At 71.7% G+C, this 56,653-nt stretch carries 46 protein-coding genes and 2 pseudogenes (1 of these 48 cut by a window edge); 27 read left to right on the top strand and 21 right to left on the bottom strand.

Going from position 1 to position 56,653, the window contains the following annotated elements:
* The 7 genes from BUE44_RS31065 to BUE44_RS31035 all read left to right on the top strand — a co-directional run.
* Window positions 1-754 carry the 3' portion of a DnaJ C-terminal domain-containing protein gene (locus BUE44_RS31065; RefSeq protein WP_073502355.1) on the top strand. 224 nt of this gene lie to the left of the window's left edge, so only the last 754 of its 978 coding nucleotides appear in the window; its start codon lies off the left edge, out of view; it ends in the stop codon at window positions 752-754.
* Window positions 751-1,140 carry a chaperone modulator CbpM gene (locus BUE44_RS31060; protein WP_079190239.1) on the top strand — a complete coding sequence of 130 codons (390 nt, stop codon included), beginning with the start codon at window positions 751-753 and terminating at the stop codon, window positions 1,138-1,140. The genes BUE44_RS31065 and BUE44_RS31060 overlap by 4 nt, the downstream gene beginning before the upstream one ends.
* Window positions 1,131-3,758 carry an ATP-dependent chaperone ClpB gene (gene clpB / locus BUE44_RS31055; RefSeq protein WP_073502354.1) on the top strand — a complete coding sequence of 876 codons (2,628 nt, stop codon included), beginning with the start codon at window positions 1,131-1,133 and terminating at the stop codon, window positions 3,756-3,758. Before BUE44_RS31060 ends, clpB begins: the two co-directional genes overlap by 10 nt.
* The gene (gene trxA / locus BUE44_RS31050; protein ID WP_079190238.1) at window positions 3,755-4,285 is read left to right on the top strand and encodes a thioredoxin; all 531 of its coding nucleotides are present in this window, start codon (window positions 3,755-3,757) and stop codon (window positions 4,283-4,285) included. Before clpB ends, trxA begins: the two co-directional genes overlap by 4 nt.
* Window positions 4,285-4,548: a UBP-type zinc finger domain-containing protein gene (locus tag BUE44_RS31045; protein WP_073502353.1), complete on the top strand. Its 264-nt coding sequence runs from the start codon at window positions 4,285-4,287 to the stop codon at window positions 4,546-4,548. The genes trxA and BUE44_RS31045 overlap by 1 nt, the downstream gene beginning before the upstream one ends.
* A 131-nt stretch (window positions 4,549-4,679) precedes the next feature.
* On the top strand, window positions 4,680-6,377 hold the full coding sequence (locus BUE44_RS31040) for an FAD-dependent oxidoreductase (RefSeq protein WP_073502352.1): 1,698 nt from the start codon (window positions 4,680-4,682) through the stop codon (window positions 6,375-6,377).
* A gap of 36 nt (window positions 6,378-6,413) precedes the next feature.
* Window positions 6,414-6,863, top strand: coding sequence for a DUF1931 family protein (locus BUE44_RS31035; protein ID WP_073502351.1), 450 nt, complete (start codon window positions 6,414-6,416; stop codon window positions 6,861-6,863).
* A gap of 22 nt (window positions 6,864-6,885) precedes the next feature.
* Here BUE44_RS31035 and BUE44_RS31030 read toward each other — a convergent pair whose 3' ends face one another.
* Both BUE44_RS31030 and BUE44_RS31025 read right to left on the bottom strand, forming a co-directional pair.
* A complete protein-coding gene (locus BUE44_RS31030; RefSeq protein ID WP_073502350.1) occupies window positions 6,886-7,686 on the bottom strand; it encodes a hypothetical protein in 801 nt (266 codons plus the stop codon).
* Window positions 7,687-7,727: 41 nt separating this feature from the next.
* Window positions 7,728-8,150 carry an SRPBCC family protein gene (locus BUE44_RS31025; RefSeq protein WP_073502349.1) on the bottom strand — a complete coding sequence of 141 codons (423 nt, stop codon included), beginning with the start codon at window positions 8,148-8,150 and terminating at the stop codon, window positions 7,728-7,730.
* A 307-nt stretch (window positions 8,151-8,457) separates the two neighbouring features.
* On the opposite strand from BUE44_RS31025, the gene efeU reads away from it, so the two are divergent.
* From efeU to BUE44_RS30985, 8 genes are all read left to right on the top strand, one after another.
* Window positions 8,458-10,521: an iron uptake transporter permease EfeU gene (gene efeU, locus BUE44_RS31020; protein ID WP_073502348.1), complete on the top strand. Its 2,064-nt coding sequence runs from the start codon at window positions 8,458-8,460 to the stop codon at window positions 10,519-10,521.
* Between the two features lie 65 nt (window positions 10,522-10,586).
* The gene (efeB, locus tag BUE44_RS31015) at window positions 10,587-11,900 is read left to right on the top strand and encodes an iron uptake transporter deferrochelatase/peroxidase subunit (RefSeq protein WP_073502347.1); all 1,314 of its coding nucleotides are present in this window, start codon (window positions 10,587-10,589) and stop codon (window positions 11,898-11,900) included.
* A 350-nt stretch (window positions 11,901-12,250) separates the two neighbouring features.
* On the top strand, window positions 12,251-12,979 hold the full coding sequence (locus BUE44_RS31010; RefSeq protein WP_079190237.1) for a polysaccharide deacetylase family protein: 729 nt from the start codon (window positions 12,251-12,253) through the stop codon (window positions 12,977-12,979).
* A gap of 147 nt (window positions 12,980-13,126) precedes the next feature.
* On the top strand, window positions 13,127-14,722 hold the full coding sequence (locus tag BUE44_RS31005) for a phospholipase D family protein (protein WP_073502345.1): 1,596 nt from the start codon (window positions 13,127-13,129) through the stop codon (window positions 14,720-14,722).
* Window positions 14,723-14,896: 174 nt separating this feature from the next.
* Window positions 14,897-15,832 (top strand): ABC transporter ATP-binding protein, encoded by a 936-nt coding sequence (locus BUE44_RS31000; RefSeq protein WP_073502344.1) that lies wholly within the window; start codon window positions 14,897-14,899, stop codon window positions 15,830-15,832.
* A complete protein-coding gene (locus tag BUE44_RS30995; RefSeq protein ID WP_073502343.1) occupies window positions 15,832-16,680 on the top strand; it encodes a hypothetical protein in 849 nt (282 codons plus the stop codon). Before BUE44_RS31000 ends, BUE44_RS30995 begins: the two co-directional genes overlap by 1 nt.
* An 86-nt stretch (window positions 16,681-16,766) precedes the next feature.
* Window positions 16,767-18,092: a sensor histidine kinase gene (locus tag BUE44_RS30990; protein WP_079190236.1), complete on the top strand. Its 1,326-nt coding sequence runs from the start codon at window positions 16,767-16,769 to the stop codon at window positions 18,090-18,092.
* The gene (locus BUE44_RS30985) at window positions 18,089-18,766 is read left to right on the top strand and encodes a response regulator (RefSeq protein WP_073502342.1); all 678 of its coding nucleotides are present in this window, start codon (window positions 18,089-18,091) and stop codon (window positions 18,764-18,766) included. The genes BUE44_RS30990 and BUE44_RS30985 overlap by 4 nt, the downstream gene beginning before the upstream one ends.
* A gap of 130 nt (window positions 18,767-18,896) precedes the next feature.
* Here the strand turns inward: BUE44_RS30985 and BUE44_RS30980 are convergent.
* Window positions 18,897-19,244 (bottom strand): annotated as a pseudogene (locus tag BUE44_RS30980) (alpha/beta fold hydrolase); the annotation flags it as partial.
* A gap of 237 nt (window positions 19,245-19,481) precedes the next feature.
* Between BUE44_RS30980 and BUE44_RS30975 the strand changes: the two are divergent.
* Window positions 19,482-20,039 carry a GNAT family N-acetyltransferase gene (locus BUE44_RS30975; protein WP_073502341.1) on the top strand — a complete coding sequence of 186 codons (558 nt, stop codon included), beginning with the start codon at window positions 19,482-19,484 and terminating at the stop codon, window positions 20,037-20,039.
* 46 nt (window positions 20,040-20,085) lie between these two features.
* Here the strand turns inward: BUE44_RS30975 and BUE44_RS30970 are convergent, their stop codons facing one another.
* A complete protein-coding gene (locus tag BUE44_RS30970; RefSeq protein ID WP_073502365.1) occupies window positions 20,086-20,466 on the bottom strand; it encodes a winged helix-turn-helix transcriptional regulator in 381 nt (126 codons plus the stop codon).
* A 72-nt stretch (window positions 20,467-20,538) separates the two neighbouring features.
* Here BUE44_RS30970 and BUE44_RS30965 point away from each other — a divergent pair, with 72 nt between their 5' ends.
* Window positions 20,539-21,228 (top strand): NADPH-dependent F420 reductase, encoded by a 690-nt coding sequence (locus BUE44_RS30965; protein ID WP_073502340.1) that lies wholly within the window; start codon window positions 20,539-20,541, stop codon window positions 21,226-21,228.
* A 138-nt stretch (window positions 21,229-21,366) separates the two neighbouring features.
* Here the strand turns inward: BUE44_RS30965 and BUE44_RS30960 are convergent, their stop codons facing one another.
* Together BUE44_RS30960 and BUE44_RS30955 are read right to left on the bottom strand one after the other, a co-directional pair.
* Entirely contained in the window at window positions 21,367-22,365 is a 999-nt protein-coding gene (locus tag BUE44_RS30960) for a cytochrome d ubiquinol oxidase subunit II (protein WP_073502339.1), read from the bottom strand.
* The gene (locus BUE44_RS30955; RefSeq protein ID WP_073502338.1) at window positions 22,362-23,801 is read right to left on the bottom strand and encodes a cytochrome ubiquinol oxidase subunit I; all 1,440 of its coding nucleotides are present in this window, start codon (window positions 23,799-23,801) and stop codon (window positions 22,362-22,364) included. Before BUE44_RS30955 ends, BUE44_RS30960 begins: the two co-directional genes overlap by 4 nt.
* 352 nt (window positions 23,802-24,153) lie before the next feature.
* Between BUE44_RS30955 and BUE44_RS30950 the strand changes: the two genes are divergently transcribed.
* Together BUE44_RS30950 and BUE44_RS38975 are read left to right on the top strand one after the other, a co-directional pair.
* Complete coding sequence (locus BUE44_RS30950; RefSeq protein WP_073502337.1) at window positions 24,154-26,310, top strand: SpoIIE family protein phosphatase; 2,157 nt, start codon at window positions 24,154-24,156, stop codon at window positions 26,308-26,310.
* Window positions 26,311-26,745: 435 nt separating this feature from the next.
* Window positions 26,746-26,982, top strand: a pseudogene (locus BUE44_RS38975) (hypothetical protein); the annotation flags it as partial.
* 321 nt (window positions 26,983-27,303) lie between these two features.
* Here the strand turns inward: BUE44_RS38975 and sigJ are convergent.
* Together sigJ and BUE44_RS30935 are read right to left on the bottom strand one after the other, a co-directional pair.
* A complete protein-coding gene (sigJ, locus tag BUE44_RS30940; protein WP_073502336.1) occupies window positions 27,304-28,197 on the bottom strand; it encodes an RNA polymerase sigma factor SigJ in 894 nt (297 codons plus the stop codon).
* 111 nt (window positions 28,198-28,308) lie between these two features.
* Window positions 28,309-29,280 carry an NAD-dependent epimerase/dehydratase family protein gene (locus BUE44_RS30935; RefSeq protein ID WP_073502335.1) on the bottom strand — a complete coding sequence of 324 codons (972 nt, stop codon included), beginning with the start codon at window positions 29,278-29,280 and terminating at the stop codon, window positions 28,309-28,311.
* A gap of 396 nt (window positions 29,281-29,676) precedes the next feature.
* Here BUE44_RS30935 and BUE44_RS30930 point away from each other — a divergent pair, with 396 nt between their 5' ends.
* Window positions 29,677-30,759 (top strand): lytic polysaccharide monooxygenase auxiliary activity family 9 protein, encoded by a 1,083-nt coding sequence (locus BUE44_RS30930; RefSeq protein ID WP_073502334.1) that lies wholly within the window; start codon window positions 29,677-29,679, stop codon window positions 30,757-30,759.
* Between the two features lie 106 nt (window positions 30,760-30,865).
* On the opposite strand, the gene BUE44_RS30925 is transcribed toward BUE44_RS30930, so the two are convergent.
* Entirely contained in the window at window positions 30,866-31,729 is an 864-nt protein-coding gene (locus tag BUE44_RS30925; RefSeq protein WP_235002636.1) for an SDR family oxidoreductase, read from the bottom strand.
* 473 nt (window positions 31,730-32,202) lie between these two features.
* Between BUE44_RS30925 and BUE44_RS30920 the strand changes: the two genes are divergently transcribed.
* Window positions 32,203-32,589: a thiol-disulfide oxidoreductase DCC family protein gene (locus BUE44_RS30920; protein ID WP_073502332.1), complete on the top strand. Its 387-nt coding sequence runs from the start codon at window positions 32,203-32,205 to the stop codon at window positions 32,587-32,589.
* Entirely contained in the window at window positions 32,487-32,924 is a 438-nt protein-coding gene (locus BUE44_RS39645; RefSeq protein WP_079190234.1) for an ice-binding family protein, read from the top strand. The genes BUE44_RS30920 and BUE44_RS39645 overlap by 103 nt, the downstream gene beginning before the upstream one ends.
* Here BUE44_RS39645 and asnB read toward each other — a convergent pair.
* Genes asnB through BUE44_RS30880 form a run of 7 tightly spaced genes read right to left on the bottom strand, consistent with a single transcriptional unit; the run spans window position 32,848 to window position 40,941 of the window.
* Complete coding sequence (gene asnB / locus BUE44_RS30910; RefSeq protein WP_073502331.1) at window positions 32,848-34,677, bottom strand: asparagine synthase (glutamine-hydrolyzing); 1,830 nt, start codon at window positions 34,675-34,677, stop codon at window positions 32,848-32,850. The two genes, BUE44_RS39645 and asnB, sit on opposite strands and share 77 nt — an antisense overlap.
* Before the next feature lie 40 nt (window positions 34,678-34,717).
* Complete coding sequence (locus tag BUE44_RS30905; protein WP_073502330.1) at window positions 34,718-36,004, bottom strand: aspartate aminotransferase family protein; 1,287 nt, start codon at window positions 36,002-36,004, stop codon at window positions 34,718-34,720.
* Window positions 36,001-37,107: a hypothetical protein gene (locus BUE44_RS30900; RefSeq protein ID WP_073502329.1), complete on the bottom strand. Its 1,107-nt coding sequence runs from the start codon at window positions 37,105-37,107 to the stop codon at window positions 36,001-36,003. The genes BUE44_RS30905 and BUE44_RS30900 overlap by 4 nt, the downstream gene beginning before the upstream one ends.
* A complete protein-coding gene (locus BUE44_RS30895; RefSeq protein ID WP_073502328.1) occupies window positions 37,104-38,354 on the bottom strand; it encodes a GNAT family N-acetyltransferase in 1,251 nt (416 codons plus the stop codon). The genes BUE44_RS30900 and BUE44_RS30895 overlap by 4 nt, the downstream gene beginning before the upstream one ends.
* 12 nt (window positions 38,355-38,366) lie before the next feature.
* On the bottom strand, window positions 38,367-39,737 hold the full coding sequence (locus BUE44_RS30890; protein WP_200804574.1) for a DUF6002 family protein: 1,371 nt from the start codon (window positions 39,735-39,737) through the stop codon (window positions 38,367-38,369).
* Window positions 39,737-40,168 (bottom strand): aspartate 1-decarboxylase, encoded by a 432-nt coding sequence (gene panD / locus BUE44_RS30885; RefSeq protein WP_073502327.1) that lies wholly within the window; start codon window positions 40,166-40,168, stop codon window positions 39,737-39,739. The genes BUE44_RS30890 and panD overlap by 1 nt, the downstream gene beginning before the upstream one ends.
* Window positions 40,169-40,200: 32 nt before the next feature.
* The gene (locus BUE44_RS30880; RefSeq protein ID WP_073502326.1) at window positions 40,201-40,941 is read right to left on the bottom strand and encodes a TauD/TfdA family dioxygenase; all 741 of its coding nucleotides are present in this window, start codon (window positions 40,939-40,941) and stop codon (window positions 40,201-40,203) included.
* A gap of 477 nt (window positions 40,942-41,418) precedes the next feature.
* Between BUE44_RS30880 and BUE44_RS30875 the strand changes: the two genes are divergently transcribed.
* From BUE44_RS30875 to BUE44_RS30860, 4 genes are all read left to right on the top strand, one after another.
* A complete protein-coding gene (locus BUE44_RS30875) occupies window positions 41,419-42,663 on the top strand; it encodes an MFS transporter (protein ID WP_073502325.1) in 1,245 nt (414 codons plus the stop codon).
* Between the two features lie 387 nt (window positions 42,664-43,050).
* A complete protein-coding gene (locus BUE44_RS30870; RefSeq protein WP_073502324.1) occupies window positions 43,051-43,875 on the top strand; it encodes a methyltransferase domain-containing protein in 825 nt (274 codons plus the stop codon).
* Window positions 43,876-43,918: 43 nt separating this feature from the next.
* Entirely contained in the window at window positions 43,919-45,214 is a 1,296-nt protein-coding gene (locus BUE44_RS30865) for an MDR family MFS transporter (protein WP_073502323.1), read from the top strand.
* A gap of 34 nt (window positions 45,215-45,248) precedes the next feature.
* Window positions 45,249-46,598, top strand: coding sequence for an ATP-grasp domain-containing protein (locus tag BUE44_RS30860; protein ID WP_073502322.1), 1,350 nt, complete (start codon window positions 45,249-45,251; stop codon window positions 46,596-46,598).
* Window positions 46,599-47,109: 511 nt separating this feature from the next.
* Here BUE44_RS30860 and BUE44_RS30855 read toward each other — a convergent pair.
* The 5 genes from BUE44_RS30855 to BUE44_RS30835 all read right to left on the bottom strand — a co-directional run bounded on the left by BUE44_RS30855 (window position 47,110) and on the right by BUE44_RS30835 (window position 56,207).
* Entirely contained in the window at window positions 47,110-48,405 is a 1,296-nt protein-coding gene (locus BUE44_RS30855; protein ID WP_407640076.1) for a sugar ABC transporter permease, read from the bottom strand.
* The gene (locus BUE44_RS30850) at window positions 48,402-49,187 is read right to left on the bottom strand and encodes an ATP-binding cassette domain-containing protein (RefSeq protein ID WP_073502320.1); all 786 of its coding nucleotides are present in this window, start codon (window positions 49,185-49,187) and stop codon (window positions 48,402-48,404) included. The genes BUE44_RS30855 and BUE44_RS30850 overlap by 4 nt, the downstream gene beginning before the upstream one ends.
* A gap of 73 nt (window positions 49,188-49,260) precedes the next feature.
* The gene (locus tag BUE44_RS30845; protein WP_073502319.1) at window positions 49,261-50,367 is read right to left on the bottom strand and encodes a sugar ABC transporter substrate-binding protein; all 1,107 of its coding nucleotides are present in this window, start codon (window positions 50,365-50,367) and stop codon (window positions 49,261-49,263) included.
* Window positions 50,364-52,841, bottom strand: coding sequence for a SpoIIE family protein phosphatase (locus tag BUE44_RS30840; protein WP_073502318.1), 2,478 nt, complete (start codon window positions 52,839-52,841; stop codon window positions 50,364-50,366). Before BUE44_RS30840 ends, BUE44_RS30845 begins: the two co-directional genes overlap by 4 nt.
* A 1,170-nt stretch (window positions 52,842-54,011) precedes the next feature.
* On the bottom strand, window positions 54,012-56,207 hold the full coding sequence (locus tag BUE44_RS30835; RefSeq protein WP_235002639.1) for a DUF7507 domain-containing protein: 2,196 nt from the start codon (window positions 56,205-56,207) through the stop codon (window positions 54,012-54,014).
* Between the two features lie 320 nt (window positions 56,208-56,527).
* Between BUE44_RS30835 and BUE44_RS39420 the strand changes: the two genes are divergently transcribed.
* The gene (locus tag BUE44_RS39420) at window positions 56,528-56,650 is read left to right on the top strand and encodes a hypothetical protein (RefSeq protein ID WP_265737188.1); all 123 of its coding nucleotides are present in this window, start codon (window positions 56,528-56,530) and stop codon (window positions 56,648-56,650) included.
* Window positions 56,651-56,653: the final 3 nt, after the last annotated feature.

The following is a 56,653-nucleotide window of genomic DNA, read 5'->3' as shown; positions in this document are numbered from 1 at the left end:
GGAGGACTACGACGAGCGGGTCGCGGCCGGCCAGGGCTTCGGCGGCGGAGCCGGCGCGTACGGCGGCAGCCCCTTCGGGGGCGGCCGGGGCGCCGACCGGGCCGGTGGCAGGACCTGGACGCAGACCGACTTCGACACCTCCGGTGTGGACTTCGAGGACCTCTTCGGAGGCATCTTCGGCGGCCGGGGCGGCCGCGCCGGGCGGGGCAGCCCGATCCCGGGCGCGGACCAGGAGGCCGAACTCACCCTCAGCGTGGAGGAGGCCTACCGCGGCGGCCGGCGGAAGATCACCCTCGGCGGCCCCGGCGGGGAGCGCAGCTACGACGTCACGATCCCGGCCGGGGTCGTCGACGGGCAGCGCATCCGGCTCGCGGGGGAGGGCGGCCGGGGCCGCGGTCCGGACTCCGCCGGCGACCTCTACCTGGTGGTCCGTATCGCCCCCCATCCCCGCTACCGGCTCGACGGGCGCGACATCCACGTCGATCTGCCGGTCGCCGCGTGGGAGGCCGCACTGGGGGCGACGGTGCCGGTCGCCGGCCCGGGCGGGACGGCCAAGGTGCACGTGCCGCCCGGCACCTCCACCGGACGCCGGCTGCGGCTGCGCGGCGAGGGGATGCCGCATCCCAAGGGGTCCCCCGGTGACCTCTACGCCGAGATCAAGGTCATGGTGCCGCCCTCGCCGAGCCCGCGCGAGCGCGAGCTGTTCGAGGAACTGGCCGCGGCCTCCTCCTTCGACCCGAGGAAGCAGACATGAGAGCCCAGCACCGTCCCGCCGCCGGACGCGCCGGACAGGCCGGCGCCAGGAACGCCTACCCCCTGGTGCGGGTCCACCGGACGCACCCCGGCGCCTACCGGCTCCCCATGGCCGACGCGGCCGCCCGCAGCGGACTGCCGCCCGACCTCGTACGCCGCTTCGTCGCCCTCGGTCTCGTGGACGCGGAACGCGACGCCGGGGGCCGGCTGTGGTTCCGGGCCGGCGCCCCGTCGGCCATCGCCCGGGTCCAGCGGCTGCGGGCCGGGCTGTGCCTCAACTACGCGGCCGTCGGCGTCGTCCTGGACCTGCTCGACCGCATCGAACGTCTTGAGGCCGCGCTGCGGCGCAGTGAACGAGCCGCCAAGGAGCCCACGACATGGACATGAACCGCCTCACCCAGAAGTCCCAGGAAGCGTTGCAGGAAGCGCAGAGCATCGCGGTCCGTATGGGCCACACCGAGGTCGACGGAGAGCACCTGCTGCTGGCGCTGCTCGATCAGCAGGACGGCCTGACGACCCGCCTGCTGGCCGACGCCGGCGCCGACCCGGCCGCCCTGCGCGCCGCCGTCGAGTCCGATCTCGCCAAGCGCCCGCGGACGACCGGCCCTGGCGCCGCCCCCGGTCAGGTGAGGGTGACCCAGCGGCTGGCCCGGCTGCTGGACGGCGCCGAGCAGGAGGCCAGGCGGCTCAAGGACGAGTACGTCTCGACCGAGCACCTGGTGCTGGCCATGGTGGACGAGGGCTCGGCCACCGCGGCCGGCCGGCGGCTGGGCGAGCAGGGCGTCGGCAAGGACTCCTTCCTCGCCGCCCTCACCACCGTGCGCGGGAACCAGCGGGTCACCTCCGCCAATCCCGAGGAGGCGTACGAGGCCCTGGAGAAATACGGCCGCGACCTCGTCGTGGAGGCCCGCACCGGCCGTCTCGACCCGGTGATCGGCCGGGACGCCGAGATCCGCCGGGTCGTCCAGATCCTCAGCCGCAAGACCAAGAACAACCCGGTGCTGATCGGCGAACCCGGCGTCGGCAAGACCGCCATCGTGGAGGGCCTCGCCCAGCGGATCGTCCGCGGCGACGTGCCGGAAGGGCTGCGGGACAAGACGGTCTTCTCGCTCGACATGGGCTCGCTGGTGGCCGGGGCCAAATACCGCGGCGAGTTCGAGGAGCGGCTGAAAGCCGTACTGGCCGAGGTCAAGGGCGCCGAGGGCCGCATCCTGCTCTTCGTGGACGAGCTGCACACCGTCGTCGGGGCGGGCGCCGCCGAGGGTGCCATGGACGCGGGCAACATGCTCAAGCCGATGCTGGCCCGCGGTGAGCTGCACATGATCGGCGCCACCACCCTCGACGAGTACCGCAAGCACATCGAGTCCGACGCGGCCCTGGAACGGCGCTTCCAGACCGTGCTGGTGGACGAGCCGACCGTCGAGGACGCGATCTCCATCCTGCGCGGCATCCGCGAGCGGCTGGAGATCTTCCACGGCGTCAAGATCCAGGACGGCGCGCTCGTCGCCGCCGCCACCCTCAGCCACCGCTACATCAGCGACCGCTTCCTCCCCGACAAGGCCATCGACCTGGTCGACGAGGCGTGCGCGCGGCTGCGGACCGAGATCGACTCGATGCCCGCGGAACTCGACGAACTCACCCGCCGGGCCACCCGTCTGGAGATCGAGGAGGCCGCGCTGGACCAGGAGACCGACCCGGCCAGCCGCGCCCGCCTGGAGGACCTGCGGCGTGAACTGGCCGACCTGCGGGGCGAGGTGGACGCCAAGCACGCCCAGTGGGAGGCCGAGCGCCAGGCCATCCGCAAGGTCCAGGAACTGCGCCAGGATCTGGAGCGCGCCCGGCAGGAGGCCGAGGCGGCCGAACGCGCCTACGACCTCAACCGGGCCGCCCAGCTGCGCTACGGGACCGTCAGCGAACTGGAGCGCCGGCTGGCCGCCGAGGAGGAGCAGCTCGCCGCCAAGCAGGGCGAGACCCGGCTGCTGCGCGAGGTGGTCACCGCCGAGGAGATCGCCGAGATCGTCTCCGCCTGGACCGGCATCCCCGTCACCCGGCTCCAGGAGGGCGAGCGGCAGAAGCTGCTCAAGCTGGACGAGATCCTGCGCGAGCGGGTCGTGGGCCAGGACGAGGCCGTCCAGCTCGTCGCCGACGCCGTGATCAGGGCGCGCTCCGGAGTGCGCGACCCGCGCCGGCCGATCGGCTCGTTCATCTTCCTCGGCCCCACCGGCGTCGGGAAGACCGAGCTGGCCAAGACGCTGGCGGCAGCGCTGTTCGACAGCGAGACCAACATGATCCGCCTCGACATGAGCGAGTACCAGGAACGGCACACCGTCAGCCGCCTGGTCGGCGCTCCCCCCGGCTACGTCGGCTACGAGGAGGGCGGCCAGCTCACCGAGGCGGTGCGCCGCAAGCCGTACTCCGTCGTGCTGTTCGACGAGATCGAGAAGGCGCACGCCGACGTCTTCAACACCCTGCTCCAGGTCCTGGACGACGGCCGGATCACCGATTCCCAGGGCCGTACGGTCGACTTCCGCAACACCGTCGTCATCATGACCTCGAACCTGGGCTCCCAGTACCTGCTCCAGGACGCCACCCAGGCCGGCGAGATCAAGCCCGAGGCGCGGGCGCTGGTGATGACGGAGCTGAACGGCCATTTCCGCCCCGAATTCCTCAACCGGGTCGACGACATCGTCCTCTTCCACCCGCTCGGCATCGCGCAGATCGAGCGCATCGTGGACCTGCTCCTCGCCGAGCTGCGCGACCGCCTCGCCGAGCAGCGCATCACGCTGGTCCTCACCGAGCCGGCCCGCCGGCTGATCGCCGCCGAGGGCTACGACCCGGTCTACGGGGCCCGGCCGCTGCGCCGCTTCATCTCGCACGAGGTCGAGACCAGGATCGGCCGGGCGCTGCTCAGCGGTGAGGCACGCGAGGGCGTGACCATCCTGGTCGACGCGGAAGGCGGCGAGCTGACCGTGACCCTGCAGGACGAGCCGCAGGAGCCGTCATGACCACTTCTCCGGAAAGCCCCGCCGACCGCGGTGGGCGTACCGGCACCACCGGCGGCGCGCAGACCCCGGTGCGGGCGGTCGCCTGCCCCACCTGCGGCCGCACCAACCGCGTACCCGCCGCGGCGGACGGCAGCCCGCGCTGCGGGAACTGCGCGACCCCGCTGCCGTGGATCGCCGAAGCGGGCGACGCCGACTTCGGGAAGGTCGCCGAGCAGGCGAGCCTGCCGGTGCTCGTCGACCTGTGGGCCACCTGGTGCGGTCCCTGCCGGATGGTCAGCCCCGCCCTCGAACAGGTCGCCAGGGACCTGGCAGGCCGCCTCAAGCTCGTGAAGGTCGACATCGACAAGTCACCGGCCCTCGCGCGGCGGTTCGAGGTCCAAGCCGTACCCACCCTGCTGATCCTGGACCACGGCAGGCAGGTCGCCCGCCAGACCGGCGCCGCGCCCGCGAACGCGCTGCGCCGGTGGGTGGACGAGTCGCTGTCGGCGTCCCACGGACCAGCCGACCCCGCCACCAGGAGGCCGTGATGACCGCTGTTCCCGACCCGCACCTGTCCATGGTCCGGCCCGTGACGCCCAGGACACCCCAGGGCTGCGAGGAGTGCCTGCGCATGGGGACCCCGTGGGTGCACCTGCGCCTGTGCCTGACCTGCGGCCACGTCGGCTGCTGCGACTCCTCGCCGATGCGGCACGCCCGTGGCCACGCGGGAGCCGACGGGCACCCGATCGTACGGTCGTTCCAGCCCGGCGAGGACTGGCGGTGGTGCTTCGTGCACGAGTCGATGGTCTGAGCCCGGCGGGCCCGCGCGGCGCCTGTCCGGCGGGGCCGCCCCTGGCCTCTGCCTCGGCCGCTGTTGCCCGCCCCCGCCTCCCCCTCCGCCTCTGTACCCGACGAATCCGTCCTCGACGAAGGGAGCGAACCGTGCCGACCCCGACCCAGCCGAGCCCGGCATCGGCCCCGGCAGCCGACGTCCACGGCGCCTATCCGCGGCTCACGGACGACCAGGTCGCGATCCTGAGATCCTGCGGACAGCAGCGGCAGGTCCGCGAGGGCGACCACCTCTTCCGGGCAGGCGAACGCAGCGAGGACTTCTTCGTCGTCCTCAGCGGCACGGTGGCCGTGGTCGAGCGCCATGACGACCAGGAGCACGTCGTCCAGTTGCACGGTCCGCACAGCTTCCTCGGCGAACTGGGCCTCCTGGAGGGCCAGACCGCCTTCGTCAGCGCGGTGGTGCACAGCCCCGGCGAGGTGCTCGCGGTGGGCTCGGCCGCCCTGCGCGACGTGCTCAGCCGCGAACCCGCGCTCGGCGACGTGATCCTGCGGGCCTACCTGCTGCGCCGTACGATGCTGGCCGGCGCGGGCACGGGCTTCCGTATCGTCGGCTCCGCATTCTCCGCGGACACCCGGCGGCTGCTGGAGTTCGCCGCCCGCAACCGCCTTCCCCACCGCTGGTCCGATCTGGAGAAGGACGCCGAGGCCGAGGCGCTGCTGACGCGTCTGGGCATCTCTCCCGAGGAGACCCCGGTCGTCGTCCTGCACGACTGCCGGGTGCTGCGCAATCCCTCCAACGCCGAGCTCGCCCAGGTGGTCGGGCTGCGGCACGAGACCGCCGAGAAGGCCGTCTGCGACCTGCTGGTGGTCGGCGCCGGACCCGGAGGCCTGGCCGCCGCGGTGAACGGGGCCTGCGAGGGGCTCTCCACGGTCGTCCTGGACGCGGAGGCGACCGGCGGCCAGGCCGGTACGTCCTCCCGGATCGAGAACTACCTCGGCTTCCCCGCCGGGATCTCCGGCGGGGAGCTCGCCGAACGCGCCGTCGTCCAGGCCGACCGGTTCGGCGCCCGGATCGACGTCCCCGCCGAGGCCGCCGGCCTCGAACAGCACGACGGCACCAGCGTGGTGCGGCTCGCCGACGGCGGCACGGTCACCGCGACCAACGTGGTGGTGGCCACCGGTGCCCGCTACCGGCGGCTGACGGCCCCCGGCATCGAGCGGTTCGAAGGAGTCGGGGTCCACTACGCCGCCACCGTCTGGGAGGCGCGGACCTGCCGCTTCGACCCGGTGGCCGTCGTCGGCGGCGGCAACTCCGCGGGCCAGGCGGCCCTCTTCCTGGCGGCCCAGTCGCCCGCCGTCCACCTGCTGGTCCGCGGCGCGGACCTGGAACACAGCATGTCCCGCTACCTGATCGACCGGATCGAGCGGCACCCGCGTATCGATGTCCGGCTGCACACCGAGGTCCGGGAGGTCACCGGCGAGGACCGGGTCGAATCGGTCGTCGTCGAGGACAACCGCACCCACCAGCGGCAGGTGCTGGCCGCCCGCGCCCTGTTCGTCTTCATCGGCGCGCGCCCCGCCACCTCCTGGCTCGCCGAAGCGCTTCCGCTGGACCGGCGCGGCTTCATCCCGACCGGGCCGGAGGTGGCCGATACGTCAGCGGACCTCTGGAAGCGCCTCGGCCGCGCACCGCTCGCCCTGGAAGCCGGTCTGCCGGGGGTCTTCGCCGTCGGCGACGTCCGCAGCGGCTCGGTCAAGCGGGTGGCGTCCGCCGTCGGTGAGGGCGCCATGGCCGTCCGCCTGGCACACGAGCACCTCGGGGAGGTGGGACCACCTGCCGTTCGATGACCTCAGCCCAACTTCGCCGCGAGAAGGTGACACGACATGCCCGTCATGGGAGTTTCGAAATTCGAGCGCTTCTTCCGCGCAGCCGCCGGCCTTGACGTCAGCAAGAACGACCTCAAGCGCTACAACGACTTCGTGGACGCCAAGCTCTACGACCTCTTCCTCATCGGCACGGCCGGCGCCAAGGCCAACGGCCGCGACGTCATCGCGCCGCAGGACCTACCGGTCACCAAGGGCCTGCAGGAGAGCATCCACGCGTTCAGGAAGCTGGAGGAGGGCATAGAGCTGCGCCCGCTGCTCGACCAGCTCGCCGCCCGCCCGGCCCTCGGCATGGACGCCGCCGAGGAGACCCAGGAGCGGCTGCCCGACCTGGCCGGCGGCCTCAGCCTCGCCCTGGCCCGCGCCCTCAAGACCCTCGCCGACGACAGCCGCCGCCCCTCGACGGACCAGTGGGACCAGGCCTTCGAGCTGTTCGACCTGCTGGTCTGAGCGAGCACGCCCCGCGGGCCGATCAGGCGGCGACGGGGCCCCGCGGATCGGGGCCCTGCCAGAACTCGGGACCGAGGGTGTCGTGCAGCAGGTCGTACATCCTCTTCCTGAAGTGGGCGGTGACGAGCCAGGGGCGGGTGAAGACCCGGATCCCGGCGACGTCGCCCCCGGCGTCGAGGGTGAACACCTCGACGAGTTGCTGCACGTGGCCGTCCACGAACTCGTCGATCACCACGGCGAAGTCCGATCGGCCCTCGGCATGGAGGACGGCTCGTACCTTGAGGTCGTCGTAGCTCCGCGCCGCCGCCTGGAGGACGGTCCCGACGACGGCCTTCCCCGACGGCTCCTCGGTCAGGATCGGCGAGTACAGGACGACGTCCTCCGCCAGTGGCGGGACGGCCGGGTGGTCGACCCACACCGGTTCAGGCCCCTCCGGGGCGTACGGCCCGGTGCCCAGGTCCGGGTCCGCGAGGTCGGGCGCCACCTTCGCGATCTCCTCCCGCAGCAGCGCCATGTACGGCCACGGCCGGCCGTAGACGTCGACGGCGGCGACCGGACCCGCGGGGTCGTAGGTCGCCAGCGCCAGGATCTCCACGGTCCGCCCGCCGGGACTCGCGCTGTACACGGCGCCTTCCCGCCCGTCCCCCTTGAGCCGAGCCGTGACCTCGGGCGAGGCGAGCACGTCCTGGTAGGTCCGCAGAGCCCTTGAGACCGCGTCACGGCCGTGGATGCGCGGTGCCGTGATCGGTGTCGCCAGCGAGACGTCTTCGGCGAGCGCCGCCGGGGCTTGCCCCGACAGCGCGGCGAGCAGCGGATCGGACATCGGGTCCTCCTTGGGGTCGCGAACCGGGTGGAAGCGCGCGGCTAGGTGGTCTTGAGGGGTTCCTGGAAGGACTTGCGGACGACGGGTCCTGCGAAGGGCAGTATCGAGGCCATCACCTTGGCCTTGAAGTTGCCGGGGTGCCGCTGGAGTTCGACGTCGATGCGGGTGCCGTCGTCCTCGGGGGTCAGCTGGAAGACCCACCCGCCGGGACCGAACGGCGTCGAGTCGCGGGTGGTGACGGTGACCCTGTTCGCCGAGGGGTCCCATTCGTAGCGTGCGCGCTCGAACGACTTGGCGTTTCCCTCGGTCACCTCTGCCCAGGTGTCGCCCCTGTCGTGGACCTGGAAGTGCTCCGCGTCGATCGACGGCCACTCCTGGATCCGGGCGGGGCTGAAGTCGGTGAGCACCCCCATCACCTCGGGCGGGCTCATGGTGGACGTCAGATGGAAATGCAGGGCCGGCATGACCTGCTCCCTTGCTCGGGAAGGCACGGTTCTCGCGGCGACTCCCCTTCGCGGTGGCCGCACGCCCTCGTGAGCGAGGCGCTCGCCGCCACGTTCCAGCATGCGCCCGGGGCGCGGTGCGGCGCATGCCGGGGCGCGGGCCGGCCCTCCGGCGGGGTGCGCGCTCCCCGGTGTGGCGACTGCCACGGCGCCCCCGGTACGGAGCCCACGTGTTCGTGGACTACAGTCGCGTAGGCGGCAAGGTGAGGTTTGCCTAAGCTAAGCCGGGCGGCCGCCGGGGCCGGTCCGCGAGGAGGGGCGACTACCGATGTGGGACAACGCGTTCCCGAACTTTCTGATCGGGCTTCGGGAGGGCCTGGAGGCCGGACTCGTGGTCTCCATCCTGGTGGCGACGCTGGTCCGCGGCGGCAACACCGCCCGGCTGCCCCAGGTGTGGATCGGTGTCGCGGCCGCCGCGGGAATGTCCCTCAGCTTCGGTGCCGTGCTGACCTTCAGCTCGCAGCAGATGCCCACCACCGCCCAGGAGGCCTTCGGCGGCTTCCTGTCCGTGGCCGCGGTCGCCTTCGTCACCGTGATGGTCTTCTGGATGCGCAGGAACGCGCGCAGCCTCTCCGGCGAGATCAAGGAGAAGGTCACCGCCGCGCTCACCATGGGGGCCGGCGCGCTGATCCTCACCAGTTTCCTCGCGGTGGGCCGCGAGGGCCTGGAGACCGCGCTGTTCCTGTGGACCAACGCCCAGACGGCGCACGGCTCCAGCACCGGTCCGCTGGCCGGCGGAGCCGCCGGCCTGGTGCTGGCCTCGGCGATCTGCTGGGCGCTCTACAAGCGGGTCCTCAAGATCAATCTGACCAGGTTCTTCACCTGGACCGGCTTCGGCCTCATCGTCATCGCCGCAGGCGTGCTGGGCTACGGCCTGCGCGACCTCCAGGAGGGCAAGGTACTGCCCGGCGGCGGCAGCTACCTGGTCGACCTCTCCGGCCACATCGACGCCAACGCCTGGTACACCCAGCTCGTCCAGGGCGTCTTCAACCTCACCCCGCAGATGACCTGGCTGCAGGTCGCGGCCTATGCCGCCTACCTGGCCGTGGTCGCGACCCTCTTCACCCGCGGCCTGCGCACCCCGAAGCCCGTCGCCGCGGCCGCGGCGGCCGGTGACCGGGCCGCCGGACGTCCCGCGAACGCCGAGCCCGCCCGGCCGGCCTCCGCCGCCGTGCTCCGCGCCCCCCGCTGGGTCCTGCCGGTCGCCGTGGTCGCGGTCCCGGCGGTCATCGCCGGCGTGGTCATCGCCGGCTCCGGTGCCAAGAAGGCCGCTGCCACCGTCAGCGTCTCGCCGACCACGTGCGGAAAGGGCTTCACCGCCCCGCGACCCGGACAGCAGACCTTCGCCATGCACAACACCGGCACGCAGACGTCCGAGGTCTACCTGATCGACCCCGCCAGCAACGCCGTCTACGGCGAGATCGAGGGCCTGGCCCCCGGGACGACCCGCTCGCTGACCGCCACCATAGGCACCGGCGCGTACGCGTGGCGCTGCGTCCCGACCGGTGGCAAGCCGGTGACCTCCGCCGCCGTCCGCGTCAGCGGGGGCAGCACCGTGCAGGCCGTGCTGCCCGTCTCGGCCGCCGACCTGGCCGGCCCGCTGACCGCTTACCGGGCCTACGTCGACTCGGGCCTGACCGCGCTGCAGACCCAGGTCGCCCAGCTCGCCGCCGACCTGAAAGCCGGGGACCTGGCCCGGGCCAGGAAGGACTGGCTGGCCGCGCACACCCGCTACGCCTCCCTCGGCGCCGCGTACGGCACCTTCGCCGACTTCGACGGCAAGATCGACGGCCGCGCAGACGGCCTGCCCGGCGGCGTCCACGACAAGGGCTTCACCGGGTTCCTGCGGATCGAGTACGGCCTGTGGCACGGCGAGGCCGCCGCATCCCTGACCGGCCCCGCCGACCGGCTCACCACCGACGTCGGCGCCCTGCGCAAGGCCTTCCCCACCCAGGCCTTCGACCCCTCCGACCTGCCCCTGCGCGCCCACGAGATCCTGGAGAACACCCTCCAGTTCGAACTCACCGGCGACACCGACGAGGGCAGCGGCACCAACCTGGCCACCGCACAGGCCAACCTGGCCGGCACCAGGGAACTGCTCGGCGTGCTCCGCCCGCTCGTCGACGCACGCGCCCCGGGGCGTACGGCCGTGGCGGACTCCGACATCGCCCGCCTGCAGCGGCTGCTCGACGCGGCCCACCACGGCGACGCGTGGACCCCGGTCACGTCGCTCGACGACACCGCCAGGGCGAAGATCAACGGCGCCACCGGCCAGCTCCTGGAGGATCTCGCGCCGATTCCCGCCCTGCTGGAAGTCAGGAAGTCCGCCTGACCACCGGCGTCCCCGCCGTCCCGCCCCCGCCACCCGTGCGACACCTCCCGAAGGGAAACACTCCGATGTCCGCCGACACCCACCGTCTCGAAGGTCTCCCGGCCGGCGAGGGCACCTGCCCGATGGGGTTCGGGACCGCCCGGCGCTCCGTCCTGAAGACCGCGATCGGTGCCGGGACGGGCGCCGCCGCGCTGGCCGCCGGCGGCTTCGCGCTGACCAGCGCGACCGGTGGCGCCACGGCCGAGGCGTCCGACAGCGTGCAGCGCGGGCAGGCGCCCGCGGTGGCCTTCCACGGCGAGCACCAGGCCGGCATCCTCACGCCGCAGCCCGCCGCGGCGACCTTCGTGTCCCTGCGGGTGATCGCCGACACCAAGGCGGAGCTGGCGGACCTCATGCGGACCATCACCGAGCGGGCCCGCTTCCTGACCGCCGGCGGCACCCCCGCCGACCTCGGCGTCGGGGCGCCGCCGTCCGACAACGGCATCCTGGGCCCCTCGGTGCCGGCCGACGCGCTCACCGTCACCGTGGGAGTGGGCGCCTCCCTCTTCGACGACCGCTACGGGCTCGCCGCCGTCAAGCCGCGCCGGCTGGTCCCGATGCGGACCTTCCCCAACGACGACCTCCAGCCGGAGGCGTGCCACGGCGACCTGAGCCTGCAGATCTGCGCGGGCAGCACCGACACCGTGCTGCACGCCCTGCGCGACATCGCCCGGCACACCCGCGGCGCCATGCAGATCAAGTGGCGCGTCGACGGCTTCCACAGCGCCCCGCGCCCCGCCGGCGCGCAGCGCAACCTGCTCGGCTTCAAGGACGGCATCGTCAACCCGGACGTGGCGTCCCGCCGCGAGATGGACCGCCTGGTGTGGGTCACCGACGCTCTCGGCGAGCCCACCTGGGCCACCGGCGGCAGCTACCAGGTCGTCAGGGTCATCCGGATGCTGGTCGAGTTCTGGGACCGGGTCTCGCTCACCGAGCAGGAGAAGATGTTCGGCCGCCGCAAGGACACCGGCGCCCCTCTGGACGGCGTTGCGGAGACCGACGCCCCCGACTACGCCAAGGACCCGGAGGGCAACGCCATCCCGCTGGACGCGCACATCCGGCTGGCCAACCCGCGCACGGCGAAGACCGACGACTCCCGCATCCTGCGCCGCGGCTACAACTACGACCGCGGCGTCGACAGCGTCGGCAACCTGGACATGGGGCTGATCTTCGCCTCCTACCAGCAGGACGTCGTCCGGCAGTTCGAGGCGACCCAGACCCGCCTGATCGACGAACCGCTGGTCGACTACATCACCCCGGTCGGCGGCGGCTACTTCTACGCCCTCCCGGGCGTGCGCGACGCCAAGGACTACCTCGGGCGCACCCTGCTCACCGCCTGAGGCGCCCCGTACCGCCCCTTGGCGCCTGCGTGGCACTGTCGCGCCCTGACGACCACCACGCATCATCCGGCCCGGCTCCGGCTCGACAAGGTCCCCGAGGTCACCGACGCCAGGCGCCATGCCGGCCGGGATGCCACCGTGGAGTGCGTGCGGCGCGACGGCGTCACCCGTACGGACCACGGGAAGCGCGCGGACCTCCGCCACTGTCTACAGTGATGTAGACGACAGGTGCCGGACGACCCGCTTTCTTCGCACGCCGTGGTCGCCGCCCCGCCGTCCGGGCCGTGCCGCCGCGCGCCCAGAGCCGGCTGCACCTCGCAGCAGGCCGCCGCAACCTGCGAGGTATTCCCATGACAGCCGAACACCGACGCTCTGCGAGGCCGCTTCCCGGGCGCGGGCCGGCGGACCTCACCGGCCAGGTGCTGCACGGCTCACGCAGCCGCCCCATGGTGGCGCTGACCTTCCACGGCCAAGGCGAGCCGGCCCTGGCCGAGGAGGTGCTCGCCGTGGCGGAACAGGCCGGCGCCCGTCTCACCGTCATGGCCGTGGGCAGCTGGCTCGACGACCATCCCGCGATCGCCTCCCGCATCAGAAGGGGAGGGCACGACCTGGGGAACCACACGCAGCACCACCCGGACATCTGCGCGATGGACGGCCATGACGCGCTCCGGGAGATCGAGGCGTGCGCGGAGCGCCTGCTGGCGTTGACGGGCACGGTCGGCCCGTGGTTCCGCCCCTCGCGGCGGGCACTGGCCACGCCGCTGGTGCAGCGCCTGGCCCGCAGGGCGGGCTACGCGCACTGCCTGTCCTACGACGTGGACTCCCTGGACTACACGGACCCCGGTCCTGCCGCCGTCCGGCGCACCGTACTGGGCACGGTCCGCCCCGGCTCGATCGTCAGCATGCACCTGGGCCACGTCGGCACCCTCGAAGCGCTGCCCGGGATTCTCGACGGCCTCCGCCGGCGGGGTCTGCAGGCCGTCAGCGCCACCCGGATGCTGCAACTCCCGGACGCCGGCGTGCACGGCCCGTCCCTCGCCGGGATCGGACCCCCCTTCGTCAGGACCGACATGTCGTGAGTGCCTGGTCCGACGGCGCCGAGCGGCGCCCCCGGCCGTGTCCCTCGCTCGGCGGCCGCCGTCCGTCCGGTCACCGGCAGCCGCACCCGGTAGGGCCGCCGCGTGCGGGTAGAAGGAACGGAGGACCGAACTGGAGGGCGGACGCGGATGCGACCTGACGACTGGCTGCTCACCCCGGGCGAGCGCGGCAACCCGGCCACCCGGCTCGACACGCGCCGCGCCGACGGCCATGCCTGGTCCACCGGCAACGACGTCCGGGCGCTGGTGCACGGCTCCGCGTACTTCGCCGCGCTGCTGGCCGCCGTCCGCGACCAGCAGGCCGGCGACCTGCTGTTCTTCACCGACTGGCGCGGCGACCCCGACGAACTGCTGGACGGCCCCGGCAGCGAGATCGGCGCGGTACTGTGCGACGCCGCCCGGCGCGGGGTGGTGGTCAAGGGCCTGATCTGGCGCTCCCACCTGGACCGCCTCCAGTTCAGCGAGCAGGAGAACCGGCACCTCGGCGAGGAGATCGAGGCGGCCGGCGGCGAGTGCCTGCTGGACATGCGGGTACGGCCCGGCGGCGCGCACCACCAGAAGTTCGTCGTGCTGCGGCACCCGGGACGCCCCGAGCGGGACGTGGCCTTCGTCGGCGGTATCGACCTGTGCCACAGCCGGCGCGACGACGCCCGGCACACCGGTGATCCCCGCGCCCTGCCCATGGCGGCCGCATACGGTCCCAGACCTCCCTGGCACGACGTCCAGCTCGCGCTCCGCGGGCCCGCCGTGGGCGACGTCGAGGCGACCTTCCGCGAGCGCTGGCAGGACCCCTCCCCGCTGAGCCGCAGCCCGCTGAGTCGGCTGCGGGCGCTCGTCCACCACGAGGACACCCGCGCCGACCCGCTGCCGCCGCAGCCCCCCGACCCCGAGCCGCGCGGCACCATGACCGTTCAGCTGCTGCGTACGTATCCCGCCCGCCGCCACGGCTACCCCTTCGCGCCGGACGGCGAGCGCAGCGTCGCCCGCGGCTACCGCAAGGCACTGGCCCGCGCCAGGTCGCTGATCTACCTGGAGGACCAGTACCTGTGGTCCGCCGAGGTCGTCGCCGGCTTCGCCCGGGCGCTGGCCGACCATCCCGCGCTGCGGATGATCGCGGTGCTGCCCGCCCACCCCGACCAGGACGGCCGGCTCGCCGGGCCGATGAACGAGCTGGGCCGGGTCGAGGCGCTGCGGGTGCTGCGCGGCGCGGGCGGCCGGCGCTTCGCCGCCTACAGCGTGGAGAACCACGCCGGGACCCCCGTCTACGTGCACGCCAAGGTGTGCGTCATCGACGACGTGTGGGCCTCGGTGGGTTCCGACAACGTCAACCGCCGCTCGTGGACCCACGATTCGGAACTGGGCTGCGCCGTCCTCGATGAGACCCGCGACCCGCGCGAACCCCGCGACCCCGGCGGCCTGGGCGACGGAGCCCGCGCCTTCGCCCGCGACCTGCGCATCGAACTGGGCGCCGAGCACCTGGACCACGACGCCCCCGACACGCTCTGCGACCCGCTGACCGCCTTCGACTGCTTCGCCGAGTCCGCGCGGGCACTGGAGGCCTGGCACCGGGGCGGCCGGCGCGGGCCCCGCCCCCCGGGCCGGCTGCGCCCCTACACCGCGCCGGTGCTCGGCCGGGCGACGACCGTGGCGGTCCGCCCGTTGCAGCGGATCGTGGCCGACCCCGACGGCCGGCCCCGCTCGCTGCGGCGCCGCGCCGACTACTGACCCCCGCGCCGAGGCCCCGGGTAGCCGCGGGGGCTTACGCCTCGTGGTACCGCGGTATGACACGACCTCCCGCGTTCCAGCCCGCGGTACCACGATTCGCGCGCCGAAGGCCCGTAGCGTCGTTCCCGGAGGGCAGGCCAGGCAGGGCCGGTCCGCGGAAGACCAGGGTGAGCGATGATCGAGGCACACGAGCTGACGAAGCGGTACGGGGACAAGACCGCGGTCGACGGGCTGGGCTTCGTCGTCCGGCCCGGCACCGTCACGGGATTCCTCGGCCCGAACGGCGCCGGCAAGTCCACCACGATGCGCATGATCGTCGGACTGGACGCCCCCACCAGCGGCTCCGTCACGGTCAACGGCAAGCGCTACGCCCAGCACAGCGCCCCGCTGCAGGAGGTCGGCGCGCTCCTTGAGGCCAAGTCGATCCACCCTGGTCGCTCCGCCTACCACCACATCAACGCGCTCGCCCTCTCCCACGGCATCCCGCGCCGCCGGGTGGAGGAGGTGATCGAGCTGACCGGGCTGCAGTCGGTGGCCAGGAAGCGGGCCGGAGCGTTCTCCCTCGGCATGGGGCAGCGCCTGGGCATCGCCGCCGCGCTGCTGGGCGACCCCGCCACCGTCATGCTCGACGAGCCGGTCAACGGGCTGGACCCCGAGGGCGTGCTGTGGATCAGGAACCTGCTCACCGGGCTGGCCGCGGAGGGCCGCACCGTCTTCGTCTCCTCGCACCTGATGAGCGAGATGGCCCTGGTCGCCGATCACCTCATCGTCGTGGGACGCGGACGGCTGCTCGCCGACACCACCGTCAAGGACCTCGTCCGCGCGGCCGGCGGCGACACCGTGCGGGTGGCGACCGCGGACCCGGCCCGGCTCCGCGAGGTGCTGGCCGGGCCCGGCGTCGAGATCACCGGCGAGGCCGGCACGGAGGAGCTGCAGGTCGTCGGCATGACCGCTCGGGCGATCGGCTACAAGGCCGCCGAGCACGGCATCCCGCTGTTCGAGCTGAGCGACCGCACCGTATCCCTGGAGCAGGCCTTCATGGACCTGACCCGGGACGCCGTCGAATACCACGGCACCATCGGCATCGACACCACCGGGAAGGCCGCCTGATGACCACCGCCACCACCACCCAGCCCCCCGCCTCCGCGTCCGTCGAACCGGCCCGCCCCCCGTACAAGGTGACCGGCGGACGGGTGCTCCGCTCGGAGTGGGCCAAGCTGTGGACCCTGCGCTCCACCTGGATCACCCTCGGTCTCGGCCTGCTGTTCCTGGTCGCCTTCGGGCTGATCGCCTCGGCCCGCTACAAGTCCGCCATCACCTCCGGTGACCACATGGACGCCGACTTCGCCAGGTCCACGTCGGTCAGCCTGTCCCTGTTCGGCACGAACTTCGCCCAGCTGGCTCTCGGCGTGCTGGGCGTCCTGGTGACCGCCGGCGAGTACTCGACCGGCATGATCCGCTCCACCCTGGCCGCGGTCCCGCGCCGCCTGCCGGTGCTGTGGTCCAAGGCCGCCGTCTTCGGCGTGGTCGCCCTGGTGATCAGCACCGTCGGAGCGTTCGTCACCTTCCTGTTCGGCAGCGGCATCGTCTCCGGCACGCCCGCCGCCATGACCATCTCGCACGCCGGAGTCGTCCGCGCCCTGTTCGGAGCGGGTCTCTACCTCGGCCTCGTCGGTGTCATCGGCACCGCGCTCGGCGCGCTCCTGCGGTCGGTGGCGGGCGGCATCTCGGTCCTGGTCGCCACGCTGATGCTCATCCCCGGCCTGGTCTCGCTGCTGCCCAACGCCTGGGCGGACCACATCAGCCCCTACCTGCCCGCCGCCGCGGGCCAGTCGATGTTCGCCGTGTACCGCGACGCCCACACCCTGTCGCCCACGGCGGGCCTGCTGGTCTTCCTGATCTGGACCGCGCTGGCCCTTGCCGGTGCCGCGTGGCGCCTGGTGCGTACCGACGCCTGACCGGGCGCCGCCGGGCACCCGGCGGCCCTCGCGGCGCCGGCCACCGCCGGCGCCGCGACACAGCGACTGGCCCCACCATGGAAGACATGACACCGGTGAACAGCTACGACAGCACCCTCGGCGGCGGGCAGGACACGGCGCTCCCGCCCGCCGACGCGCTGTCGGGGCATCCGCTGGTGGCTCGTGCGGCCCGGATCGGCCAGCGGACCCGCCAGGCGGACCGCAACCGGCCCTGGGTCCTGGACACGGCCGTGGTGACCTGGGTCTTCCTGATGTTCTGCGTGCCCGACCTGGTGGATTCCGACGGCCCGCACCACATCCACGCCATGATCACCCGCCTGCCGCTGGCCGGGACGCTCGCGCTGCAGGCCGGCCTGGTCCTTCCGCTGCTGTGGCGGCGCCGCGCTCCCACGGTGACGTTCACCCTCGTGCTGACCGTCTTCCTGGTGCAGCTGTCGCTGGGGGTGCTGCTGCGCGCGGACGCCGCGCTGCTCGTCGCGGTGTACAGCCTGGCGCTGCACGGACGCCTGCGCCATCTGCCGTGGGCCGTCGCGGCGATGGCGGGAACGCTGAGCCTGGTGGCGGTGCGCTACTCCAGCGCCGTGTCCGCCCCCGACGCGTTGTTCTTCCTGTTCAGCACCGCGACCGCGGCCGTCGCCCTGGGACTGGCCGTGCGCATCCGCCGCGCCCAGCTGGCCGGTCTGCGCGAGCGCGCCGCGCGGCTGGAGACCGAGCGCGACCAGCGCAGCAGGCTGGCGGCGATCACCGAAAGGACCCGGGTGGCCCGGGAGATGCACGACATCATCGGCCACAACCTGTCGGTGATCATCACGCTGGCCGACGGCGGGGCGTACGCGGCCGAGGCCACACCCGAACGCGGCAAGGAGGCCCTGCTGCTCATCGGGAGCACCGGCCGCAGAGCCCTGGGCGAGCTGCGGCGTATGCTCGGCGTCCTGCGCGAGCAGTCCGACGCCCCGCAGCTCAACCCGCAGCCGGTCATCGCGGACCTGGACGCTCTGTACACCCGCATCCGCGCCGCCGGACCCCGTGTCGTCTACCACTCCGGCGGCGACCTGGACACGCTCGACCCCGCCGTGCAGCTGATGGTCTACCGCATCGTCCAGGAAGCCCTGACCAACACCCTCAAGCACGCCGGTCCCGACACCCGCGCCGACGTCGCCGTCAGCCTCGACGGCGCCCGGTTGCGGGTGCGGGTGCGCGACACAGGCCCGCCCGGCGGCCCGGCGCAGCGTCCGCCGCACACCGAAGGGCACGGGCTGAGCGGGATGCGGGAACGGGCGGCCCTCTACGGCGGGCAGGTCGTCGCGGGACCCGGCCCCGGTGGAGGATGGACTGTCGAGGCCGTGCTCAACCTCGCTCCCGTACCCGAACCGTCAGGCGGACCGACGTGACCACCGTTCTCATCGTGGACGACCAGCCGCTGCAGTGCCTGGGCTTTCGCATGCTGCTGGAGAGCGCACCCGGCATGGAGGTCGCCGGCGAGGCGGCCCACGGCGCGGAGGCCGTCAGGCAAGCCGCCCTGCTGCGGCCCGACGTGGTGCTCATGGACGTGCGCATGCCCGGCATGGACGGCATCGAGGCCACCCGCCGTATCGTCGCCACCGGGGGCCGCTCCCGCATCCTGGTCCTCACCACCTTCGACGTCGACGAATACGCGCACGCCGCGCTGCGGGCCGGCGCCAGCGGCTTCCTGCTCAAGGACGCCCGGCCGGAAGAGCTGCTGGCCGGCATCCGCGCCGTCGCGAAGGGGGACGCGGTGATCGCCCCGGCGCTGACCCGGCGCCTGCTCGACACGTACGCCGGCCACCTGCCCGCAGGACCGCACCACCGCGGGGCCGACCGCGACGCGCGGTGGCAGGCCCTCACCGACCGCGAACGGGAGATCCTCCTCGCCATCGGCGAGGGCTACACCAACGGCGAGATCGCCGAACGCCTGGTGCTGTCGGAATCCACCGTCAAGACGCACGTCGGCCGGGTGCTGGCGAAGATCGGCGCCCGAGACCGCGTCCAGGCCGTGATCTTCGCCTACGACCTCGGCCTGACCCGCCCGAACCCCTCGGGCTGAACCCGGCGGCCCGGCACGTCGGCTCCACCCCGGCGGGGCAGCCGGTTCCGGTGCACCGGTCGGCCAGGGAGCCGTACGCCTGACGTGCCGCCGCAGCCGGGCGGCCGGGTGCCGGCGGCTACTCGGAACCGTCGAGCGTGAGCCGCAGCGCCACGGCGCCCCCGCGGTCGTGCCCGACGAGGGCGAACCGGCGGTGCCCGAGGTGTCGCATCACGGCCACCACGTCCCCGGCGACCGCCCGCTTCGCATAGCCGAGGTGATCGGCCGTGAACCGCGGCCCCCTGGACCGCCCGTAGCCGCGCAGGCCCGGGCACACCACGGTGTGACCGGCTGCCACGAGCAGCGGAGCGACCCGGTGCCACGTCGCCGACGTGCGCGGATGACCGTGCAGCAGCACCACCGGCGGCCCCTCGCCGCCGAAGCGGACGAAGACGGACGCCTCACCGACGTCGACCCGCGCCTCCCCGAACCCGTCGAACGCCCCGGCCCCTCCTCCGAACCCTGCCCTGCCCGCCGCCCGGCACCGGCTTTCCCTGCCCCGGCGGACAACGGTCACACCCGTGCGGCGGGGGACGTCAGGAGTGGAACCAGACCTTGGCCGGCCCCCGTCGAGCGCGGTCCGCGGTCCGCGGCCCGCGCGGCAGGAGCACCACCGACTGCCGCCCGGTCGGAAAACCGGTGGCGGGCCCGGCCGCCCCGCGGTGAGGATCGCGGCATGTCCACCTTCCTGGAGACCGGCCGGCTCGTCCTGCGGGCGTTCACGACGGCCGACACCGACCGCCTGCTCGCCCTGGACAGCGACCCCGAGGTGATGCGCTTCATCAACGGAGGCCGCCCCACCAGCCGTGAGGCAGTCGAGACGCGGGTGCTGCCGCGGCTCCTGCACGACCACCCGTGCTGGGCGACCCGCGGCTACTGGGCCGCGCAGGAGACAACCACCGGCACCTTCCTGGGGTGGTTCGAATTCCGGCCGTTGGACGAGCGCGGCCCCGCCGCGGTCGAACTCGGCTACCGCCTGCAGCAGGCGGCGTGGGGGCACGGTTACGCCACCGAGGGGTGCCAGGCCCTGATCCGCAAGGGGTTCACGGATCTGGGGGTCGAGCGGGTCACGGCGAACACGATGGCCGTCAACACCCGTTCCCGCCGCGTCATGGAGAAGTCGGGACTGTCCTTCGTCCGGACCTTCACCGGGGACTGGCCGGAAGCGATCGAGGGCTCCGAGCACGGTGAAGTCGAGTACGCACTCACCCGGGCCGACTGGGCGCAGCGGTAGCCGTCAGGTGCCGGCCGTGCACGCGCCGGGAGCTTCGGTGACCGGTTCAGCCGGCAGGAGGGGGGCTGTGCGCGGCGGCAGTGCACGCCGCGTCCTGGGCGGTCATCACCTCGTCGCCGTGCTCGAAGCCCCACGCGCCGACGGCGTCGATGGGCGCGAGCAAGGTCTGCCCGAGCGCGGTGAGCCGGTATTCGACGCGTGCGGGTGCGCCGGGGTGTGCCTGCCGGTCGACCAGTCCGTTGAACTGCAGCCGGCGCAATGTCTCGTTGAGGACCTTGGAGCTGATGCCCCCGATCCGCTCCCGCAGTTCGACCGGACGCCTGGGGCCGTCGCGCAGGGCCCAGACCACCACGGCGTTCCAGGTGTTGGAGAGCAGGTCGAAGGCGAGGCGGGCGCGGCAGTCGGCGAGGAAGGCGTCGGTCGTCACGTACCACATGGTGCCTCAACCGCCTTCTAGCGTCGGTGGGAACGGCGAAGCAGGCACGGAGAGGACCGCGGGATGAGAATCGGCGTATGGGGAACGGGCAGCATGGCCGACGCGCTCGCCACCCACTGGGTGCGGGCCGGCCACGAAGTGACCGTCGGGGGACGGGACGCCCGCAAGGCGGAGCGGCTCGCGATGCGTATCGGAGGCGGCGCGAAGTCCGCCGGTCTGCGCGCGGCGGCCGAGTCCGGTGAGGATGTGGTGCTGGCCGCGCTGCCTTACGAGGCGGGAGCAGGCGTGGCACGGGAGTTGCGCGCGTCCCTGGAGGGCAAGGTGCTGCTCGACTGCTCCAACCCGGTCGGACCGGGCTTCCGGCTGCTGACCGGAGGAGGCCCCTCGGCCGCCCAACTCCTGGCCGCGGCGGCGCCGGAAGCGCACGTCGTGAAGGCGTTCAACCTCTGCCACGAGGACGTATGGCGCATGCGGCCACCCGTCTTCGACGGGCGCCCACTGGCCGTGCCCGTCTGCGGGGACGACGAGAGGGCCCTGGCACGCGTCAGCGAGTTGGTGCGGGACGTGGGGTGCGAACCCGTGGCGGGCGGCGGTCTCGACCGTGCGGGCCTGCTGGAAGCGACCGCCGCGCTGTTCATCGCCCTGTGGGTCGGCGAGGGAGCGGATGCGCAGGCGATAGCCCCACCGCTTGCTTACGCGACCGGACCGGCACACCCGGAACGCCCGCCGCAGGAGGCCGCCGGGCAGCGGTAGCGGCGGCCACTCAACCGCCGAGGCCTCGGCACGACAGGAACGGTACCGCCTCGACAGGCGCGGACTCCCCGACAGCTCGCCGCGGCCCCGGCCCGGGCGGTCATCCGGTCCCTGAGCCGGTGGCCGGTGCGGGGGCCGTCAGGCGCGGGCGCCGAGCCGGCCTCGGTTCTGGAGGATGTACAGCCAGGCCAGCGACGGGGCGATCACCGCCGCGGCGGTGATGGCCACCCCCGTCAGGACCCACAGTGTGCTGTCGGGCGCCGCCGCCTCGGCGATGGTCAGATGGGTACCCAGCAGGTACGGGTACTGGGCGACGCCCCACCCGCAGACGACCGCGGCCACGGCGAGTGCCGCCAGGATCCGCTCGCCGACGTGTCGGCGCAGGGCCAGGATCAGCAGGCTCGCCACTCCGCTGACCATCGAGATGACGAGCAGGGGCAGTCCCCGGTGGCTGAGCTGGTGGAACAGCCGTGGTGCGTCGGCGTCGAGGACGAAGATGCCGCCGATGCAGACCAGGCCGGTGACCACGCCGGCGAGCAGCGCCCGGGCGCGGAAGGCGGTCTCGACATCGTCGCTGTGCAGGCGCCGGGCGTCCGCGCTCAGGAAGACGGCGGCGAGATAGGCGCAGACCAGTACGGCGAGGACGCCGCCGAGCGCGGAGGTGGGGTTGAGCCAGCTGGTCACGGGGTCGCCGTGCCCGCCGGTCGGCACCCGGCCCGAGGCGAGAGCCCCGGCGACGCTGCCGAAGCAGTACGGCGTGATCACCGACGAGCAGGCGAAGGCGACCCCGTAGAGCCGCTGTTCCGCGGTCCGCAGCGCCACCTTGCGGAAGGCGAAGCCGGCACCCCTCAGGACGATGCCCAGCGCGGCCAGACCCAACGGGATGTACAAGGTGGTGGTGATCGCGGCGAAGGCCGACGGGAAGCCGGTCCAGAGCATCACCAGGCAGTAGATCAGCCAGGTGTGGTTGGCCTCCCAGACCGGCCCCACGGACAGGTCGATCAGGTGGCGTGCGGCACGGCCGCGCTGCGCCCCGCCCGCGGTCAGGTCCCAGAAACCGGCCCCGAAGTCCGCCCCGCCGAAGAGGGCGTACGCGACGACGCCGGCGAACACGAGGACGGCCACGGCATTGGTCACGGCCGACCGCCTGTCACGCTCTCCCGGTCGGGCAGCGGCGGGTTCGGGCCGTAGGGGACGGAAACCGACTCGTCACCCTCCTGCTGCCACTGCCTGGTCAGCGTGCGCGCCACCAGCAGGGCGCCGCTTGCCACCGCGACGTAGATGACCAGGGCTGCGGAGAACAGCAGCCACAGATTGCCCACGGTGGTGACGGCGTCCCGGGTCAGCAGGAGGCCGACCACGGTCCAGGGCTGCCGGCCCACCTCGGTCGTCACCCAGCCGCTCTCCAGGCAGACCACGGCCAGCAGGCCGCTGACGGCGGCGCAGCGCAGGAACCAGCGGTTCGACGGCACCTCGCGCCGCCGCCACCACAGGAACGCGAACCACAGCACCAGCAGCAGCAGGACCGACGCGGTGCCGACCATCACGTCGAAGGCGAGGTGGACCACGGTCACCGTCGAGTCGTCGGGGCGGACCGTCGGCGCGATGGCGTCGAGGCCCTTGATCCTGGTCGACGGGCGGAAGCCGGCCAGCAGGGAGGCCGTCGAGGGGATCGAGAGCCCGTAGCGCGGTCGGCCGTCGAGCATGACGCCGAGGAGGGTCTCGGGCACATGGGTGGCGGTCTTGGGCAGCATCTCCAGGGCGGCGAATTTCGCCGGTTCCCGGTCGTAGACCTGGCGGGCGATCGTGTCCCCGACGATGTACTGGATGGGTACGGCGACGCCAGCCACCAGGAATCCGATCAGGAAGCCGAGCCGGTGGTAGTGGTTCCGGCGGCCCCTGAGCATGCCGACGGCGTACACCCCGGCGACCACGAAACCCGCCACGATGTACGCCGCGACGAACATGTGCAGGGCTTCCAGCCAGAACGCCCCGTTGAAGAAGACCCGCCCCGGGGAGACGTCGACGATCCGTCCCGCCCGCACGGTGATGCCGTCCGGCTGGTTCATCCAGCTGTTCGCGGCCACCACCGAGGCCGTGCCGCCGAGGCCCGAGACGACGACCGGCACGCCCGTCCAGAAGTGCACCCAGGGCGGGAGCCGCTGCCAGCCGTAGATGTAGATCGATACGAAGATCGCCTCAAGGAAGAAGAAGATGCCCTCGATGGCGAAGGGGAAGCCGAAAGCCGCGCCGTACTTTCCCATCAACCCCGGCCACAGAAGGCCGAGTTCGAAGCTCAGCACGGTGCCGGTGACCGCCCCCACGGCGAAGAGCACGGCGGCCATCTTCGACCAGCGCAGGGCAAGCAGCATCGCCTGCTGGTCGCCGTGCCGCAGCCCGCGGTAGTTGGCGATCAGCATCAGCGTCGTCAGGGCCACGCCGAACGGGACCAGAATGATGTGGAAGCCCAGCGTGAAAGCCATCTGCTCGCGTGCCGGCAGCAGCTGGGACGGGTCGCCGGCCGATGTCACCGCCTGGGCCAGAACCCCGTACGCACTGTGGGTGGACACCATTCCCGCATCGTCCCGGATCCGCCGGGCCGGAGGGACCGCCACCACCTAGCCGCCGCGGTCACCACCCGTTCGGCGGCAGGCCGCCTGCCGGGCCCCCGCTGAACAGGAGGGCGGCGCACCCCGCCTCCCGGATCGCCGCATCCGGCCACGCCGCGCGACCGTGTACCGCCCAGCGCTGTCCCGCTGTCCGCTGACTGCCACGATGACAGGTGCACGGTATGGACGTACTCTTCCGTTAGGCCCGTATTGTTCCGTCCTCGTGGCGCCCCTCGCGCTCACGGAGGGAGCGGTGGCGAGCCCGACCGGAGAGACCGCTACAGGGCGCGCTGACGACTTCGTGAGGCAAGCGACCATGACCGTCACGGACAGGAACCGCGACGGGGCGGACGTACTGGATGCCGCCCTGCTGGAGGCGGTGCGGCAGACCGGCGCGTCCGTGGGCGGCATCTACCTGCTGTCCGACTCCGATCAGGTGCTGCATCTGGCGGTCGTGTACGGGATACCTCTCGACCTGCTGGCGTCGTGGAACCAGGTGGCTCTCGCCGCTCCGCTGCCGGTGGCCGACGCCGTTCGCGATGACCGGCTGGTCTGGGTGGGCACCCAGGAGGAACTGGTGCGGTGCTACCCGCGCGCGGCCGTGGCCCTGCCGTACCGGTTCGCGCTGGCCGCCACGCCTCTCAGCGGCAGCGACCGGTGCTGGGGCGCGCTCATGCTGGTGTGGCCCTCGTCCCACCCGCCGCGACTCACCGACCGCCAGCGCGGCCACATCACCTCCAGCGGGCGCCGCGTCGCCCGTCTCCTGGAGAGAGCGGCGAGCAGCCGCGACACACGACTGCCCGAATCCTTCCCCGAACCGCGCCTGGTGACTCTGCCCCCTGCCGGCCGGCCCCGCACCGGCCGGACGGCCGAGGACTTCGCGGAGCGCCTGCCGGGCGGCTGCGTCTCCCTGGATCTGGACGGGCGCATCACCTTCCTCACCAGCGGCGCCGTAGAACTCCTGGGGCTCAGCGCCGACCGGCTGATCGGCACGCTGCCGTGGCAGTCGCTGCCCTGGCTGGACGATCCCGTCTACGAGGACCACTACCGAAGTGCCGTCATCAGCCGCGAATCCCGCTCCTACCTGGCGCGGCGGCCGCCCGACCGGTGGCTGCGCTTCGAACTGCACCCCGACGCGAGCGGCATCAGCGTGCGGATCACCCACGCGCCGACGACCGCGGCGCAGCCGACCGGGCAGTCGGAAGCCGCCCCGCCCACCGACGCGGCGCGCGGCGGGGCCGGGCGGCTCTACCAGCTCATGCACCTGGCGGCGGCCCTCACGGAAGCCGCCGGAGTGGCGGACGTCGTCGACCTGATCGCCGACCAGATCATGCCCGCCTTCGGCGCACAGGGTCTGATGCTCACCACCGTGGACGGCGGGCGGCTGCGCGTCATCGGCTCCCGCGGATATCCCCCGGCCGTCGTAGAGCGCCTCGACGGGCTTCCCGTGGACGCCGATCTCACCCCGGCGGGCGACGTGCTCGCGGCCAACATGCCGCAGTTCTTCGAAAGCGCCGAGGACCTCGCGGCGGCCTATCCACGGGCCCCCGCTCTAAGCGGCAAGCAGGCCTGGGCCTTCCTGCCGCTCAACGTCGCCGGGCAACCGGACGGATGCTGCGTGCTGTCCTACGCGCGGCCCCGTTCCTTCACCGCTGACGAGCGTGCCGTCCTCACCTCGCTGGGCGGCCTGATCGCCCAGGCCCTGGACCGCGCCCGTCTGTACGACGCCAAGAAGGACGTCGCCCACGGACTCCAGCAGGCGCTGCTTCCCCATCGACTGCCCTCTGTCCACGGTCTCGACATCGGAGCCTGTTACCTCCCCGCCAGCTACGGGATGGACATCGGCGGAGACTTCTACGACATCATCTGCCTGGACCCCACGACCTGCTCGGCGGTCATCGGCGATGTCCAGGGGCACAACGTGGCCGCCGCCGCGCTCATGGGCCAGGTGCGCACCGCGGTGCACGCGCACTCGAGCGCCGCCACGTCCCCGGGCGAGGTACTCGTCCGCACCAACCGCCTGCTGGCCGACCTGCACGCCGACCTGCTGGTGTCCTGCCTCTGCGTGCACTTCGACATCACCCACTGCCGGGCGGACATCGCCAGCGCCGGCCACCCTCCGCCGCTGCTGCGCCACAGCGACGGCCGCACCGACGTCCTGTCGGTGGAGCCCGGCCCGCTGCTCGGCGTCGCCTCCGACGCCGCCTACCCCGTCACCAGGGTCGGTTTCCCGCCTGGCGCGCTTCTCGCCCTGTACACCGACGGCCTCGTCGAGCAACCGGGCCACGACATGGCCGAGTCGATGAACGTCATGGCCTGCTGCCTGTCCGAGGCCCGCGACGAGGATCTGGACGACCTTCCCGGCCTCATGGACACGCTCGTCCGCACCACCCGTCCCGGCGGCAGCCACGCCGACGACATCGCGATCCTGCTCCTACGCGCCCAGACCCGGAACGGTTCCGCCGCGACGTAGGCCCGTGCGCGAGTCCGCCGTACGCCTTCACCCGGCAGGCGCACCGCGGCGTTGGGGCCAGCGCGGCCGAGGGCTGCGCGGGGAGCGGCGAGTGCAGGACTCGACACCGTCCCAGGCGGAGGGCGACCGCAGCGACCGGGTCCCAGGCGGACGCGAGCCACGTGGAACTGCCCGTACCCGACTACGACCACCTGCAGACGTCCAGCCTGGAACACCGGCTCCGCTCTGCTCCCCGAGGCGGATCTGCGTGTCCTGCCGGCGTACGAGGAGTCGCACGCCTACCGGTTGCCGGTCAAGACGGTGCTCCAGGCGCGGCTGCGGCAGGTACAGGAGGGCTCCCCCGCTCTCGTCGGGTTCGCCGGACGGGCGCGCCGTCGAGCAGGCCCCGCCGCCGACGGCGGTTCGCCGGTCTCACCCGGCACCAGCAGCCCGCCGATCAACCCCACGACGCACGGCGCGCCGCAGAACCCCGATCAGCAGCACGCGTGGGAGCCGGGCCTGAACCAGACCGTCTGCGGCCTGTCCCTGAGCCGGTCGCAGCAGGGCCGCTTCCCGCACGTCACCTGGGCCGACACCTTCCCCGAGTCCGGGGGCGCGGCCGACCGCGTCCAGCGGGTGTGCCCGCGCTGCGCGTCCGTCGCGGGACGGCGGGGCCCGCGCGCCCGGCGACGAGCCGCGCGCGGCGTCGCCGCCGGGTTTCACGCGAATGCGACAACGATGGTGAGTGTGGGACGTCCTCCACCGTGTAGAGCGTCCTTAGCTCCGGAGTTCCACGACCGGCTCCGCGCCGGGGTCCGGATGAGGGAGGGCTGGGGGCGGGGCCGACGGCCGCCGTGATCGCCCCCGGTCGGTCGCGGCCGACACCGTGGTCGGATCCGACAGCTGCGGGACGGCGGCAAGCTGGTCGACGGCCCCAACAACGGCAGCGACCTCGTGTACGGGTCCAGCGGACCGACGGTTGTCGCGGACGGTGCTGAAGCGGCCGCGCGGCCGCTACGTCTGAGGAGCCACACGCGTGAGCTTTTCCGGGTTGAGGACGGCGAAAATGCCGTGGATCAGGCCGTCCTGACGGATGTCGAGCGCGACGAGCTGGCGGCTGCCGTCGACTTCGGTCCACACCGCGGGCGAGCCGTCGTTCACGCTGACCAGCCGTGTCTCGCCCAGACCGTAGCGGGCGAGAAGGCCGGTCAGGAACGCCAGGACGATCTCGCGGCCCTCGACCGGTCGCAGCGCGGCGCGGACCCTGCCTCCGCCGTCGTTCCACACCACGACGTCCTCGCTCAACAGGTCGGTGAGGGCGGCCAGATCGCCCTGCTGAGCCGCATCGATGAAGCGGCCCAGCAGTTCGCTGTGCGCGGCCGGGTCGGGGCGGAAGCGCTCGCGGTCGGCGGCGAGGTGGCGGCCGGCCCGGCTGTGCAACTGGCGGCAGTTCGCGACGGTCACGCCGACGATCGAGGCGATCTCGCCGTAGGGCAGCTCGAACGCCTCGCGCAGCACGAACACCGCCCGCTCCGGCGGGGTCAGGCGCTCCATGAGGTGAAGTGTCGCGTACGCGAGCGAGTCCCGCAGCTCGGCGGTCTGGGACGGTCCGAAGGCGTCGGACGCGACCGGTTCGGGCAGCCACGGCCCGGTGTACGCCTCGCGCGTCACACGCGCCGCCCGTAGCTGGTCCAGAGCCAGGCGCGAGACGACGGTGACGAGGAAGGCGCGCGGCACGCGGATCTCGGCGCGGTCCGCCGCGGCCCAGCGCACGTACCCCTCCTGCACCACGTCCTCGGCATCCCACATACTCCCCAGGAGCCGGTACGCGAGGCCGAGGAGCAGCGGTCGGTAGTCCTCGAAGACGGCTTCGGGGGTCGCCGTGGCAGGCGGGGGCGTGGCGGTCATCGGTGGAACCTCCCTCGGTCCTCCGTACAGGGCGATGTGCAGGGAAGCCGGCGGGAAAGCCAGCGGGGAACGGGAGCTGTGGAGCCCCGTGCGGGGCGTCCCACCTCCGCATCATGCATCGGGACGCGAGCCCGAGGGGCCCGCCTGGGTGCCGGCGGCGTCCGCGATGGACAGGCCGTCGCGCCACGAGGCGTAGCCGGGGCGCCAGTTGAGGGTGAGGCAGGCCCTGGCGTTGTCGGCGCCACGCAGCCGGTTCATGAAAGCGACGCCCCAGCCGCCGACCGCGAGCCGGGCCAGCGCGGCCGGAGCCCTCTTGGGTGCGGGTGCACCGAGCCGGGCGGCGAACTCCGGCAGCCACGTGTGCAGCGGTGCCGGGTCGTCGTCGACGACGTTGAGGGCGCCGACCGCCACGCGGTCGAGCGCGGCGACGATCGCCGTGGCCGCGTCGTCGGCGTGCGTGAAGGAGAACACCGCGTTGCCGCCACCGACCAGTGGGACCTTGCCCGCCCGTACGTGCGCGGTGAAGGCGCCGTCGGCGGCGTACGCGGACCCCGGGCCGTACAGGTGCCCGAACCGCAGGACCGTGCCGCCCGCCGCGACGGTCTGCTCCTCCAGCGAGACCAGCGCGGCGAGCACCGGTGCGAACGGGCGGGGGGTCGCGTCGTGCCACAGCGGGGCGTCCTCGTTGGCGAGTCCGGCGCCCGGTTGGTAGCCGTACGCGAGTCCCTGGGCGACGATCCGCCGCACGCCCACCCTCCGGCCGGCCTCCATCAGGTTGCGCGTGCCTTCGGTGCGCAGCCGGTTGGTGAGCGCGAACTCCTCGGCCATATGGCGCGGGTTGATGTCGGCAGGGATGGCGGTGAGCAGGTTGACGACGGCGTCAGGCGCGGCCCGCCGTACGGCGGCGAGCAGTTGGTCGCGGTCGAGCGCGTCGGCGACGACCACGTCCACGCCGAGCGCCTCGAGCGCGGAGGTGCGCCGGGAGCTGCGGGCCAGCGCGACCACATCATGGCCGACGGCAGTCAGCAACGGGACGAGACGGCTGCCGATGACGCCGCTCGCTCCGGCAACGAGAACACGCATGATGACGGACTCCTGAGTTCGTGCTGCGGCGGCCCTACGGGTACCGGGCCGCCCGGTGACGGCATCAGGACGGGCGACCGTCCGATCCCGTGACAGCTGCGAGGGGTGATCCGGGTCACATCAGGGGGCCCGATCGCTTGTCGACGTTGCCATCGCCCTGACGCCCGCGCCGCTGCCCTCCGGCGTCCCCGCGCGTCAATGCAGGAGGCCGGGCAACCGGCCCTGCCGCCGGGGTGGACGCGCCGCCGAGCACCCGGACGGGTTGCCGGCCGGCAACCCGTCCGGGTGAACGCCGCGTTCGCGTCTGGCGTGTCGCTACCTGAAGATGCGTCACTGTGTGTGATCGCATGTGTCGCGGTGATATGCCGCGGGACGCGTCTCGAGGAAGGGAATCAGATGAGCGACCACCGGAATGCGGCCCCGTCCGACCTCCGTGCTGACATCAGATACCGAACCGACGGCACCTACGAGGTGCACGGCATCCGCCTGAGGTGGCAGATCGGCGGCAACAGCCCCGATCAGGGGACCTGGCCGCCACCTGAGGACTGGAACGACGGTGAGGCGGACTACCCGCACGTCTACGAGGTGTGGATCAACGGCCAAGCCCGGCAGACCGTCTTCCTGTACTGGCCCACCTGGGACTGGGCGCCGTCCAACTCCCACTGGGTGGACCTCGGTGAGGTCCCTGACAGCGAGTACAGCGTGAAGATCCGTGCCAAGGTGGACGGCCAGTTCACACCCTTCACGGAAGAGGTGACCGTGAGCTCGGGGAGTTCCCGGCCCTGGTCGGCTCCGAAGCGGCCGCGACCGGCCACCACGGACGGCGGCGGGGACGCGGCGCCCCGGCACGGCACCGTCAACCACCCGCGCAGCCGCGCGGCTGCCGCCATCCGTGATGAGGATTCCTCGAAGATCTGCGTGGAGGCCCGCAACCTGAACACCAGCACCGTCTGGCAGGAGGTGACTCCGGGCGCCGACCGGATGCTCGCCGACTATCCGTGGAACGACGAGCTGAAGTACCTGGAGTACCGCAAGTTCTTCCAGGGCGCGACCGTCGCCTCCACGGGCAACCCGGCCTTCCGCGGTCTGGATCTGGCGCCGAACCCCGCACTGGGCGAGTGGCCCCTGACGGAACTGGACACCTCCGCCCACAGTCAGACCTTCACCTACGACTACATGGCCTACCACACGTCGGAGTCCTGGTCCCACCGGTGGTTCGTCACCCGCGAGGGCTGGGACCCGACCAGCGGCCTGGCCTGGGAGGACCTGGACCCGACCCCCTTCCTGGTCGAGGTCCAGGGCTCGCACAACGAAGAGGAGTCCGACACATGGGAGTTCGCGACCTTCCCGCAGCGGACCGGCAGGGCAGCCCTCGTGCACATCTGGGGCGGCCACGGCGGCCCTGACACCCCCGACGGCGGCAACGGCGGCAAGACCGGGGAGTTCTTCGCATCCACCTGCGACGTGCTGCTGAGCTGACGCGAAGGGCACTGCCAGACTGTGGTCACGGCGCGGCAAGGCCGGACGCGCCTCAGCGGCGGGCAGGTCCCGGTGGCGGTCCGTGCGTTGCGGTTCGGGCCTCGGCTCAGCCCTGCGCCAGTTCCGCCACGGGCTGCCACTTCTCCCACACCGCGAGACGCTGCTCGTAGTCGGCCTTGGCGATGCCGAGCGGCGCAGAACCGAAGAAGCAGCGGAGCGGCGGCTCCTCCGCGTCCACGATTTCCAGCACGGCCGCGGCGGACGCGGTCGGGTCGCCGGGGGTGCCGACACGCTTGCGCCGCTGCACCTGCACCTCCTTGTGGAAGTCCGCGTACGCGGGCAACGGCTCGGATGTGCTCGACGAGGAACCCGCCCAGTCCGTGGCGAACCCGCCGGGCTCGATCAGTGTGACCTTGATGCCGAACGGCGCGACTTCCTGCGCCAGCGACTGGCTGATGCCTTCGAGCGCCCACTTGGACGCGTGGTAGATCCCGACCAGCGGGAAGGCGCTGATGCCTCCGATGGAGGAGACCTGGAGGATGTGGCCACTGCCCTGCTCCCGCAGGAACGGCAGTGCGGCCTGGGTGACCCACAGGGCCCCGAACAGGTTCGTCTCCAGCTGAGCGCGGGCCTCCGCCTCGGTGAGCTCCTCGACCATGCCGAAGTGGCCATAGCCGGCGTTGTTGACCACCACGTCGAGGCGTCCGAACCGCTCGTGCGCCTGGCGGACCGCCGCGAAGTCGGCATCACGGTCCGTTACGTCCAGACGCAGGGGCAGCAGCCGCTCCCCGTACTTCTCGCGGAGGTCGTCCAGGGCGGACAGGTCGCGGGCGGTCGCGGCCACCGAGTCGCCGCGTTCCAGAGCGGCGACGGCCCACTCCCGGCCGAAACCGCGTGAGGCACCGGTAATGAACCAGATCTTCTGCGTCATGGTGTGCTCCTCAAGGAAACTCGTCACCCGTTCAGTCATCCCGTCTCGATCCTTCTCCCACCAGCCAACACCCTGGAGTGGACTCGAAGGCAACTGCCATGACGCGCCGGCCGCGGCGGCGCCGCCCGAGCATGTGCATCCTGAGCAGGGGGTGAGCCCTGCCGTGTCGGCTGGGAGGGTTCCCGACCCCGCTGCCCAACGGCCTCGACCTGGTCGCGGCCGGCCCGCTGACGTGCGCCGGCATCACCGCCTTCAACGGGCTCCGGCAGGCCGGGGCCACGCCCGGCTCGCGCGCCGCCGTGGGTCGGCACCGCGCGTCAGAGATCCGGCCCGCGTACGCCGCGACGTGGTGCCCCTGGCGAGCGGCGACGACCTGCTCATGGAGCCGAGGGTCTTCCCAACCACCGTCGGACCCGCGCTGTTCCGGCTGACCGGGTGAACGGAACGCTGGGTTGCGTGCACCGTGCGCAGGTTGCTCCGGCGGAAAGTGCTGGGTGGGTCATGATGGTGCGATGTCGATCCGACCTGTCCTCGTCTATGACGGGGACTGCGCTTTTTGCTCCAGATGCGTGGCGCTCGCCGAGCGACGGCTGCGGCTTCGCTGTGCGATCGTTCCGTGGCAGCGGGCGGATCTGGCGTCCCTCGGGGTGGATCGACGGCGGGCCGAGCACGAGGTGTTGTGGATCACGCCGCCAGGTGTCGTGTACGGCGGCGCGGAGGCCGTGGCGAAGTTGCTGCTCAGCGGGGGCGGGGCGTGGGCTGTCGCGGGTGCCCTGCTGCGTATGCCGCCCATCCGGTGGATCGCGGGCGGCGTCTACCGCGTGATCGCGGACAACCGCGACCGGATGCCGGGCGGCACACCCGCCTGCGCGCTCCCTGCGGAGCACAAGCTTCGATAGGTGCACCCATTTGCCCGGCGACTCACATCGCCCCGATTCCTACCCTGAGGGCGGTCGCCCTCCAGGCCCAGAGCGATCTGACGACGGCCTACGACAACGCCGCCGGCCAGGCGCCGAACGCGAGCATCAGTGGCGACCTGGGCGGCCAGACCCTGCCTCCGGGCGTCTACAACGCCACGTCCTCCATCGGGCTGACCGGGACGCTCACTCCGGACGCGGCCGGCGACCCCAACGCGGTCTGGCTCTTCCAGGGACTGTTCAGGCGAGCGAGACGCCGTAGGCCCGCATCCAGGCGTCGACCTCGAGGATGGGAAGCACGAGGTGGCTGGAGTTGAGCCAGGTCATCGTCTTCGAGCCGGACTGGGTGAGGGCCTCCACGCGCTGGGAGTCGAACACGCCGTGCAGGGGGGAAAGGGGGTCGCTGAGGATCTTGTCGATGGAGCGCATGACCTCCGCGTTGTAGGCGGGGTCGTGGGTGCCGGGGTAGCCGCTCTTGGGCCGGTCCAGGGTCTCCTGGGGGAGGATGTCGGCGAAGGCGAGACGCAGCAGGCTCTTCCAGCGGCCGTCGGCGTTCTTCATGTCCCACGGCACGTTCCACACGTATTCGACCAGCCGGTGGTCGCAGTACGGGACACGTACCTCCAGGCCCACGGCCATGCTCATGCGGTCCTTGCGATCGAGGAGATAGGCCAGGGGGCCTTTCAGGTTGTAGTACATGACTTCCCGCATACGGGCGTTGAGTCCCTCTTCGCCGGGCAGCCGGGAGACTTCCCCCTTGAGGGTGAGATAGCGGTCGTTCTCCGCCTCGGCCGGGCGGACGCGCCGGTGCAGGTCGGGTGCGAAGGCGTCGGCCAGGCGTGGGGCGTCCCCGATCCACGGGAAGCGGTCGCGCCACACGAGCCGCTCGTCGTGGTACCAGGGATAGCCTCCGAAGACCTCGTCCGCTGCCTCTCCCGACAGCGCCACCGTGGACTGGTCCCGGATCGCCTGGAACAGCAGGTACATCGAGCTGTCGAACTGCCCCAGGGACGGCAGGTCGCGGGCGCGGCGGGCGGACGGCACGGCGGCGAGGACATCGGCGGTCTGCAGCATGATGTTGTGGTGCACGGTGCCCAGGTGGCGGGCGGCGAGCCGTGCGTAAGGGGCGTCCCGTTCGGGCCGTAGCTCGGTCGGTTTGAAGTCCTCCTCGTCACCGGCGAATTCGACGGCGAAGGTATGCAGCGGGCCTTCGCCGGCCGCTTTCAGACGGCGGTTGGCGAGGGCGGCCATGATGGTGGAGTCCAGCCCTCCGGACATCATCGCGGAGCGTGGTACGTCGGCGACGAGCTGGTGGTCGATGATGTCCTCGAAGAGTTCCCTGACGGTCGACACGGTGGTGTCCAGGTCGTCGTGGTGTTCTCGGCTGACCAGCCGCCAGTAGGAGTACTCGTGGCCGCCGCTGCGGGAGAAGCGCAGGACGTGGCCCGGGCGGACCTCGCGCAGTCCGCGCAGCGGGGTCTCACCGGGGAGGGCCAGCCGGGCGTTGAACAGGACGGGCAGGCTCTCCTCGTCCACGACCGGGTGGAAGAGGGGGTTCGCCATGATCCCCTTGGGCTCGGAGGCGAAGAGGATCCCGCCGGAGTAGGCGAAGTAGTAGAGGGGCTTGACGCCGATGCGATCGCGGGCCAGGAGGAGTTCCTCGCGCCTGGCGTCCCAGACGGCGAAGGCGAACATGCCGTTGAAGTGGTCGACGCAGGCGGCGCCCCATTCGAGGTAGGAGCGCAGGACCACCTCGGTGTCGGAGCGGGTGGTGAAGCGGTGCCCGCAGGACTTGAGCGTCGCGCGCAGCTCGCGGAAGTTGTAGACCTCGCCGCTGTAGACGAGGACGACGGGCTCCTGGTGGGGCTCGGTCACCTCGACGGCGGGCTGCGTGCCGCCCTCCAGGTCGATGACGGACAGGCGGCGGTGGCCGAGCACGGTGTGGGGTCCGAGCCAGCTGCCTGCTGCGTCGGGCCCCCGTAGGGCCATGGTGCCGGTCATGCGGTCGAGGGTCGTGTGCTCATGGCTCAGATCACGGGTGAAGTCGGTCCATCCGACGATGCCGCACATGGGTGTCCTTTCCGGGACTGCTGGAGTGAGGCCGCCGATGTCAGGCGGGAGCAGAGGTGGGGGCGCTGTGCCGCGCGGCCGTGTCGAGGATCCGGGTGGCCTGCGTGATCTCCTCCTCGGTGACGGTCAGCGGCGGGGAGATCCGCAGGGTGTTGCCGTGGCGTCCGCCGAGGCCGATGAGGAGGCCATGGGCGCGGCACGCCTCGACGTGGGCGCGGGCGGCCTCCGGCGCGGGCCGGCCGGCGTGCGGATCGATGACATCGACGGCCAGCATCAGTCCCTGACCGCGGGGGTCCGCCAGATGCGGATGGGCCGCGTCGAGCCGGCGCAGCTCCGTCAGGAGGCCCTGTCCGGCTTTCTCCGCGTTGCGCTGCAGGTCGTGGTCGAGGATGTGGTCGAGGGTCGCCAGTGCGGCGGTGCAGGCCAGAGGACTGCCGCCGAAGGTGGAGATGGACTTGCCCGGGATGCTGTCCAGGATGTCCCGGCGGCCTATCACCCCGCCCAGCGGCAGCCCGTTGGCTATTCCCTTGGCGAAGGTGATCACGTCGGGTTCGAGCCGGTGGAGTTGGTGGCCCCACCAGGCGCGGCCGGTACGCCCCCAGGCGGTCTGCACCTCGTCGCAGACGAGGACCGCTCCCCGCTGTGCGGCGATGCGCGCGTACTGCTGGAGCAGGGCGGTGGGCGGGGTGTGGAAGCCGCCGAGGCCCTGGACGGGTTCCACGATGAGCGCGGCGGGCGGTGCCTGGTCGGCGAGTCGTGCCTCCAGGTCGGCCACCGGGTCCTCGGGCGGCTGCTCGGCGCCGTCCGCGGAGGTCCTGCCGTTGGACGCGAAGGTGACGTGGAAGGGCGAGTACGGGCTCGGTCGCCAGCCCGGCAGCCCGGACACCGCGGTGCTGGTGAGCGACCGGCCGTGGTAGCTGTCGGTGAGGGCGATGACGTGGTTGCTGCCGGTGCGGCAGGTGGCGGCCAGCAGTGCGGTGTCGTTGGCCTCCGTACCGGAGTTGGCGAAGAAGACGGCCGCGTCGGGGATGCCGGACTGCTCGGCGAGGCGTTCGGCCAGGCGCACCTGGGCGTCGATGAGGTAGAGGGTGGAGGTGTGGGCGATGCCGGTGTCCAGCTGGCGGTCCAGGGCGCGGCGGAATTCCTCGATGCCGTAGCCGAGGGAATTGGTCAGGATGCCGGCGAAGAAGTCGAGGTAATGGTGGCCCTCGCTGTCGGTGACGGTGCGCCCGGTCGCGGACACGGGCTGCAGCGGCTGCTCGTAGTAGGTGGTGACCCAGCGGGGCAGGACGCGCCGGTGGCGCTCGTGGAGGTTCTGCGAGGTCATGTGCCCTCCTGGGCTGGGGAGGTCGGTGACGGGAGCTGGAGCAACCGCCTGCGCAGGGCGAGTTGCCGGGCGCGCAGTTCCTCGACGTCCTGCGGCCCGAAGGTCGTCGGGGCGTCGGGCCAGTACTCGCGCAGCACGTTCAGCGTGGCGGGGGTGAAACGGGCCTTGCCCTGCTGGTCGACACTGATGCCGTCGAGGGCGGACCACTGCGCGTTGCAGGCGACGGACTCCCGTTCCGACATGCCGGGTGGCAGCCGCAGCGCGACGCTGCCTCCGGTGATGACGACGGGGTAGCCGCCCGGTCTGCCCTGCGGCGCGGCGACGTGTCCTGCGTAGTGGTCGCGCGGGTGGGTGAGGGCCTCCAGCACGGCCGCGCCGGCGGCTGCGCCGATCTCGTTGAGATCCGCGCGGGGCCGGCTGCGGCCGCGCTGGAGTATGTCGTGAACGGCGGTCAGGGGCTGCTCGTCGAGCCAGGCCCGGACCTCCTGGTCAGGCGTGGGCGGGGTGTGCAGGTGGGCGTGGTGGGCGAGGACCTTCAGGCGTGACTCGTCGCCCAGTCGCAGCTCGCTGCGGATGAGGCTGACGAGCGTGGAGACGTTGCCCAGTCCGCACAGGACGGGTAGCCCGGCACCGTGCAGCATGGGGTTGACGGCGTCGGGGAAGCACGCGTTGACCACCGCGGTGCGGGGGCTGGCTTCCGCGGAGGCGGCGGCGGCGCGCAGTGCGGTTGCCGCTTGCAAGGGCAGCGTGACGCCCAGGCCCGTGGTGTGGATGAGGTGGGTCCACGCGGACGGCAGCCCGCGGGTGTCGGCGGGTGAGTAGTCCGAGGAGCAGACCGCCAGCACGCGCGGTTGGTGGCGGCCGAGCAGGGGGCGCAGATCGGCGCCCTGCCGCAGGTCCAGGCGGTGCGGGCAGAAGCGGACGGATCGGTCCGCGAGGACGGCGTGGGCGTTGGCGAGGCCGGCGAGGTGCTGGGCGCGGTCGCGGTCGCGGCTGACGAGGTGCACGACGGTCGGCCCGCTCGCGCGCTGGGCGAAGGCTCTCACCAGAGCACCGGCGAAGGCACCGGTGCCGAGGACAACGACATGGCGGGGACGGTTCACAGCCGCGCCCCTGAGGGTAATCCGCGCACGCTCAGGTGCTCCAGCACAGTGTCGAGATGGATGATGTCGGGCTCGGCCAGTCCCGGGCACCGGGCGCTGAGATCGAGGCGGGGCGGGCGGTGGTCGTCGGTGTAGTAGACCGGCGTCAGCCTGCCCAGGTCGTCCGTCCGGAGCAGCGGATTGGCCACCAGGAAGTCGCGGACGGCGGGGGTGTCCCGGCGCGGATAGATCCTGACGCGTTTGGTGGCGAAGTGGTTGGGAGGCCACTCGGGGTGGGCACCCAGCTTGCGCTTCCACTGGAAGATGCCCTTGCTGACGTACGCCTCGGTGCCGAACAGGTCCACGCGCGCGACCTGCTGCTCGCAGGCCCAGCGCAGCAGGAGGTGGTAGAGCGCCTTGAAGGCGCCGGACCGGTAGTGCTCGTCGCGGCCGTCGAGTACGCCCAGCAGCCGGGTGGTCAGGGTGCGCCGGTCCTTGGACCAGTGGCACAGGACCCCGGCCACGCGGGTGCCGGCCTGGCTGACGAAGAACAGGGTGCCGTGCCGCAGCACCGCGTAACGGGCCACGTCGAGCCGCTCGGTACGGCTGTGGTCTCCGTGCCGGTTGCGCATGGTGGGACCGTGCATGCGGTGGTAGAAGAAGGTGAGTGCCCCGGGCGAGGAGTCCTCCTCCAGCGCCCACTGGTGCTCCCGCTGGTCGCGGCGGAACTGCTCGCGTTCCCGTTTGGAGATCAGCCGTGCCATCTCCGGCTGGGACGGCGGGACGTCCACCACGAGGTGGAGGCGGAAGGGCGCGGTCAGGCTGCCGTGTTCGGGCAGCCGGCTCAACGTGCGCTGCTCGGCTCCGACCACGACGAGATCGGTGTCGGGCCACCGGCCCGCGGCCAGGTCGCTCCAGCGGACGGCGGTGTCGGTGTGCTGGACGGTCGCCCATCCGAGCCGGGAGCGCTGGTCTTCGAGGAGCTGGAGGATGTTCGTACGGCCCACCGGCAGACCGGCGTAGCCGATGCTCACACCGCCCTGGTCGGCGAGGGAGGAGACGGCCGGCACGGTCCGCGAGAGGCCGTCGGCCTTGCTGCGGACGGCACGCCAGCCGGGGGCCGGGGTGTTGTTCCACCAGTAGGAGAAACGCGCCTTGACCGGGGTGAGAACACCGGACCGTGGCGGGCGGCGCCCGCCCGCCCCTTCCGTCGGAGCGGAGAGGGGCGGGGCCGCCGCGGTGGACGGGATGTGGTCATGTGTCGTCATGGGGTCTCGTCCTCAACCGGCTGCGGCTGCGTGCACGAGGTCCCGCAGATCCTCGTAACCGGTGACCGGGCGCAACTGGTGTGCCTGCGGAGCCTGGTAATCGCCCGCGTCGTAGGAACCGGACCCGTGCACCAGGACCTCCGTCTCGTCGAGCAGGCCGCGGTCCAGGGCGTTGAGGACGCCGGTCATCGCCATGACAAGGGACCATTCGCGCAGCTGCCGCGGGTCGGAGGGCAGTTCGACGCCGGCTGGTCGCAGCAGGTCGCGGACGAGCGGGTAGCGGTCCACGCACTCGGCGAGAGAGACGACGATCCCCCCGCCTCCCTGTCGGCGGATGATCTCGTTCATGCGTTCCGAGGTCGCGGGGGCATGGGTGTAGAAGGTGGCGTCCAGCTGCTCGTGGGGGGCGAAGGTCCGCTGGGGGAAGCGGGGGTCGGAGTCCTGCACGTGCAGACCGTCGCGGTACGTCCACCGCGGGCGGTAGTCGAACGTGCCGTGGTAATAGCTGGAGACCATGTCGGGTGTGCCCAGGTGCTGCACCAGGAAGTAGCGCGCCCCGGTGTCGGGCCATTCACGTCCCGTGTGCTGCTGCTGGCCGTAGAAGTGGCCGAGCAGACCGAACGCGCTCGAGACGGCGTGGGCGTGCACACGCGGCACGGCCGGGAGGTGGTCCCGCTCGAAGAGGGCCCGCGCGGTGTCCGCGACGGCGTAGTTGTTCAGGTCCATGGTGTGCCACAGGCGTACGCCGTGCCGGGCCCAGAGGGTGTCGGCCTCGCGATCGGCCACGGAGCGGGCGAGTTCCTTGACGTGCAGCGGTTGCGCGGCGTCGAGGACGGCGAGCGGGTTGCGGGCACGCAGGACGTCGTCGTCGGTCAGGGGTGAGCGCCACAGCTTGTGGCAGGAGGTGGCTGGCACGATGCAGGCGATCCGCAGCTGCTCGGTGTCGACCAGACCGGTCTCGTGAGCCCGCAGGACGGCGTCGCGCAGCGCGGTGGCCTTGTTCGCACTCGACGGTGTGATGATCATGACGGACTCGCCGGTGCGCCGGATGTGGGCCACTGCGCGGGCCACGATCATCAGTGAGGCCAGCGTCTTGGTGGTGCGCGTCCTGGGATTGTGCATCAGGTTCAGGAACCGCAGCGGGGTGCCGTGGTGGCTGCCCAGGTCCCGGGTGCTGATGCCGCCGGGTTCGAAGAACCGTTCCAGGGCCGGCGTCAGGGCCGGCAGCTGCCATGCGGGGGCGAATCCGGTCGTCCGGGCACGCTGCCCGGTGTCCGCCAGGACGCGGGAGAGGTCGTCGTAGTAGTGCACCAGGGCACGGCAGACGGCGCCGGGGGCTGCCGGCTCCAGGACGGTGGCCGGGGCGGTTCGGACGGACGTCATCACACCGCTCCCCGGGTGAGCGTGTCCCCGCGCACCAGCCCGGTGGCCCGGTTGGTGGGCACGTGGGCCGGGTCGGCGCCGATGTCCAGGGTCCTGTTGTGCTGGTCGACGAAGACGATGGTCGGTTGTAAGGCCCTGGCCTCGGCCTCGGGGAGGCTCTGGTAGGCGATGACGATCACCAGGTCTCCCGGCGAGATGAGCCTGGCCGCGGCACCGTTGATACCGACGACGCCGCTGCCACGCTCGCCCTCGATGACGTAGGTACTCAGCCGGTTGCCGTTGTCGATGTCGACGATGTCGACCTTCTCGCCCGGCAGCAGATCCGCGGCGTCCATCAGATCGCGATCGAGGGTCAGCGAGCCGACGTAGTGCAGGTCGGCCTGGGTCACGGTGGCCCGGTGGATCTTGCTGTGCAGCATGGTGCGGTACATGGGGCACTTCCTCATGGTGTGCGGGAGAGAGGTCAGGCGGCGATCTGAATGCGGCGCAGGTGCCGGCTGCGGTCGCTGAAGGCGTTCCGGGCGTGCAGCAGCCGCCAGTTGTCCCACACGAGCATGTCCCGCTCGGCGTAGGCGATGGACACGTGCTCGCGGTCGAACGCGTCGTGCCAGCGCCGCTGCAGCTCCGCGGCCGGATCGTCGTCGTCCCGTATCAGGTTGTTGCAGCTGAACCGGACGATCGTGCCCTGGTCGGTCTCCTCCAGGACCGGGTGGCGGGTCTTGAGATCGAGCCCCAGGCGCTGCACACCCTCGGTGGTCTTCCAGTCGTATTCGTGCGTGAGGAACCGCTCGCGTTCCTCGGCCGTGAGCTTCTCCACCCAGGGCCTGGTGTCGGCGAGCGTGGTCTCCCCGCCCGGCCCGCTGGCCGGCGTGACGCACCACAGCGCGATGTACCGCGGGGGGAGGACCGCGAAGTCGTACCCTTCCGAATGCGGGGTCAGCGGGCGGGTGTTGCCCGCGTGGTAGACGTCGTCCATGCCGGGCTCCGGACGGACGTCGCCGACGACGGCACCGGTGTAATTGGGCACGAAGCGGCCCAGCTCCCGGCAGAACCTCACCGTGTCGAAATCCTCCGGCACATTGCACATCTGGACGTAGCCGTGCTCGTCCATGAGCTGGTGGAAGGTCTTCATCAGCAGCTCATCGGTCAGCGGATCGCCGTTGAAATCGACCTGGGAAAGAATACTGAGTGGTGAATGCGTCATTTCTCCTCCGAGGGAAACGGACGGAAGTGTGCGCCGCGTTTTTGGCGCAGGGATACCTGAATCTCGCGCGGGGAGCGCAGAAGGGGTGACGGGGCCGGAGCGTTCTAGCGAGAACTCGTTGCCATCACCGGTGGCCTGCCCTCAGGTTAGCCAGGCCCGGAGGAGCCCTGTCAAGGGTGACGAATGCTTAACTCACCGTAGACAAAAACTCTTGGGGATAGGGTTGCTCGCCGTGATCTTCGCTGTTCACCGCGTCGGAGACGGGACCACCGGCGACCACATAAAGTAGTTTTGTTTGCCCGATTTGGACCCGGGTACACGGACAAAATATTTTGTATTCGTCATCGCACATGCGGAAGAAAATAGCGAGCCGAGAACGAAGAAGACCGAAAAGGAACGCTCCCCTCCAGCGGGTCGAAGCCGGCTGCAGGACGGCCGCAGGTCTTCGGCACCCACGGCAGGAAAGGGTGGCAGAAATTGAGCCACGGTCGTACGGAGAAAACCCGGAAAGATCGGTTAGTCGTTCGCCGTCTCCTGCTCAGCGAAGGCGTGACCGCCCTGGGGGACGGGCTCTGGTTCAGCATGTGGGCGATCTACCTGACCTCGGTACAGGGCGTCCCCCCAGCGACCATGGGGCTCGCGATGGGGCTGGGCGGGGGGATCGGCCTGCTGGCCGCCTTCCCTGTCGGCACACTCACCGACCGCCTCGGCGCCCGCGAGACCCTCCTGGCCGTCACCGTACTGCGCGCGGTGTTCGCCCTCGCCTTCCTGGCCACGCACACTTTCTGGCCACTCCTGGTCGCCGCGGCCCTGTTCACCTCGATGGAGACCGCCGCCAAAGGCACCAAGGTGGCGCTCGTGCACCTGATGCTGCCCGAAGAGGACTGCCTGCCCGTCCTCGCCCGGGCCCGCGTCGTCCAGCACCTGCTCTACGCCGCCGGCGCGGGCGCCGCCGCCTGGGTGCTCTCCCGCCAATCCGCCGCCCCTTACCAGGGCGCCGTCGTCGTCAACAGCCTCACCTTCGTCGTCTCGGCCGCGACCCTGGCACGCCTCCCGCGCGTTCCGCCGGTGCCCGCCGCACGGCGCCAGGCCAGCACAGCGGCCCTGCGCGACTTCCCCTTCATCGCGATCATGAGCAGCACCGCCGTCCTGGCCCTGTGCTGGGCGCTCCTGTCCAGCGGCCTGCCCCTGTGGTTGAAGGAGGACACCGCCGCACCGGTGTGGATCGCCCCGCTGTCGGTGCTGGTCAGCTCCCTGCTGATCGCTCTCTTCCAGGTGCGCGTCACCCGCTCCGGGCGGCGGCTGGCCGGAGCCGTACGCTCCTCCCGGCGTGCCGGCGCCGCGCTCGCCGGGTGCTGCCTGGTCTTCGCGGCAGCCTCCTGGCCCGCCCGCCCGGCGGCGGCCGCCGTCGTCGTCCTCTCCGGACTGGGCCTGCACGTGGTGGGGGAACTGCACTACGTGGCAGCCCGGTGGGGACTGTCCGTCAAGCTCATGGCGCACGGCGCCCAAGGCCAATACCAGGCGGTCGCGGCCATGACCGAAGGCGGCGTGGTGGCCCTCGGGCCCGCGCTGGTCACCACACTGGTCATCGACGGCAAGGGGGCGGGCTGGAGCATTCTCGCGCTGGCCTTCCTCACCTGCACCCTGCCGGTCGCGCGCCTGTGCCGATCGGCGCTGCGCCGAACCTCCACCCGCTCGGTGAGGGAGAATTCTCCGGCCTGACGTGACAATCATTGACGCGACGATCCTCGACGTGGTGATCAATGGCCGGCCGGATCGAGATCCCTGGCATGAGGCCGGCCGGCGTCGCGGCGGAAAGCCGACAGGGTCGAGCCGCGTATCGAGGCGCTGAAGGATGCCGATCGGAGGGTACGACGAGCGTCTTCCCCGGGAATGCGGCGGGGTCGCGAGAAGTCGCACGCTGTTTTCCGCTGGAATAGGGGGGCAGACGGAATTCCGCCACGTGTGCAAGGCGCCGCGGGCCATCGAATGAGCGTGCGACTTCCCGCGGAGTCCCCGGCGTTCACGGCGCCCGACGACGGACACAACAGAGGCGCACCGCGCCACCGTGCGGGCGGATATCCGTCCCGACTTCGAAGGAGTATCCACATGACCCCAGCCGCCCCTTCCTCCTATCTTCTCGGCGCCGACGATTCGGAACGCGGGAGACTGCTGGCCCAAGGCGAGATGTTCGCCGAGGAGACCGCCGGGCTGCTGGCCCGGGTAGCGCCTCCGCAGGGGGGCCGCGCCGTCGACGTGGGATGCGGGCCGCTGGGCGTACTGGACCTGCTGTCCCGCGCGGTCGGACCGCATGGCGCCGTCGTCGGGCTCGACGCGGAACCGAGGATGCTGGAGATGGCCCGCCGCACGCTCGCCGAACGCGATCTGCACAACGTGGAATTAGTCCTGCGCGACGCCGGCAGCAGCGGACTGGAGCCGGGCGGCTTCGACCTCGTGCACACCCGCCTGCTCCTGATGAACGTGCCGCACAGCGACGCCGTGCTGTCCGAGATGGCCGCACTGGTGCGACCGGGCGGGAAGATGGCGATCCAGGACGTCGACTGGATGACGCGGGTGTGCGTACCCGAACACCCGGCGTGGGACCGCGTGGTGACCATGGTCGCCGAGCTGTGGCGGCTCAACGGCATGGACGTGTACATCGGCCGCAAACTGCCCGCGATGCTACGCGCGGCCGGGTTCCGGGACGTCGGCGTCACCGCCCACACCAGGACCTTCGGCCCCGGCGATCCCTACCAGACCCTCATGGTCGACCGCGCGGAGCTGTGCCGCGCGCCACTCGTCGAACGCGGTCTGACCACCGACGCCGAACTCAGCGCGCTGCTGGAGAAGTTGCGCGCGCACCTGGAGGATCCCGGGACCAACGTCGTGCACGCCACGCTCTTCCAGGCGTGGGGCACCCGTCCGCTCGACTGACCGGGTCGGGACGACGGCTCCCGCGCACACCGAGGATCCCCCCATGTCCGCATCCTCCTCCCGCCCCCTGCGCTCCTCGCGCGACCCGCAGCCTGCGGGCACCGGGCGCTCCCGGCTGCCATCCGCTTTCTGGTGGTTGTGGACCACCACTGTGGTCAACCGGGTCGGCGGCTTCGTCGCGCCCTTCCTCGCGCTCTACCTCACCCAGCAGCGGGGGTCCTCCTCGGCGTTCGCCGGGCTGGTGGTCTCGTTGTACGGGCTGGGATCCATGGCGGCCGACATCGCCGGCGGCCAGCTCGCGGACCGGGTGGGCCGCCGGCCCACCCTGGTAGCCGGCCAGCTGGCGGCCGCCGTGTGCACCGCGGTGCTGGCCTTCACCCGCGGCACCTACGCGATCGCCGCCGTCGCCTTCGCCGTGGGCCTGACCGGCAACCTGGCCCGCCCGGCGCTCACCGCGGCCTTCGCGGACATTGTGCCGGAAGCCGACCGGACCCGCGCCTTCGCCCTGAACTACTGGGCGATCAACCTCGGGTTCGCCGTCTCCACGATGGTGGCCGGACTCGTTGCCGAGCACGGCTACCTCCCGCTCTTCCTCGGGGACGCCGCCACGACCGCGGTCTGCGCGGTCATCGTGTGGCGCCGGGTGCCCGAGAGCCTGCCGGCCCCGGGCCCTGCCGAGCACGGCTCGACGGCGCCGCACGCGCACGGGCCGCGCCGCCAGGTGGTCCGCGGGCGGTTCGCCGTCTTCGTCGGGCTCACCGTCCTGCTGTATCTGGTCTTCCAGCAGGCCACGACCACGCTCCCACTGGCCATGCACCGCGCCGGCTTCGACACCCCCTCCTACGGACTGGTGATCGCGGTCAACGGCCTGGTCATCGTGGCGCTGCAACTACCCTTGACCCGGTGGTTCGCCGACCGCGACCGCGCCGCCGTGCTGGCCGTTGGCTCCCTGCTCACCGGCGGGGGCTTCGCCCTGCTCACCCTGGCCGGCACCGTGCCCGCGTACGGCGCGACCGTCGCCGTCTGGACCGTCGGCGAGATCGTCTTCGCTCCTGCGGCGATGGCCACGGCCACGGACCTGGCGCCGGACCACGCCCGCGGACGGTACCTGGGCGCCTACACCCTCTCCTTCTCCACCGCCGCCTTCGTCGGCCCGGTGCTGGGCGGCCTGCTGCTCGACCGGGCAGGCGCCGACGCCGTGTGGATCGCCTGCGGCTGCGTCGGCCTGTTCACCGCGGCGGGCTACTACGCGCTCGTCAGGACCGACCAGCGCCGGCTGTACACCTCCGGACGAGGCGACGCCGACGCCTACCAGCCGGCCAAACCCGGCAGCGCCTGACCCACCCGAGTCCGCACCACGGAAGGCACCCACCATGACCGATGACGCGACGCCGCCCGGCCGGCCGCGCAAGGGCCCGGACCGCAGCCCGTCCGACGGCCGCCCCGCCGTCCTGATCCTGACCGACCTCGCCGCGATCGCACGGCACCTGGCACTCGTCACCGCCTGCGAGGACCGCGGGTTGGAACCCGTCCTGGTCTTCGGCCCGGAGACGCCGCCGGAAGAGCTGGAGTACCACCACCGGCGCGGGCACCCCGCCGTACGGGTGCCGTCCCCTCCGCGCGTCTCCGACTACGGACTCGACGCCACGCTGGAGGCCGCGGGGCCCTACCTGCGTGGCGGGCGGCTGCGCGCCGTCCTCGCCTGCGGCGAATCCTTCGTGGAGACGGCCGGCACACTGGCGGAGACCCTCGGCCTGCCCGGTACCGGCGGCCACGCCGCGCGCGTCTGCCGGCACAAGACCCTCCAGCGGCTGGCCGCTCCCACCCTGGCACCGCGCTGGACGGGCGTGCACGCCCGCACACCGGTCGACGGCGACACCTGGCACCATTACCCCGCCGTCCTCAAACCCACCGGACGGATGTGCAGCTCGGGCGTGCATGCGATCGCCGACGCCGACGCCCTGCGCGCGCAATTGCCGACCTATCCCGACGACGAACCGCTGCTCATCGAGGAACGGGTCGAAGGCCCCGAATTCTCCGTGGAATCCCTGGTGCACGAGGGTGACATCGTGTGGGCAGGCATCACCGCCAAGCAGACCAACGAGCACACCACCCGCTTCTTCACCGAAACCGGCCACCTCTCGCCGGCGGCCGGCCTGCCGCCCGAAGCCGAAAAGGCCCTGTTGACCGCGAACGCGACCCTGCTGCGATCCGTCCGTTTCGGCAGCGGAATCAGCCACGCCGAGTTCCGGCTGTCCGGCAACCGCGCGGTGCTGATGGAGATCGCGGCCCGGCTGCCCGGCGACGCCATCACCCGGCTGTGGCACCTCGCCCACGCAGTGCCCCTCGAACCAGCCGTCCTCGACCTGGCGCTGGGCATCCGACCCCCTGCACCGCGCGCTCGCCGCCGCGCACAGCAGCTCTACCTGGAGCACAGTCCGGGGCTGCTCCGCGAGGTCGAATGCCCCGGCACCGAGGTGTCCTGGACCGCCGAGAGCGCCGCATGGCCCGATCCCCGGCCCGCTCCCGCCGACGCACCGCCCCGCAGGTGCGCGGTGCTCGTCGGCCCCCGACGTGGCACCCTGCTTGGCGAGGCCGCGGACTCCTTCGGCCGCGCGGTGTCGGTGGTGACCGACGCGTCCCTGGACCAGGACGTCGCGGAATTCACCCACCGCACGGCCAAAGAGGTCGCCATCCGTACCGAGGAGCCCCCCGCCGACTGACACCGCGCGAGCAGATCCACCTCCGTGCGGCCACCGAAGTTTGTCTGTAAGCACTTCGCCTGGCTCCACCGCACGGGCTTGAAGGGGTTCCACGGTGTACGAAGTTGATCTGCCCCCCACGTGAGGGGGACGGAGGTGCTGGGCGGGGCGCGTCCCGGGAAGTGGTGGGCAGGTTCGACCTGATCGGGGGGTCTACCCCTTGTTGTGTCGGCCCACCCGGCAGCGCCGGTCGCGCCGCCTTCCGCGAGATCTGGCGGCCAGACGTCGCGCAACTGGATGGTCCGGGTGCGGTCGGGTCCTGTGGCCGGAGCGCCGGCTCAACGAGGTGCCCGCTTTAGCCCGACGGCAACCATCCACGGCGTGAACTCGCCGGTGATCCGTCCCACCACCAAGGCTCCCCCCGCGATCAGAAAGGCCCGCGGCCAGGACGCCCAAGACGTCGAGTCCGGTGTCCTGCCGCCGCAGGATGATCAACACACCGGCGGCCGTGCTGACCGACAGTACCGCCGGCTCAGGTAAGGCGGTGGACCTTCTGCGAGTGGCGCGACAGGGAGTCGAGGACGACGGCGCCGAAGAGCACGCTTCCGGTGACCATGTACTGCACCGCGGTCTGCACACCTAGAAGGATCATGCCTGAGGCGATGGACTGGATGACGAGGATGCCCAGCAATGCGGACCAGGTTGTCCCGCGCCCTCCGAACAGGCTGACTCCGCCGATGACGGCTGCAGCGATCGCGTCGATCAGCAGGGTGCTGGAGCCTGACGTCTGGCCCACCGATGCCACCCGGGACGCCAGGAACAGCCCGCCGACCGCAGCCAGGGTGCCGGAGACGGTGAAGGCGGAGACCCGCGTCCACGTCACGTTGACGCCCGAGCGTCGCGAGGCTTCGAGATCGCCGCCGGTGGCGAAGATCCGGCGACCGTAGGTGGTGCGCCGCAGGACGAAGTCGAGGCCGACGATGAAGGCGAGGAAGACGAGGAGGGACACTGGCACGCCCCGGTAGCGGTCCAGTATCCACGCCGCCGCGAACGCGGGCACCGCGATGCCGACAGCGCGCTCCGCGATCGCCCATACCGGCCTGGCGGCCATCCCGGCGCTTCTGCGCATGCGGCTGTCCCGGTAGGAAACGGCCAGGAAGGTGCCCGTGCCGAGCATGGCCAGGCCGTAGGCGAGCGCCGCGCTGTGGATGTACCGGTTGGTCAGTGCGACGACCCCGCCCTGCTCGTCGAGGTCGATGGTTCCGCTGGCACCCAGCACGTAGAGCATCAGGCCGTTCCAGGCCAGCAGCCCGGCCAGGGTGACGACGAAGGCTGGCACACCCAAGCGGACGAAGAAGAATCCCTGCAGGGTTCCGATGGCCGCACCGGCGAGCAGGGCCGAGATGATGGCAAGCCATTCCGGCACACCGTGGTTGACGTTCATCACGGCGAAGATGGCCGCCGCCAGGCCGCTGACAGAGCCGACCGAAAGATCCATCTCGCCGAGGAGTAGTACGAACACGACGCCCAGGGCGATCAGGCCGGGGCCGGTGATGTCCACGCCGATGTTGGACACGTTGCGGGGGGACAGGAAGTTGTGGTTCAGGCTTTGGAATACGATCCAGATCACCAGCAGGGAGACGACGACCGGGACGGCACCGAGTTCGCCTCCGCGCAGCCGGTCGAAGAGGGAGCGGACGTAGCCCGCCAGGTCGGGGCCGTCGGGGCCGTCGGGGCCAGTGGTCTCCCGGGTGGTACTGCCAGGGCCGCCCCTCGGGCGACCGGACGTTCTGCCGCTTTCGGGATCCCCGGGGGCTGTGCCCTTCACAGCATGTCCTCCCAGGTCTTGGTCGTGCGCTGCGTCACAGCGTTGTCGGTGACTCCCGTGATGGAGGAGACGATCTGTTCCTGCGGGGTGGACGGCACGTCGAAGAAACCGTTGTTCCGGCCGTGCCGCAGCACCGCGGCCTGGTCGGCGACAGCCTTGACGTCGCCGAGGTTGTGGCTGATGAGCATGATTGCGGTGCCGCTGTCCCGTAGGCGCTCGACAAGGTCGAGGAACCGTCCGGACTGCTCGACACCCAGCGCGGCCGTCGGCTCGTCAAGGACGAGCAGTTCGGGTCGGCTCAGGATCGCCCGGCAGATGGCCACCGTCTGGCGTTGCCCGGCGGAGAGTGAGGCGACCACGCCGCGAACGCTGGGCGGCTCCTTGGACAGCAGCGCGAGCGGTTCCAGTTCCAGGGCGTGGCGTTCCATGGCGATCTCGTCCAGGACGCCCGCTCTGGCGATCTCGTGGCCGAGGAAGAGATTGGCCACGACGTCGAGGTTCTCGCACAAGGCGAGGTCCTGGTACACCGCCGCGATACCCAAATCCTGGGCGTCGCGGGGGCGCTGGATCGATGCCGGCCGTCCCTGCCACTCGATGACGCCCTCGTCAGCGGGCCCGGCTCCGGTGATTGCCTTGGCCAAAGTGGACTTGCCCGCCCCGCTGTCGCCGACGAGGGCGACCACTTCGCCTGCGCGGATCTCCAGTTCGACGTCGGTGAGCGCTTGGACGGCCCCAAAGCGCTTGCAGACCCCGTGCAACGCCAGTACGGGTGTGCTCGCCATGAATCACCTCTCGACAATCGTGGCTCATCCTGCCGTAAGCGGCGTCGCGGGCTGGTACGGCGCGCGAGCCCGGTCAGCCGGTGAGCCCGGCTTCACGGCAGGAGGTCATCAATTTCGGTGTGCACAACTGTTGGACCGTGTAGACGCCTCGGTCGACGATGGTGTGTTTGACGTTGGCCCGGTTCACGGAGACCAGAGTCCCCAGATACGCAGGTATGTCCTTGTTGGTATTGCTGCTGATCCGCTGCTTGGCGATGGCTCCGATAGACGTGCCGCGGGCCAGGGCCACGGCCATCTCGGCAGCGGCGTCGGCCTCCGCCGAGAAGGACTTGTACACGGTCATGGTCTGTTCGCCGGCTATGACGCGTCGTACTGCGGCGAGGTCGGCGTCCTGACCGGTGATCGGCGGAAGGGGCGTCACGCCGTCGGCCTTCAGTGCGGTGAGAATGCCGGCCGCCAGGCCGTCGTTAGCCGAGTAGAAGCCGTCGATCGCGTCAGGGCCCAGCTTGGCGATCGCGGCGAGCGTGTTGGTGAAGGCGTTCTGCGGGATCCACCCCGTGGTGTTGTATGTGGCGCCGATCCTCACGCGGCCCCGCAAAACCGACAGCGCTCCCTTCTTCAGTGCCCTGGCGTTCGGGTCGGTGGGTTCTCCGTTCATCATGACGACCTGGTCGTGGCGGGCGCCGGGCCCGAGCGCGGCCAGCAGTCCCTGCGCCTGCAACCGGCCGATCTGCTCGGAGTCGTAGCCGGAGTAGGCCGACAGCGGGCCATCTGCCAGTCGGTCGTAGGCGACCACCGGTACGTGACTGTCATGGGCACTGGTTACCGAGGGGCTCAGGGCCCTGCTCTCGACTGGGCAGAGGATGAGCGCCCGTGCTCCGTTTGCGATCATGGAGTCCACCTGTGCCTGCTGGGTGGCGACGTTGCCCGAGGCGTTGGCGTACCGCACGGTGCAGTTGCCGCACAGTTCCTTGATCCGTTTGGTGATCAGCGGTCTGTCGGCTGTCCTCCAGCGGGGAGTGTCCGTGTCGGGCAGTAGCACGCCGATCGAGAAATCCCCTTTGGTGGTCCCGCCGGTCGTCTGGTGGGCCGAGCCGGCTGTTGTGCACTGCGACGCCAGTGGCATAACCAGGCAGGCCGCCACGGCGACGACCAGCCCCCTGCCCCGGCTGGCCCTCATGACCGGGCCGCTTCCCGGCGCGCCCCGGCGGCCGCCGGTTCCGGCGGGAGCTCGATCTCGCCCCACACCTGCTTGCCGCCGCTGAGCGGTACTGAGCCCCAGGCCGCGCAGACCGCCTCCACAAGGAGGATGCCGCGACCTCCGGTGGCCATCCAGTCGATGCTCGCCGGCTTGACCGGCGCCCGCGGCGAGGAGTCGCTGACCGCCACTCGCAACCGTTCCCCGGCGAGGGTCAGGTGCAGATGCGCCTCGCCGCGGGTGTGAGTCATCGCGTTGGTGACCAGTTCGGAAACGACCAGCAGCACGGTGTCCGCTTCCCGTGTCTCGTTCCAGGAACGCAAGACACGCGCGGTGAAGCGGCGGGCATGCATCACGGCGTCCGGCAGCCGCCATACCGACCAGCTCGCCCGGCGCGGCTGGATCGGCAGCCCGTCGTAGCGCAGCAGCAAAAGGGCCACGTCGTCCTCGCGCCACTCGGCGGTGCCGAGCAGTTCGTCGGCCGTCCGGTCGGCGCCCCCCGGATCGGCGGCCGCCAGCGTCCGGCACACCCGCCGTACGCCGTCCTCCAGGGGAAGCTTGGAGGACTCGACCAGTCCGTCCGTGAACAGGGCGACGACGGCTCCCGGAGCCACACCGAGGGCGGTCATCGGGAAATCGGCTTCGGCGATCACGCCGAGCGGGGGCCCGCCCTCGGCTTCGACCTCCAGGACGCACCCGTCCGGCGACCGCACCACCGGCTGCGGGTGGCCGGCCCGCACCACCCAGGCCTCGCCTTCCTCGACGTCGAAGGCGACGTAACAGCAAGTGGCGAAGGCTTCGGTGTCCAGGCCTATGAGCAGGCGGTTGGCATGGGACATCACCACGTCCGGAGGGTGTCCCTCGACAGCGTAGGCCCGGATCGCGGTACGGATCTGGCCCATGATCGCAGCTGCCTCGACGCTGTGCCCCTGCACGTCCCCGATGACCAGTGCGACGGACCTGTCGGACACCGGAATCACGTCGTACCAGTCCCCGCCCACGGCCAGTCCGGTCGTCGCCGGCAGATACCTTGCGACCGCCGTACAGCCGGGGAGTACAGGAAGGGTGCGGGGCAGCAGGCTGCGCTGCAGCGTCGCGGTGAACTCGTGCTCGGCGTCGCGGGCGCGGGCACGCGCCAGGGCCTGCCCGATCAGCCCCGCGGCGGCGGTCAGCAGCGCCCGTTCCTCGGCGCCGAACTCGTGCGGCCGGTCCCAGCCCAACAGGCACACACCAGCCACCCGGCCCTCGGCCGGCAGCGGCAGGGCCGCGAATCCTCCCGGCCCGGTCGCGGCCAGGCCGGGCTCCAGGCCGATGCTGGAGGGCCACAGGCGCGTGCGGCCCTGGCGCAGCACGCTCTCCAGCGTGGGCAGGTCCCCCAGCGAGGCATCCGGCCACTCCGAGTACCACTGAGAGCGCCACGTCCCCCACACTGCCAGCTCCTGGGGTTCCATACCGGTGACCACCAGCCGTCCCGCGTGCAACTCGGCGAGCACCACACAGTCGGCTCCCAGAGGGTCACGCAAGGCGGTGACCACGGCACGGCTGACATCACCGACCGTCATCGACGCCGCCAGCGCGATGGAGAGCCGCTGCAGCCGGGACACCTGGTCCCCGGCCGACCGCAGATACGACGCCTCTGCGATCACGCCCAGCAGCCGCGGCCTTCCGCCCTGGTCGGCCAGCACCTGGAAGCGCAGCCGCAGCCAGCGCAGAACGCCGCCGGGCCGGCGGATCCGGAACTCCAGATCGTGGCCGCCAGGCCAGCCCGCACTAGGCTCCAGGACGGACATCAGCGCCGGTGCGTCCTCCGGGACGGTCTGTGCCAGCACCGTCTCCACACGACCGTCGAAGTCCTCCTCCGCCAGGCCCAGAAGGTCCAATGCCTGCCGGTCCGCCTCGATCCGCCCATTGGCCGGCGACAAGGTGAGCGAGCCCAGATCCCCAAGACCCAGCCCGGAGCCGCCTGACCGCGCCGCAGGCACCGGGCCGGAGACGCCGCCACCCGCAGCGCAGGCACCCTCGGATTCCATCCTCGCGGCGACCTGGTCGGCATAGAGCTCCAGAAAACCGCGACGCTCCGCCTCCACCCCGTTTAGGCCGGCGCCCTTGACGACCAGGCAACCCAGAAGCGTCTCTCCGCAGGTCAGCGGCACGGCTTCCAGCCACTCCCCGCCGTCCTCCCCTGTGGCGTCGGCAGCGGCACCGGACGCGGCCGCTCTCGGCCCAGCCACTTCAGCGCCGCCAGTCTCCGCCGAGGCATGCCATACCGGGTGACGGGTACGGAACGCCTCGGCCACCGCCGAACGACCGGACAGCGCGAAACTGACCGGAAACCTCACGCCGTCCTCCGGGTTCTCCTCCACCGCCTCACTCAGGCGCAGCCGGTCTGCCTGCTCGTCGGGCACGTAGACGGCGGCGGCCGTGGCTCCTGCAAACACCATGCCCTGCTCCGCCATGATTCCCCGCGTCCTAGTCGCCCACGGACGACTGGTCGTGCGCCGAGTCAGCGCTCCGGCGAGCCGCAGGCCAAGCGGCTACGGATTGTCACCGACACCCACGTCGCGAGCGTCGATAAACACCTATTATTGCCTTATGTCCTTCATGTCGCGATGGTGAACGCCCACTCTCGCTCACATGCGCTCTCTCGGACCCGGTGGTCGAACACGCCGCCCTGGACGCCGAGCAGAGGGCAGTACCTCGCCGTCGGTCGACCGTTCGATCGAACGCGTCCGGTTCGCCGTCCGGTGGTCACTCCACCGCAACAGACTCCTGAGAAGAGGCAGTTGCGTGCCGTAGGCCGGGGACGCCGGCCGTAGCTCCAGCACCCCGTTTTCCGCGGAACCGCACCGGGGCGACCTTGCCGACCAGCTCCGGGGCAATGTCCGCCCACCGGTCAACCAAGCTTCCAGCCCCGGGGCCTGTCAGGTGCGCTCGGTCGCCATCCCGGCGACCGCGGACCCGAACGGCACCGGATCGCGACCATCACCGGTCGTCCCGCGCCCGTGCGGGCCCGTCGTCGTGAGCATGGCGGCGCCGTCAGCCGGGGGGGCGTGGGCCGTCGGGGGGCGGCGGCCACCACGGCACTCCGCCACTCTCCGACGTGTCGCGGAGCGCCTCATCGATGATTCCGGGGGCGATCCGCCTGAGGTCGAGGACGGCTTCGCGGATCCCCGCAGCCACCCACAGGTCCCTCAGCCGGCCGGGGTCGTCCGGCAGCCTCTCGGGGGGAGGACGCCGCAGCGAGGAGGTGCCGGTACTCGGTGGGGCCGAATCCGAGGCTTCGGGGAACCACCGCCAGATGAGGTTCGGGTCGGTCAGCGGATCGCCCGGCCGACCCGGGCATGGCGATGGTGCTGTCCGCGATCAAGTCGACGGTCGAGGCGGTATCGGCAAGCTGCGCGAGCGCCCGCAGGGCAGCAAGTACCGGCCCGGCGAGCGGTGGCCGGCCCTGGAACGGACCTGGCGCCCGGACATCCGGGCGGCGGTCATCGCCGCGGCCGCGGGCCGGCCGCCCATCTGCCGACGGCGCGGTTCGTCCGGCGGTTCCCCGCCAGGACGCCGCCCCGGCGGGGCTCCCTCGGAACCCGGCTCACTCACAGGTGAACCGGGGCACGGCTGCACTTCGGTCAGCAGCGGTGACAGCCCTTCACGCCGCCCTCGGGTTTGCCGTAGTCGCCATAGCCGTAGTGGCCGCCGGGCTTTCCGGGCTCACCCGGCTTGCAGTGCTTGCCCGGCTTGTCCGGCTTACATGGCTTGCCCGGCTTTCCGGGCTTGCAGTGCTTGCCCGGCGGGCAGGGCTCCTCCTCGATGACGACGGTGACGGTGGCCTGAGCGGGCGCGCTGACGACCGGGTTGCCCACCGGGTCGGTGCCGGCCGCTTGCGCCACGTTGGTGATCGCGCATTCCGTGCCGCCGCCCGCCTGCTCCGCGCACGCGTCGATGTCCGCCTGGGTGATCGTGTACGAACCGTCGCAGGTCGTGCTGCCAGCAGGCGCGAGTGTGGTCTCGTCACAGGTGACGGAGCTGACTCGGTCGTCCTGGACCCGCACGTCGTGCAGGTCGAGGGTGCCGGTGTTGGTGACGGTGTAGGAGTAGTCGACTGTCGAGCCGACGGTGTAGGGCCCGGCGGAGTCCACCCGCTTGGCAACCGAGATGTGCGGCGCTCCGACCTCGAGGGTCAGGTAGGTCTCCGGGGAGGTGACCGTCCGGCCGTTCGCGGTGCCCGTCGCCGTTGCGGTGTTGGTCACGTGACCGGACGTGCCGTCTTCCGCGCTGATGACGTAGGTACCGGTGCAGGTGGTGCTGTCGGCGGGTGTCAGCGTGGTCGACTGGCAGGTGATGCCGGTGACGTGGTCGTCGTGCACCGCGACGTCGGTCAGCTCCGCTCCGCCCGTGTTGCGGACGGTGTAGGTGTAGGTGACCGTTTGCCCGACGGAGTAGGGGCCGGGTGCCTGCACCGCCTTCTGGACCTCAATTCCGGGCGCCAGTTCGATCGGCACGGTCTCCGAGGACGGTGGCGAAGTGACCGTCTCGCCGTCCGAAGTGCCCGTCGCCGTGGCGGTGTTGTCGATGGAACCATTGGCCGCATCCGCGGCGGTCACGGTATAGGTGGCCGTACAGGTGACCGTTTCACCCGGCGCCAGACTCGACACCGGACACGTCACCGGACCGATCTTGGGGTCGTTGACCGCGAGGTCGTCGATCGTCGTCCCGCCGGAGTTGGTCACCACGAAGTCGTACGGAACCTGAGAACCAACGGTGAGGTCGGGAGGCAGGGGCCGTCTGGCCTGCTTGACGAGGTCGAGCTGCGGGAGCGGCCGGAAGGTCCTGACCACGACGTTGCGGATGAGGTGGACGTCGGTGAACAGTCCCGTCGAGGCTGCGAAGCCGAACTTGTAGGTGTCGGGCACGGGTGTCGGAGCGGGCGTGCTGAGCACCTGCTGGGAACCGCGTCCGTCGTTGAAGTCGATGAACACGGTCAGCTGCGGATTGGGCGCCGGGGTGATCTCGACGTGCACCCGGCGGCGCGACGGTTCGAGGGCGTTCTGCGCCTGCTCGGGGGTGAGGCCCGAAGACAACCCGGCCAGCGGCCCCTGCAACTGCCCGGGAAGGGTCGACGGCCAGGGTCCGGTGGTGGTGAAGTTACTGGTAGTGGCAGTGAGGAAACAGTAACCCTCGATCCCGTCACCCGGGCCTCGCACAGTGACCATGTTGGCCCCGGGTGCGGGGATGCGGAACGGCGTCCCGGCCGGTGAGCGCCCACCCGGGGGGCACCCGTTCCCCCGGTGCTCCCAGTCCCCGAAGTAGTTCCCGAGGACGTCGAGGCCCACGCCCAGGTAACCGCGGTCCACACCGGGCACGAAGTCCGCGCTGGGGTCGTCGTCGGGAAGCTTCTGCGCATACCCGAGGCTGCCGCCGAAGGCACCGGGGTGGGTCAGTGCCGTATCGCCGTTCACCAGGAAGAACGAGATGCCGTCGGCAGGGGTGGCCGGGGTCGTGCTGCCGTACTGCCACTGGTCGAACGTGACGTCGAGGCCCTGGGTGGCGGGCAGCGCATGATTGTAGAGGACGGCGCCCGACTGGTCGTTGGATGCGTCCGTCAGACGGAGGTAGCCGAAGGGGGCAGCGTCAGGGGGCGGCGAATTGACACCGTCCGGGCAGCCGCCGAGCGGGTGGTCCCCGGGGCCCGGCGCAGCCGCAGACGGCGCACCGGTCAGGCAGGCCGACCCCACCCCGGTGAACTCCGAAGCCGTGGCCTGCGTAAAGGTCTCCTGAAGCAAAGGAGACCCGTTGCCCTGCGCGTGCGCGTCGCCGGCGTTCATCGTCAGCAAGGCTCCGACGCTGACGGCAAGGGCCAGTGCCGCGGCAGCAAGCCGGGACGTCCCCTCGCGCACACCGGACGATGGGCGTTGCGTTCGTTTCATTCGGCATACGTAGCAGTTGCGTTGCACGTACCACCCGACGACAAGCCGCGGTCCCCATTCAAGAACCCGCTCAGCCCCAACCCGGGCCGCGTAGAGCTACCGGGAGACGTGGGTGCGCGGGCCGTCGTCGGTTCGTCCTGGTCTTCGTCCTCCTGCACGTCGGATTTCGTCACCGGGGCGGTGGTGCCGGAAACGCCGGGGTCGGCTGCAACGGCCGCATGAAGCGCCCCTTCCCGGCATTCGAGCTGCTGCCGGGTTGCAGCTCACCCATCTGCGTGCGTGAACTGCGCCCCTCCAGCCGCTACAACTACCGCTGCTGGTACGCGCTCGCGTCCGCGTAGATG

The organism is Actinacidiphila paucisporea (assembly GCF_900142575.1).
GTDB classification, from domain to species: Bacteria; Actinomycetota; Actinomycetes; order Streptomycetales; family Streptomycetaceae; genus Actinacidiphila; species Actinacidiphila paucisporea.
Note: the sequence above shows the minus strand (reverse complement) of the source record. Positions and strands in the feature narration are given on the sequence as shown.

What these genes read in the sequence shown, in the direction of transcription:
- BUE44_RS31060 (WP_079190239.1), top strand. Translation starts at nt 751, where the DNA reads ATGAGAGCCCAGCACCGTCCCGCCGCCGGACGCGCCGGACAGGCCGGC.
- clpB (WP_073502354.1), top strand. Translation starts at nt 1,131, where the DNA reads ATGGACATGAACCGCCTCACCCAGAAGTCCCAGGAAGCGTTGCAGGAA.
- trxA (WP_079190238.1), top strand. Translation starts at nt 3,755, where the DNA reads ATGACCACTTCTCCGGAAAGCCCCGCCGACCGCGGTGGGCGTACCGGC.
- BUE44_RS31045 (WP_073502353.1), top strand. Translation starts at nt 4,285, where the DNA reads ATGACCGCTGTTCCCGACCCGCACCTGTCCATGGTCCGGCCCGTGACG.
- BUE44_RS31035 (WP_073502351.1), top strand. Translation starts at nt 6,414, where the DNA reads ATGCCCGTCATGGGAGTTTCGAAATTCGAGCGCTTCTTCCGCGCAGCC.
- BUE44_RS31030 (WP_073502350.1), bottom strand. Translation starts at nt 7,686, where the DNA reads ATGTCCGATCCGCTGCTCGCCGCGCTGTCGGGGCAAGCCCCGGCGGCG.
- BUE44_RS31025 (WP_073502349.1), bottom strand. Translation starts at nt 8,150, where the DNA reads ATGCCGGCCCTGCATTTCCATCTGACGTCCACCATGAGCCCGCCCGAG.
- efeU (WP_073502348.1), top strand. Translation starts at nt 8,458, where the DNA reads ATGTGGGACAACGCGTTCCCGAACTTTCTGATCGGGCTTCGGGAGGGC.
- efeB (WP_073502347.1), top strand. Translation starts at nt 10,587, where the DNA reads ATGTCCGCCGACACCCACCGTCTCGAAGGTCTCCCGGCCGGCGAGGGC.
- BUE44_RS31010 (WP_079190237.1), top strand. Translation starts at nt 12,251, where the DNA reads ATGACAGCCGAACACCGACGCTCTGCGAGGCCGCTTCCCGGGCGCGGG.
- BUE44_RS31005 (WP_073502345.1), top strand. Translation starts at nt 13,127, where the DNA reads ATGCGACCTGACGACTGGCTGCTCACCCCGGGCGAGCGCGGCAACCCG.
- BUE44_RS31000 (WP_073502344.1), top strand. Translation starts at nt 14,897, where the DNA reads ATGATCGAGGCACACGAGCTGACGAAGCGGTACGGGGACAAGACCGCG.
- BUE44_RS30995 (WP_073502343.1), top strand. Translation starts at nt 15,832, where the DNA reads ATGACCACCGCCACCACCACCCAGCCCCCCGCCTCCGCGTCCGTCGAA.
- BUE44_RS30990 (WP_079190236.1), top strand. Translation starts at nt 16,767, where the DNA reads ATGACACCGGTGAACAGCTACGACAGCACCCTCGGCGGCGGGCAGGAC.
- BUE44_RS30975 (WP_073502341.1), top strand. Translation starts at nt 19,482, where the DNA reads ATGTCCACCTTCCTGGAGACCGGCCGGCTCGTCCTGCGGGCGTTCACG.
- BUE44_RS30965 (WP_073502340.1), top strand. Translation starts at nt 20,539, where the DNA reads ATGAGAATCGGCGTATGGGGAACGGGCAGCATGGCCGACGCGCTCGCC.
- BUE44_RS30955 (WP_073502338.1), bottom strand. Translation starts at nt 23,801, where the DNA reads ATGGTGTCCACCCACAGTGCGTACGGGGTTCTGGCCCAGGCGGTGACA.
- BUE44_RS30950 (WP_073502337.1), top strand. Translation starts at nt 24,154, where the DNA reads ATGACCGTCACGGACAGGAACCGCGACGGGGCGGACGTACTGGATGCC.
- sigJ (WP_073502336.1), bottom strand. Translation starts at nt 28,197, where the DNA reads ATGACCGCCACGCCCCCGCCTGCCACGGCGACCCCCGAAGCCGTCTTC.
- BUE44_RS30935 (WP_073502335.1), bottom strand. Translation starts at nt 29,280, where the DNA reads ATGCGTGTTCTCGTTGCCGGAGCGAGCGGCGTCATCGGCAGCCGTCTC.
- BUE44_RS30930 (WP_073502334.1), top strand. Translation starts at nt 29,677, where the DNA reads ATGAGCGACCACCGGAATGCGGCCCCGTCCGACCTCCGTGCTGACATC.
- BUE44_RS30925 (WP_235002636.1), bottom strand. Translation starts at nt 31,729, where the DNA reads ATGACTGAACGGGTGACGAGTTTCCTTGAGGAGCACACCATGACGCAG.
- BUE44_RS30920 (WP_073502332.1), top strand. Translation starts at nt 32,203, where the DNA reads ATGTCGATCCGACCTGTCCTCGTCTATGACGGGGACTGCGCTTTTTGC.
- asnB (WP_073502331.1), bottom strand. Translation starts at nt 34,677, where the DNA reads ATGTGCGGCATCGTCGGATGGACCGACTTCACCCGTGATCTGAGCCAT.
- BUE44_RS30905 (WP_073502330.1), bottom strand. Translation starts at nt 36,004, where the DNA reads ATGACCTCGCAGAACCTCCACGAGCGCCACCGGCGCGTCCTGCCCCGC.
- BUE44_RS30895 (WP_073502328.1), bottom strand. Translation starts at nt 38,354, where the DNA reads ATGACGACACATGACCACATCCCGTCCACCGCGGCGGCCCCGCCCCTC.
- BUE44_RS30890 (WP_200804574.1), bottom strand. Translation starts at nt 39,737, where the DNA reads ATGACGTCCGTCCGAACCGCCCCGGCCACCGTCCTGGAGCCGGCAGCC.
- panD (WP_073502327.1), bottom strand. Translation starts at nt 40,168, where the DNA reads ATGTACCGCACCATGCTGCACAGCAAGATCCACCGGGCCACCGTGACC.
- BUE44_RS30880 (WP_073502326.1), bottom strand. Translation starts at nt 40,941, where the DNA reads ATGACGCATTCACCACTCAGTATTCTTTCCCAGGTCGATTTCAACGGC.
- BUE44_RS30870 (WP_073502324.1), top strand. Translation starts at nt 43,051, where the DNA reads ATGACCCCAGCCGCCCCTTCCTCCTATCTTCTCGGCGCCGACGATTCG.
- BUE44_RS30865 (WP_073502323.1), top strand. Translation starts at nt 43,919, where the DNA reads ATGTCCGCATCCTCCTCCCGCCCCCTGCGCTCCTCGCGCGACCCGCAG.
- BUE44_RS30860 (WP_073502322.1), top strand. Translation starts at nt 45,249, where the DNA reads ATGACCGATGACGCGACGCCGCCCGGCCGGCCGCGCAAGGGCCCGGAC.
- BUE44_RS30850 (WP_073502320.1), bottom strand. Translation starts at nt 49,187, where the DNA reads ATGGCGAGCACACCCGTACTGGCGTTGCACGGGGTCTGCAAGCGCTTT.
- BUE44_RS30845 (WP_073502319.1), bottom strand. Translation starts at nt 50,367, where the DNA reads ATGAGGGCCAGCCGGGGCAGGGGGCTGGTCGTCGCCGTGGCGGCCTGC.
- BUE44_RS30840 (WP_073502318.1), bottom strand. Translation starts at nt 52,841, where the DNA reads ATGGCGGAGCAGGGCATGGTGTTTGCAGGAGCCACGGCCGCCGCCGTC.
- BUE44_RS30835 (WP_235002639.1), bottom strand. Translation starts at nt 56,207, where the DNA reads ATGAACGCCGGCGACGCGCACGCGCAGGGCAACGGGTCTCCTTTGCTT.
- BUE44_RS39420 (WP_265737188.1), top strand. Translation starts at nt 56,528, where the DNA reads ATGAAGCGCCCCTTCCCGGCATTCGAGCTGCTGCCGGGTTGCAGCTCA.